Raw genomic sequence first — 56,237 nt, 5'->3', positions numbered from 1 at the left:
GATGGCGCCGAGCCACGAGCCGACCATGCACTTCCGCGTGGTGGTGGCCCCCTCGGCCGGCACCTTCGAACCGTCCCGGGAGCTGGCCGAGGGTGACCCGCTGCGCGCCGGGCAGGTCGTCGGCCACGTGGCCACCCGGCAGGGGCCGGTCGAGGTGACCGCGAACGGCAGCGGGGTACTCACCGAGTGGCTCGCCCACCACGACGACCCGGTCGCGCCGGGCCAACCGCTCGTCCGCATCGGAGGACACGCATGACCGGCAGCCGGATCGTCGCGCTGGGCCACTACCAGCCCTCCCGGGTGGTCACCAACGACGACATCGCCCAACTGGTCGAGACCAACGACGAGTGGATCCGGGACCGGGTCGGCATCGTCACCAGGCGGATCGCCGACAGCGAGACGGTCGCCGACATGGCCACCGCCGCCGCCGGCAAGGCGCTGGCCAACTCCGGGCTCACCGCCGCCGACATCGACCTGGTCGTGGTCGCGACGTGCAGCTCCGCCGACCGCAGCCCCAACGTGGCCTGCCGGGTCGCCGCGAAGCTCGGCATCACGGCGCCCGGGGCGTTCGACCTCAACACGGCCTGCTCCGGCTTCGCGTACGCGCTGGGCACCGTCGACCACGCCATCCAGGCCGGCGCCTCGCGCAACGCCCTGGTCATCGGCGCGGAGAAGCTGTCCGACATCGTCGACTGGACGGACCGCTCCACCTGCATCATCTTCGCCGACGGCGCGGGTGCGGCCGTGGTGTCGGCAGTCGCCGACGGCGAGCCCGCCGGGGTCGGCCCGGTGGTCTGGGGCTCGGTGCCGGAGCGGGGCGACGCCGTACGGATCGAGGGCTGGCGCCCGTACATCCAGCAGGAGGGACAGTCGGTCTTCCGCTGGGCCACCACGGAGCTGGCGCCGCTGGCCCGGCTGGCGTGCGAGCGCGCCGGGGTGGACCCCTCGGAGCTGGCGGCCTTCGTACCGCACCAGGCCAACGCGCGGATCATCGACGGCATCGTCAAGCGGCTCGGCATCCCGAACGCGATCGTCGCCAAGGACATCGTCGAGTCCGGCAACACGTCGGCGGCGAGCGTGCCGCTGGCCCTGTCCAAGCTGGTCGAGCGGCGGGAGGTGCCGTCCGGCGCCCCGGTGCTGCTCTTCGGCTTCGGCGGCGGCCTGACCTACGCCGGTCAGGTCGTCCGCTGCCCCTGAGAAGCCCCTCCGGCCGCCGCGCCGGGGAGTGACGGCCGGCGTCGTCGGCCGTCGAACGAACCACGATGAGAGGAACCAACCGCAATGACCCGTGACGAGATCACCGCCGGCCTCGCCGAGATCCTCGAAGAGGTTGCCGGGGTGAGCCCGGACGACGTGGCCGAGGGGAAGTCCTTCACCGACGACCTGGACGTCGACTCGCTCTCCATGGTGGAGGTCGTGGTGGCGGCCGAGGAGAAGTTCGGCGTCAAGATCCCGGACAACGAGGTGCAGAACCTGAAGACCGTCGGGGACGCCGTCAGCTACATCGAGGCGCAGTCCTGATCATGGCTCACACCGACGTCGTCGTCACCGGGCTCGGCGCGACCACCCCGCTGGGCGGGGACGTCGCGTCGACCTGGGACGCCATGCTCGCCGGCCGCTCCGGGGTGGGTCCGCTCACCCAGGAGTGGGCCGAGCAACTGCCGGTCCGGATCGCCGCCCAGCTCGCGGTCGAGCCCACCGGCCTGCTGGACCGGGTCAAGCTCCGCCGGCTCGACCGTTCCGAGGCCATCGCGATCATCGCGGCGCAGCAGGCCTGGGCCGACTCCGGCCTGGCCGACTCCGGGCTGGACCCGGAGCGGCTGGGCGTCAGCGTCGGCTCCGGCATCGGCGGCGCGCTGACGCTGCTCGCCCAGGACGACATCCTGGAGGCGTCCGGTCCACGGCGGGTCTCGCCGCACACCATCCCGATGCTGATGCCGAACGGCCCCGCCGCCTGGGTGGGGCTGGAGCTGGGCGCGAAGGCGGGGGTGCACTCCGTGGCCAGCGCCTGCGCGACCGGCGCGGAGGCGCTCGCGCTCGGCATGGACATGATCCGTGCCGGCCGGGCCGACGTGGTGGTGGCCGGCGGCACCGAGGCGGTCATCCACCAGCTGCCGATCGCCGGCTTCAGCTCGATGCGGGCGATGTCGACCCGCAACGACGAGCCGGAGCGGGCCTCCCGGCCGTGGGACAAGGGCCGCGACGGCTTCGTGCTCGGTGAGGGCGCGGGCATCCTGGTGCTGGAACGGGCGGAGCACGCCGCCGCCCGGGGCGCCCGGGTCTACGCCCGCCTGGCCGGCGCCGGGCTCACCTCCGACGGCTACGACATCGTCCAGCCACACCCGGAGGGTGAGGGGGCGATCCGGGCGATCGCGAAGGCCATCGCGGACGCCGACGTGGCCCGGGCGGACATCGTGCACGTCAACGCGCACGCCACGTCGACGCCGGTCGGCGACGTCGCGGAGATCACCGCGCTGCGGGCGGCGCTGGGCGACCACCCGGTGCTGACCTCGACCAAGTCGATGTCCGGTCACCTGCTGGGCGCGGCGGGCGCGCTGGAGTCGATCGCCACCATCCTGGCGATCCGCGACGGCGTCGTGCCGCCGACGATCAACCTCGACGACCCGGACGAGGGGCTCAGCCTGGACGTGGCCGCCAACGAGGCACGCCGCATGGACATCCCCGCCGCGCTCAACAACTCGTTCGGCTTCGGCGGCCACAACGTGGCTCTCGTCTTCACGCGGGCCTGAGACCACAGCCATGGAGGCTCACGTGACCACCACCGCCGTTGGCGTGGACCCGTCTTCCGGCGTCGACCACCGCGACCCGGAGGTCCGGCTCCGGGCGCTGTTCGACGCAGGGTCGTTGCGGCTGTCGGTGCCGCGCGACACCTCGGGCGTGCTGTGGGCGCGGGGTGAGATCGAGGGTTCGCCGGTCGTCGCGTACGCCACCGACGCGACGCGGATGGGCGGGGCGATGGGCACCGAGGGGTGCCGGCACGTCGTGGACGCGATCGACACCGCCGTACGCGAGCGGGTGCCGGTGGTGGGGTTGTGGCACTCGGGCGGGGCGCGGTTGGCCGAGGGCGTGGTGGCCCTGGACGCGGTGGGCCAGGTGTTCGCGGCGATGGTACGGGCCTCGGGGCGGGTGCCGCAGATCTCGACGGTGCTGGGGCCGGCGGCCGGCGGGGCCGCGTACGGGCCGGCGCTGACCGACATCGTGGTGATGAGCGGCGCGGGACGGATCTTCGTGACCGGCCCGGAGGTGGTCCGCAGCGTCACCGGCGAGCAGGTCGACATGGCGCGCCTCGGCGGGCCGGAGCCGCACGGCCGCCGCTCCGGGGTGGTCCACGTGACCTGCCCCGACGACGAGTCGGCGATCGCCGAGTCGCGCAAGCTCGCGGCACTGCTGGGCCGCCAGGGCCGGCTGTCGCCCGACGACGTCTCCGCCCAGGGCGAGGACGGGCACGACCTGGCGGCGAAGATGCCGGTGGAGACGAACCGGGCCTACGACGTCAAGCCGGTGGTCAGGGCGCTGCTGGACGCTCCCGGAGTGGAGTTACACGCCAAGTGGGCGCCGAACGTCGTGACCACCCTGGGTCGCTTCGCCGGGCGTACCGTCGGCGTCATCGCGAACAACCCGCTGCGCCTGGGTGGCTGCCTGGACGCCTCCAGCGCCGAGAAGGCCGCCCGGTTCGTACGCATGTGCGACTCCCTCGGCGTGCCGCTGATCGTCCTGGTCGACGTGCCCGGCTACCTGCCCGGCCTCGGGCAGGAGTGGGACGGCGTCGTCCGGCGCGGCGCGAAACTCCTGCACGCCTTCGCCGAGGCCGTCGTGCCCCGGGTCACCCTGGTCACCCGCAAGGCCTACGGCGGGGCGTACATCGCGATGAACTCCCGCTCCCTGGGCGCCAGCGCCGTGTTCGCCTGGCCGCACGCCGAGGTCGCCGTCATGGGCGCCAGCGCGGCCGTCAACATCCTGCACCGCAAGAAGCTGGCCGCCGTCCCCGCCGAGGAGCGCGAGGCGCTGCGCGCGCAACTCGTCGAGGAGCAGATCCGCGTCGCGGGCGGCGTGAACCGGGCCCTCGAGATCGGCGTCGTCGACGACGTCATCACCCCGGCCGAGACCCGCCGCCGCATCGCCGAGGCCCTCGCCGCCGCCCCGGCCGCACGAGGCGCCCACGGCAACATCCCCCTCTAGGGCGACCACGGCACGACGTACCGCCGGAAGGGCCCGCGCTCACCCGAGCGCGGGCCCTTCCGCGTCGCCCGGCCCGCGCGGACCTTGGGCGGTCGTCGAAGGCCCACGGCGGGCCGGGGCGACGCCCGGCGGCGTCGGCCCGGTTGCGGGAGAGGGCGCGGGTGAGCTCGCTCAGCCCCGGTTGCGGGGGTGCTGGCGGGCGGCGCGCTCGTTGCCCCGGCGGTAGTTGCCGGTCCACCGGGCCATGACGAGCTGCGGGTCGTCGTCGACCTCGGCGAGGAACTCCGCCGCCCGGCCGCCGCGCAGGGTGCCCGCCGCCCGACCGCGGTGGGTGATCACCACGGTGCCGTCCGACCGCTCGACGTACGCGAAACCCTCTGCCGTTCCCATGGGCGCCGAGGATGCCAGGCGGAGCGCTTGGACGCGACCCGGTTTTCCTGCTCGCAGCGGTGACCATACCGGCTTGACGGTGCTCCTCCGTGTCGCTTTGATGAGCCGGCCCATCGTCAACGGGGGAAACGGACAACCATGCGACGTACCACCCGCGCCGCCGTGCTCGCGGCGCTCACCATCGGACTCGCCGGCGGCTGCGCCGACGGCAAGGAGTCGCCGTCGGTCGGCGGCTCCCCGTCGGCCTCGCCGAGCGTCACCGCCTCCCCGGTGACGCCCGGACCGCCCTGGCACGACGAGGTGGCGGCTGCCGCCGCCGGCACCACGGTCGGCAAGAAGGGCACGCCCTGCGAACTGCCCGTCACCTTCTCGGTGCCGGCGAAGTGGAAGGTCAAGGCGGTACGGAGTTCGAAGGAGTTCGGCGAGGCCCGCCTCGGCAAGGCCCTCATGCTGTGCGAGATCGACGCCCGGCCGGCCGGCGCCATCGGGTTCCTGCGGGTGTGGCGGGTCGACGGGGTCGCCGGCGGCGCCGAGGCGCACCTGAAGCACTTCCTCGACGCGTACTCGCCGAAGGCGGCGGACGCGGAGTACCGACGGCTCAAGGCCGGCACCCTCGACGCCGTCGAGGCCAGCTACCCCAGGAAGGACGGCGGCGCGGTCGGCGACCGGGCCGTCGCGGTCTCCTCCCTCTACGGGCCGGTCGTGCTGAGCCTGGACACTCCGGAACCCACGGAGCTGCTGCCGGCGTACCAGTTGGTGAAGCAGTCGGCCCGGATCAACCGGGACTGAGGCGCTCAGGCACCGCAGGTCGTGGCGGGCAGGCCGGTCACCGGCACCGGGGACCGGCCGCCCGGGCGGGCCTTGCCGGCCAGCACCCCGGCGAGGGCGGTCATCGACGCCCGGCTGGACGAGTAGGTCGCGAGCAGGGTCGGCGACTTGGCCTTCGCCAGCACGTACGGGGTGTCCATGGCGACCGTGACGGCGGCGTCGGCGCGCAGGTCGCCGGCGCCGTCGCCGTACCCGACGAGGTGCACCACCGTGCCGCCGCTGGCCACCACCTCGACGCCGGCCGCCTTGAGCGCCTCGGCCAGCGCCGCCCGGGTGTGCTCGCGCCCGCCGGAGGCGGTCACGGTCACCGGGCCCCGGACGCCGCCGCCGCAGGAGCCCCGCAGTACGGTCACCGCCGCCGCGGCCAGGTCCTCCGCCGCCTTGCGGTGCGCCGCGCCGCCCAGCGTGGACAGCTCCGGCGTGGGCCGGTCCGCCAGCTTGAACTTCATCGTCAGCACCCGGGTGGCGGCCTCGACGAGTCGGGGCCTGGGCAGCGAGCCGTCGCGGAGCGCGGCGAGCAGCCCGTCGTACGCCTGGCGGACGTTCGGCGGCATCAGGATCAGGTCGTTGCCCGCCTTCAGCGCCCGTACGGCGGCCTCCCCCGGCGACCAGCGTTTGGCCGGCGGCATGTTCATCCCGTCGGTGATCACCACCCCCTGGAAGCCGAGCTGTCCGCGGAGCACGTCGGTGAGCAGCTTGCGCGAGAAGGTCGCCGCGGTGCCCGGGTCCACCGACCGCGCGTCGAGGTGGGCGGACATCACGGCCATCGCACCCGCGTCGAAGGCGGCGGAGAAGGGCGGCCACGCCCCGGTCTCCAGCGTCCGGCGGGACTGGGTGAGCACCGGCAGACCCTCGTGGGAGTCGTCGGCGCTGTGCCCGTGCCCGGGGAAGTGCTTGACGGTGGCCGCGACGCCTGCGGCCTGCAACCCTCGGACCGCGCCCGCGACCTGCCCCGCCGTCACCTTCGGGTCCGCCCCGTACGACCGGGAGCCGATCACGGTGCTGCGGGTGGCGAGCACGTCGGCGACGGGGGCGAAGTCGAGGTTGATCCCCATCGCGGCGAGTTCGGCACCGGCGGCCCGCCAGGCGGCCTCGGTCAGCTCCGGCCTCCCGGCGGCGCCGGCGGCGAGGGCGCTGGGCAGCAGCGTCACGCCCTCGGTGATCCGGGTGACCACGCCGTACTCCTGGTCGGTGCCGATCAGGAAGGGCGCCGGCGCGGCGGGGAGCCGGCCGGCTGCCGCGCGCAGGCCGTCGGTCAACGCGCGAACCTGCTTCGGGTTGTCGACGTTGGTCGTCTCCTGGTTGCCCTTGGTGGGGTCGTCGGCGCTGAAGCCGACCAGGATCAGCCCGCCGAGCCGGTACTTCTCGACCATCTGGGCGGGGGTGTCCACTCCGGCCAGCGCCTGGTTGCCGGCGGCCGAGCCGGGCGAGACCTTGGTGGCCGCGTCGCCGTAGGCGTACGGCATGAGCACCTGGCCGACGAGGTCCTCGTCGGCCAGCGAGCCGACCAGGGCGGCGGCGCGGGCGGCGGGGTCGGCGCCGGGGATGCTCGCGGCGGGTGTCGGCGTGCCCGCCTGGGCGGCGGCGCTGGTCGGCGCCGGGTCGGGGCGGCGCGGCGCCGGCTCGGAGCACCCGGAGACGAGCAACGCGGTCAGGGCGGCGAGCGCGACGCCGGCACGTCGCGGGGTAGTCGACACGCGGCCCATCCCACCAGTTCACCTGTTATCGGGGCAACTTGACCTTCACCCGTCAGGGCGAGTCGTTCCCGGTCCGGGGTGGGGTGTCAGCCGACCCGGGTGAGCAGGGTCACCGGAGCGCCGTCGCCGGCGTACCGGTAGGGCTCCAGTTCGGCGTCCCACGCCGTGCCGAGCGCCTTGTCGAGGGCGTGCGCGAGGGCCTCCGGCGCCCGCGCGCCAGCCATGATGCTGCGCAGCCGGTCCTCGCCCAACTGGATGTCGCCGGCCGCCCCGACGGTCGCCCGGAACAGGCCGCGGCCGGGCACGTGCATGAAGCGCTCGCCGTCGGCGCCGGGGCTGGGTTCCTCGGTCACCTCGAAACGGATCATGGGCCACTGCCGGAGGGCAGCAGCCAGCTCGGCGCCCGTCCCCGGGCGACCGGTCCACCCGCACTCGGCCCGGCGGGCGCCGGGATCGACGGGCTGAGCCGTCCACTGCAGGTTGACCGGCGCGGCGAGGACGCGCGCGATCGCCCACTCGACGTGTGAGGACACGGCGAGCGGGGTCGAGTGGACGTATACGACGCCACGCGTTGGCACGGTGACCTCCCGGAGAGCGAGGTGCGTCTTCCCCTACGACCTCGACCACCCGAGTGGTTGCTGGAACACATGATGACTGCTGTGACGGATGATGCGCCAGGGAATCGGAAAATTCGCGGGTCGGAATAGTCGGACGGGTCCCCCCGGTTGACCCCTCACGACGCGGTGACCAGCCAGCGGATCGTGTCGTGTACAGTTCCATCGGCGGCTTGTGCCGCGCACATCTTCGCGGGCACATCCATCAGGGTGGCGCCCGCACAGCCCCCGGACGTTTCGTCCTCCCGTACGTCTTGCAAGGAGTACCTCCGTGGCGAGCAACACCTCTAAGACCGCGCGCGCGTCAGTCCGGGCCGGCCAGGCTGGCCAGGGTGGCGCCCTCAGCGTGCTGGGCGAGTTCAAGTACCTCATCCCGCTCAACGGCGGCAAGCACGCCTACGTGCGGAACCTGACCAACGGCAAGACCGCGCACCTGCGCACCGACTCCGAGGCCTTCGTCGAGGAGATCCGGGTGCTGGCCGCCGCCGGCCACGCCGCGAAGATCCGGGCCGAGCTCAACACCCTCAACGCCACCCACCCGGGTGACGGCTGGGACGCCACCGAGAAGCGCCTCGTCGAGGCCGGCGTCTTCGAGGGCTGACCTCCCCTCGCACGCGAACACGACAGCCCGCCGGGGACCCCCGGCGGGCTGTCGCGCGTTACCGCCCCGTTTTCCACTCCGTTGATCATGAAGTCGTTGCCCTCCACCCCGGCGTGTCGCGACAACAACTTCATGATCAACGCAGGTGAGCTCTCCTACGGCTCCAGGAGGGTCACCTCGCCGGTGGCCAGGTCGTAGAGGGCGCCGACGACCGCCAGCCGGCCGGCGGCGACCTGGGCGGCGAACAGGTCGTCGGCGCGCAGGGCGGCCACCGTACGGAGCACGTGCCGCCGGACCGCCAGCGGATGCACCGCCGGGTCGTCGACGCCCACCTCGGTCACCGCAGGGGCGATCCGGTCGACGAGGTGGGCCAGCGCGCCGCCCGGCGACCGCCCGCCGCGCAACGTCTCCACCGCCGAGGCCACCGCGCCGCACCGCTCGTGCCCGAGCACCATCACCAGCGGCACGCCCAGTTCACCGACCACGTACTCGATGGAGCCGAGCACCGCCCGGTCGAGCACGTGCCCGCCGGTGCGGATCACGCAGATCGAGCCGAAGGTCTGATCGAAGATCGCCTCCAGCGGCACCCGCGAGTCGATGCAGCCGAGCAGCACCGCGTACGGCTGCTGGTCGCCCGAGGCCGCAGCGGCGGCGGCGGTGACGTCGTGGCCGTGGATCGGCTGGCCGCTGACGAAGCGGCGGTTGCCGGCGAGCAGCTCGGCCAGCGCGGTCCGGGGCGACCCCATGGTTCCCAGCTTCGCGGGCCCACCGCGCGCCCGGGGCGGGTTACGAATCTTCTCACCGGCACGGTTGTCGTGGTCTCATGGCGGGTAGCCGGTGTTACCACCGGGTATCCCCGGTGTTGCGGTTCCGCGCGGCCCTGGGGAGGTGACGATGCCGGAGCACGTCGAGGTACGTCTTCCCGACGACGTACGCCTGCACGTCGAGGCGGCCGGACCGGCCGACGCCGAGGTCACCGTCGTGCTGCTGCACGGCTGGACGCTGGACGGGCGGGCCTGGCACCGGCAGGTCGCCGACCTGCGGGAACGCTTCGACGACGCGGTACGGGTGGTGACCTACGACGCCCGCGGCCACGGCCGGTCGAGCTGCATGCCACTGCCCACCGCCACCCTGGCGCAGCTCGGCGACGACCTCGCCGCCGTGCTGGACGAGGTGGCCCCGACCGGCCGGCTCGTGCTGGTCGGCCACTCGATGGGCGGCATGACGATCATGGAGTACGCGCACCGCCACCCCGGGCACTTCGCCGCCCGGGCGGCCGGGCTGGTCTTCGTCTCCACGACCGCCGAGGGCCACACGCACACCGTCTACGGCCTCTCGCCCCGGATCGCCCGGTTGATCCGGCTCGCCGAGACCACCGGGGCCGGCGTACTGGCCCGGTGCGGGTCCTGGCGGCCACCCCGGGCACTGCTGCGGGCGCTGCGCCCCAGCATCCGCTGGATGCTCTTCGGTGACCGCTGCGATCCGCACGACATCCGGCTGGTCACCTCGGCGGTGGCCCGCGCCTCGCTGCGCTCGATCGGCGGCTTCCGCGCCTCCATCGGGGCGCAGCACCGGCTGGACACCCTCGCCGCGCTGGCCCACCTGCCGGCGGCTGCCCTGGTCGGCGACCGGGACCGGCTCACCCCGCCGCCCTGCGCCGAGTCGATCGCCGCCGCACTGCCGGCGACCGAGCTGACCGTCTGCCCGGGTGCGGGGCACATGCTGATGATGGAACGCCCCGACGACGTCAACACGGCGCTGGGCGGCGTGCTCCGGCGCGTACTCGCCGCCGCCGGGTCCGGCGCCACCGCCGCCTCCCGGGCGGACTGACCCGCACCCCCGACAGCGCCGCCGGGCGTGACGCGGCTTCCTTTCCCGCACCGGTGGCGCCGCTGGTTGCGCGCGGGCCGTACCCTCTTGCGGTTGGCCTGGCGCGGTTCGCGGGGTTCGCGCCGCCCGCCGCCGACGTCAGGAGGAGCGAGCGGTGACCGACCAGACCACCCTGGAACAGGAGATCGCCGTCGAGCAACGGCATCTCGACCGGGTGTACGCCCGACTGGCCGAGCTGCGCCGGTCGGCGGTCGACGCCGAGAAGGAGGGCTACCGGCTCGCCCGGGTGGGCAACTTCGGGGCGCTGGTCGAGCGGGACGCGATGGTGTTCCACGCCGCGCGGCGGCGACACATGCTCGACGCCGAACACGAGGGCCTGGTCTTCGGCCGGCTGGACCTGCTCGACCGGCAGGTGCTGCACGTCGGGCGGCTCGGCATCCGGGACGACGACGCCACCACCCTGGTGGTCGACTGGCGGGCCCCGGCCGCCGCCGCCTTCTACCAGGCCACCCCCGCGCAGCCGCTGGGCGTGGTGCGGCGGCGCACGATCCAGTCCTCCGCCGAGCGGGTCACCCGGATCGAGGACGACCTGCTCGACCCCGCCGCCGCACCCGCCGACATGGCGGTGGTCGGCGACGGCGCGCTGCTGGCCACGCTGTCGAAGGCCACCGGCCGGGGCATGCGGGACATCGTCGCCACCATCCAGCGCGAGCAGGACGAGGCGATCCGCTCCCCCGGTTCGGGCGTGACGATCGTGTCGGGCGGCCCGGGCACGGGGAAGACGGCCGTCGCCCTGCACCGGGCCGCGTACCTGCTCTATTCCGACCGCAGCCGGTTCGCCGGCGGCGGCATCCTGGTGGTGGGCCCGTCCTCGGTCTTCGTCGAGTACATCGCCTCGGTGCTGCCCTCGCTCGGCGAGGACACCGCCACCCTGCACTCGCTGGGCACGCTCTTCCCGGGCATGACCGCCACCCGCACCGACCCGCCGGCTGTCGCGGCGGTCAAGGGCTCGCTACGGATGCGGCGCGTGCTGGAGCGGGCGGCCCGGGACGCGGTGCCGGGCGGTCCGACCGAGCTGCGCCTGCTCTACCGGGGCACGCTGCTCCGGCTGGAGCGCCGCGAGCTGGACGGGATCCGGGAGCGGGCGATGCCCCGGGGCGCGCGGCGCAACGAGGTGCGCCGCGCCGGCTTCGACGGGATCTTCGCGGCGCTCTGGGCGCAGGCCCGCAGGTTGGGCATCGGCCGGCTGCCCGAGCAGCGCGCGTTCGAGGACGAGATCGCCGAGCGCCCGGAGTTCCGGGAGTTCCTCAAGGCGTGGTGGCCCCGGCTGCACCCCCGGCACGTGCTCGGCTGGTTGGCCCACCCGGAGCGGTTGCACCGGTACGCCGCCGGGATCCTCTCCCGCGCCGAGATCCGACTGCTCGACGACGCGTACCGCAGCCTGGACGCCGCCGGGCTGACGATCGCCGACATCGCGCTGCTCGACGAGCTGGACGCGCTGCTCGGCAAGCCGATGAGACCGGCCCGGGCCAGGCGGGACGCGTTCCAGCTGGCCGGTGGGGTCCGCGAGCTGAGCACCTTCGCCGACCGGCAGCGGGCCGCCCGCGAGGCGGCCCGGGAACGCCCGGAGGACTACCGGGAGTACGCGCACGTGGTGGTCGACGAGTCGCAGGACGTCTCGCCGATGCAGTGGCGCATGATCGGCCGGCGCGGCCGGCTGGCCTCGTGGACGGTGGTGGGCGACCCGGCCCAGACGGCGTGGACGGGCGAGGCGGAGGAGCTGTCGCGGGCCCGGGACCAGGCGTTGGGGCGACGAAAGCGGCACCACTTCACCCTCACCACGAACTACCGCAACTCGGCGGAGATCTTCGCGGTGGCGGCGGCGGAGATCCGCCGGGTGCACCCGGACCTTCCGCTGCCCCGGGCGGTGCGCTCGACCGGCGTCGACCCGGTCGCGCTGGTGGTGCCGCCGGCGGAGCTGGAGGCCGCCGTCGTGGCGGCGACCGGCGCGCTGCTCGCCGAGGTGGAGGGCACGGTCGGGGTGATCACGCCGGTGCCGCGTCGCGACGAGGTGGCCGGCTGGCTGGGCACGCTGGGTGCGCCGCGCCTTCAGGTGGTGACCAGTCTGGAGGCCAAGGGCATGGAGTACGACGGGGTGGTCCTCGTCGCCCCGGGCGAGATCCGGGCCGACCCGGGATCGGGGGTACGGACGCTCTACGTGGCGCTGTCCCGGGCCACCCAGCGGCTGACCACCGTCGACCCGACTGGCTGAGCACCAATTACTTGCACACATTGCGATGTGAGCATAGTTTGAACGCGATTCCGAGCCCCGAGAGGGAGGATGGGCGCGTGGGCGCAGGTCATGACCATCACCACGGGTCCGTGGCGAATGCCGCGCACCGCCACCGGGGCCGGCTCTGGGCCGCGTTCGGGCTGCTCGCCGGCCTGATGGTGGTGGAGGCGGTGGCGGCCTTCCGCACGGGCTCGCTGGCTCTGCTGAGCGACGCCGGGCACATGTTCACCGACGTGCTCGGCATCGGCATGGCGCTCGCGGCGATCGCCGCCACCCGTCGGGCGGGCGGCGATCCGCAGCGCACCTTCGGCCTCTACCGGCTGGAGGTGCTGGCCGCGCTCGCCAACGCCATGCTGCTCTCCGGCGTCGCGGTCTACGTCGTGATCGAGGCGGTCCGCCGCTTCGGCGATCCGCCGCAGGTGCTGGCCGGCCCGATGCTGGTGGTCGCCGTGCTCGGCCTGCTCGCCAACGTCGGCGCGTTCGCACTCCTGCGCTCGGGGGCGAAGGAGAGCATCAACGTCCACGGCGCGTACCTGGAGGTGCTCGGCGACCTGCTGGGGTCACTCGGCGTGATCGGGGCGGCGCTGCTGATCGTCGCCACCGGCTGGTGGTGGGCCGACCCGTTGGCGGCGGTCGCGATCGGGGTGTTCATCCTGCCGCGTACCTGGCGCCTCGGCCGGGCCGCGCTGCGCATCCTGGTGCAGGCCGCGCCGGAACACCTCCAGGTCACGGCGGTGCACGACCGGCTGGCCGCCGTGCCGGGCGTCGCCGAGGTGCACGACCTGCACGTCTGGACCCTGACCTCCGGGATGGAGGTGGCCTCGGCGCACCTGACCATGGCGCCCGACGCGGAGGTCGGCGCGGTGCTGCGCGCCGCCCGGGACGCGCTGCACGACGACTTCAAGATCGAGCACGCCACGCTGCAGATCGAGCCGGGAGCGTCCTCCGGGGCCTGTGGGGCAGTCGAGTGGTAATGAGGACAACCTTAAATCTGGGTGGCTATTGTGGCGCTATGCCGGATTTGACTGTTAGTGGACACACACCCTGCGTCACCAGAGCTGCACCAGTCACACCGGCACCGGTAGTCTCGGCTTCGGCCTCCGCCAGGCGGCACCCACCGGTGCCGGCGGTGGCCGCCGCCTAATCGCCCGACGGGGCGAACCGGGGAACCATGTTCGTGGGGTGCATCCGCGTCAGCGGTAGGGATCTTCCGTCCCGAACCCGTCAGCTAACCCGGTCGGCGGCTGACGGAAGGACGCGTGTATGCCAGTGATGGCACCTGTACGACGACGTGCCGCCCGGACGGCGGCCCTGATCGCCACGATGCTCGCCCTCGGCGCCGCCGTGGCCCCGGTCACCGCCGCCCCGGCGGCGGCAGCCACCCGCGCCGGCCTGCTCGCCGCGGCCCCCGGCCAGGACGAGGAGGGCGGCACCCCGGCCCTGCGGGCCCAACTGGAGGCCGCCAGCAAGGGCTACCTCGACGCCAAGCGCGCCCTCGACACGTCGGCCAGGCGGCAGCAGCAGCTGACCGCGCAGCTCAAGACCACCGAGGTGGAGCTGGCGGCGCGCACCGCCAACGTGGGCGAGATCGCGGGGGCCGCCTACCGCACCGGCCGGCTCAGCGTGGCGTCCGCACTTCTCAACAGCGGCTCGCCGGACGGCTTCATGGACCGCGCCGCCGCCCTCGACGCGGTGGCCGCCAAGGAGGACCGGGCCCTGCGCGAGCTCCAGCAGACCCGGGACGACGCCACCCGCACCAAGCTCGCCCTGGACGGCGAGATCCGGGAGCAACGCAAGCAGGTCACCGTGATGGCCAAGCGCAAGGAGCAGGCCGAGCGGGCGCTGACGGTCGCCAACCAGAAGCAGCAGGCCGCGGGCGGAGGCGGCTCGCCGGGCGGCACCTCGAACAAGACGGCGAAGGCGGCGCCGCGCAACTCCGACGGCTCCTGGCCGTCCGAGTCGTGCAGCGTCAACGACCCCACCCCCGCCAACGGCTGCATCACGCCGCGCACCCTGCACGCGCTGAACCAGGCCAAGGCGGCGGGCTTCACCCGCTACGTCTCCTGCTACCGCTCCGGCGGCTCCGGGGAGCACCCCAAGGGCCGGGCCTGCGACTTCGCGGCGCAGAAGGGCGGCTTCGGCGGCGACGCCACGGGCGGCGACCGGACGTACGGCAACAACCTCGCGGCGTACTTCGTGAACAACGCCGACCGCCTCGCCGTGCTCTACGTGATCTGGTACCGGCAGATCTGGTTGCCGAGCAGCGGGTGGAAGTCGTACAGCGGAGCCAACGGCGACCCGTCCAGCGATCACACCAACCACGTACACCTGTCGGTCTACTGACGCCCGCGCCCCGGGTGCCACGCGTCGCGGCACCCGGGGCGTACCGGCGCCCGTCGTCTCCGGCGGCTCCTGGTCCGGCCCTCCACGACGCCGCGCCGAAGCCGCCCGGAGTCCGGCCGCACGGACAACGCTCCCGCTACCGTCAGCTCATGCGCGGCCACGCACCGTGCCGACGGCTGGAGGGTGGGGGCATGAACGGGTACGACGGATGAGCGGGCACGTGATGGTCTTCGCGCCCACGCCCCGGCTGACGGTGACCGTGGACCAGCCCAGCGAGGCGCCGGAGTTGCACCTGCACCCCGGCGGGCAGGGCGTCTGGCAGGCCCGGATGGTGATGTCGCTCGGGGTCGACGTGGTGCTCTGCACCGCCCTCGGTGGCGAGATCGGCCAGGTGCTGGAGCCGCTGCTGGTCAGCGAGGGGGTGGACCTGAAGGTGGTGGTCCGCGACTCCGGCAGCGGCGGGTACGTGCACGACCGGCGCGAGGGCTCCCGGCGGGAGATCGTGGACGTGCCCGGCCAGCCGCTCAGCCGGCACGAGCTGGACGAGATCTACAACCTGGCCCTCGGCGAGGGGCTGCGCGCCGAGGTCAGCGTACTGAGCGGGCCGAACGAGCCGTCCCTGGTCCCGGCCGACCTCTACCGCCGTTTCGCCGCCGACCTCGGGGCCAACGGCAGCCGGGTGGTGGTCGACCTCTGCGGCGAGCACCTCGACGCCGTGCTGAGCAGCGGCGTCTTCTTCCTGAAGGTCAGCCACGAGGAGCTGATCGCCGACGGCCGCGCCGACGGCGACGACGAGGAGCAGCTCACCCGGGCCCTCTACGACCTGCACGCCGCCGGCGCCGAGAACGTGGTGGTGAGCCGGGCCGACAAGCCCGCCCTCGCTCTCGTCGACGGCGAGGTGTTCGAGGTGGAGATGCCCCGGCTGGAGGCGGCCGACCCGCGCGGGGCGGGCGACTCGATGACCGCCGGGGTGGCGGCCGTGACGGCACGCGGCGGTGACGTGCGCACCGCGATCCGTACCGGCGCGGCGGCCGGCGCGCTGAACGTGACCCGGCACGGCCTGGGCACCGGCCGCATCGACTCGATCACCGGCCTGGTCGACCGGGTGCGCCTCGTACCGGCGGGCAGCCGGCCGCAGGAGCGGACCAGCCCGGACGAGCTGGCCCACCGGGCGGCCGAGCGATGACGCTGCGCGTACTGGTCACCAACGACGACGGGATCGCCGCGCCCGGCATCCAGGCGCTGGCGCGGGCGGCGGCGGACCGGGGCCTGGACGTGGTCGTCGCCGCGCCGCTGGAGGAGGCGAGCGGCACCAGCGCCGCGATGACCGCCGTGGAGCGCGACGGGCACGTGGTGGTCCACGAGCACCCGCTGCCGGAACTGCCCCGGGTCCCGGCGTTCGCGGTCGGCGGCTCCCCCGGCTTCATCGCGCTGATCGCGGTGCACGGCGCCTTCGGGCCGCCGCCGATGGTGGTGCTCTCCGGCATCAACCGGGGCGCGAACGCGGGCCGCGCCGTCCTGCACTCGGGCACGGTGGGCGCCGCCTTCACCGCCGCCGCGAACGGCTGCCGGGCGATGGCCGTCTCGCTCGACGTGCTCTCGGCCGGGGACGCCACGGCCGCCAGCGGGGGCGCCGCGGTGGCCGCCGCCGCGCGGGTACGCGACGCCGAGCGGCACTGGTCGACGGCCGCCCTGGTGGCCCTGGACCTGCTGCCCCGGCTCACGGCGGGGCCGGTGGAGAGCGTGCTCAACGTGAACGCGCCGGACCTGCCGCACAACCGGCTGCGGGGGGTACGCCGAGGCACGCTGGCCAGCTTCGGCCAGGTGCAGATGACGGTGGCGGAGGCCGGGCACGGCTTCGTCCGCACCTCCCTGGAGGAGCCGGGACAGGCCGTGCAGCCGGGCACCGACCTGGCCCTGCTGGCCGAGGGGTACGCCTCGGTGACGGCGATCCGCGCGGTCACCGAGGTGGCGGACGTCGACCTGTCGGGCCTCGGCGACGCCTGAGTAGCGCACGCCCCGCTACGGACAGCGGTGGGTGGAGCCGGCCGGGGTGCCCCTCCGGAAGATCGTCGCGGGCGGTGTGCCGCCGACGGAGATCAGGCGCCGGGAAGGACCTCGGGGGTGGGCGCGCCGGCGTAGTAGGGCTCGGGGGCGCCGAAGAGGCCGAGCAGGCCCGTCACCCAGAGCTGCCGGTGCACGAACCGGCTCGGCTCGGTGACGACGAGCTTGACGCCACTCACCTCGGCGGTCTGGAAACCGGCGACCATCGCGCTGATGCCGACCGAGTCGATGAAGGAGACGAGCCGCATGTTCAGCTCGATCCGCGCGGGACGCCCCTTGGTCAGGACCTCGGCGATCGCCTCGCGCACCTCGTACGCGGTGTCGACGTCGATCTCGCCCCGCGGGGCGATCTCGATGACACCACCGGGCAGAACCGACTTCACGATCGACAGGCTCACGCGAGCACCTCCACTCGCCCGTCCGACGGGCGCCTCATCAGTACGCGGGCCGCGACCGAGAGTATTCCTCCGACGGCCTCGGTCGCCACCCCTCGGGATGAGCAATTCGCGGATCAGGGCGCAGCAAGACGCCCATATCCGGACTATTGACGTTTTTTCCACCCGACGGTCAGCTTCCACCGACGCGCCGAGCCCCCAGGGTAGCCGGCTGGGGCCGGCACCGCCCAACAGCCGTCCCGGGCGTGGCCTGTTCCGGTTCACCCCCGGGTCTTGCCCGTCCTGCCTAGCATCGGCTCGGGAGACACGACTGTGACCGGAGGGACGCTCGATGCTCAGGAGACTTGCCGCGCTGGCCGGCGTCAGCGCGCTGCTGGCCCTCGTACTGGCATGCGGATTCGGCGGAGGTGGCGGCGATGACGACGACGATGACGACGACGACTTCGCCCGGGGCGTGACCGCGGCGGTCGCCCTCCGCTGACGGGGGGCCTGCGAGATCGGTCGCCGGCCCGTACGCCGACCGGCGTCGCCCGCAGCGCGGCGCCCGCCGGCGCACCGGGTTTGCGTAGCCGCCCCACGGGGCACAGGCGGTAACGAGCGAACCGTCACCCGCCGCTGCGACGCCGGAGTCCGAAGTGGCCGTCGGCTTCGGCACCCGAGGAGGTAACCACCATGTTCGGAAGCAACCTGCTGGACCGCCGCAGCAAGCCCGAGCGGATCGCGGACCAGGCGTGGCAGCAACTCGTCTCGGCGGTCAGCTCCGCCGGTGACAGCGTCCGGGACACCGCCCGGTCGGCCCGCCGGGGTGGTTCCGGTCTCGCCGACGAGGCCGGCGATCTGGTGGGCTCCGCGGCGGACGAGGCCCGTCGCCGCGCCACCCTGGCCTTCGACGCGCTGGCCGGCCGCCGGCCCGCGCTGCCCTGGACGCTGCTGATCGGCGCCGCGCTGGTCGGCGCGGCGGTCGGCTGGGCCGCCGGCACCGCCGCGCGGGCCGCCGGCAGCCGGGGCGACCGGGCGATGGACGACATCGAGTTCGTCGACGTCGACCGCCCCAACTCCCCCGTCGGCCTCGACGGCTGAACGCACGGCAGACCTGACGGCTGAACGCGGCCCCGGCCGAACCTGCGAAGGGTTCGACCGGGGCCGCGCTTTCTCTCTGGCGGGTTCCGCGGCAGGCGCCGCCCATCCCACGGCCCGCCGCGCCTCGGAGCGGGGCCGCCTCACGTTGGAGCAGGCGGCCCTGCCTCGGAACAGGCAGCCTCACCTCGGAGCAGGCGGCCTCGCCTCGGAGCAGGCGGCCTCAGAGCGCGGCGACGCTCGTCGGCGCCCGTTCCGCCCTGCTCAGCGCGCGCAGCACCGCCGGCTGCCCGTGTCGGCGTACGGCGAGACGGGCCAGCAACGTCAACACCGGATTCACCGCCTCGGCCGGCAACTCCGGGGTGGGTACGCCGACGCTGACCGCGAGGTCGTCGGCGTGCACGACGAGTTCCAACAGCCGGGTGGCCAAGAAGTCGTCCAGGGTGAGCGACCACGGGCCACGGGCGAGGTGCACCACCCGCCCGGACGGCTCCCCCGGCAGCACTCCGGACAGCTCACGCAGGGTGGCCGCGCACCGCTCGACCAGCGCGGCCGGGCCGTCGGCGGCCAGGCCGTCACCGGCCCGGCGGATGGCGACGTTGACGATGGCGTCGACCGGGGCGCCGAGCCAGCCGCCGCGGGCGTAGTGGTCGAGCAGGCCCACGGGGTCACCGGCAGGAACGGGCGCGGCCAGCACGGCGGGAACGCCGAGCACCTGGCTGGCGAGGTGGCCGGCCAGTCCGCCCACCCCGAACGCGGGCAGCGCGCTCGGTTCGTCCCAGTGGATCGCGACGGCCGGGTCGGCGAGGAGATCCACCGCCGAGCGGGCGGCGGTGAGATAGGCCGTCCTGATCGGATCCACAGCCGATCCCTCCTTCGACAGGCGATCCCCCGAGCCTATGGTCCGCCGGGACGCCGACCACCTCTTCGCGTGCCGCATCATCGGCCCGCAGTGGCACCCGGGCCGGCCCGCCCAGGCCCGCCAGCGCCACGGCGACGTTGCCGCCACCCCGCGCGACCGCGCACCCCGGACCCCGGTCGAGGGCTCGGAATGCGCGGTCGGCGGGACGGGAGCGGTCATCAGTCAGCGGGTGACGGCGTCAGCGGGCGGTGCAGGTGACGGTGGCCGGCGGGTTGTTCGCCCCGGTCGTACCGGCCAGGAAGCCGGCGGTGGCGGTGGCGCCCGCGCCGAGGGCACCGTTCCAGCCGGCGTCGCGGACGGAGACGCTCGCCCCGGTCTGGGTGTGGGTGCCGCCCCAGAGCTGGGTGATCCGCTGACCGTCGGGGAAGGTCCAGCCCACCGTCCAGCCGGCGATCGCGGCGCTGCCCGCGTTGCGGACCACCAGCTCGCCCTGGAAGCCGCCCTGCCAGGAGCCGGTCACCCGGTAGGTCGCGGTGCAGCCGCTGCCGGGCGGTGGCGTGGTCGGGGGTGGCGGCGTGGTCGGGGGCGGGGTCGTCGGGGGCGGGGTCGTCGGTGGCGGGGTGGTCGGGGGTGGGGTCGTCGGCGACGGGGTGGTCGGGGTCGGATCGGGCGTGCCGCCGAGCCGGTCGGCCACCAGGATGCCCCGGCCGTTGGTGCCGAGGTAGACCCGGCCGTAGACCCGGGGGTCACCGGTCAGGGCCTCGCCCGCGTTGCCGTACTGGTGCTGGTCGTCGTTGATCCGTACCCAGGTCGCGCCGGTGTCGTCCGAACGGTGCACCCCCGGCCGGCCGTCGACGGTGCCGAACAGGTACAGCGCCGGGTACGTCCGGCCGGGCGCGGCCTTGCCGAAGCCGACGTTGCCGGCGGTGCTCACCGCGGCCTGCTTCGTGAAGGTGGCCCCGGAATCGGTCGAGCGCCACAGCCCGCCCTCGCCGGCCAGCCACAGCTCGCCCTCCCTGCCGGGCAGCGCCTTGAACCTGACGTTGCCGGTGGCGGGCAGGCCGGCGGCGGCCGAGGCCGTGAAGCTCGCCCCGCCGTTGGTGCTGACGTAGAGCCTGCCGCCGCTGAAGGCGTAGAACTTGTTCGGGTTCACGCGGTCGGACTCGATGGTCGCGTTGGCCGGGACGCCCGTCGACGCGGCCCACGAGGTGCCGAAGCCGACCGAGTACACCACCTGCTGGCCGGTGTCACCCGGGGCCCAGACGAACCGGCTGCCGTCGGCCGACGCGGCGACCGTGCCGCCGCTGTCGACGCCGGACGGCTCGGTGCCCTGGAACCAGTTGGCCCCGCCGTCGGTGGAGAACGCGACGTGGCTGTCGTTCGGCCGGTCGGCGTCGGTGAAGTTGCCGGCCCGCACCATCACGGCCGGCTTCGTCTCGGCGTAGTCGAGGCTGGTGGTGCTGGTGAAGGTCGGCTGGGTGAACATCATCGGCGGTACGGCGTCCAGGTCGGTGTGCCGGAAGCCGCCGATGTCGCCGAGCGCGCTGACCAGCGGCGCCCCGGAGGGCGGGCTGACCAGGTCGAGCACCGCGGTCTCCTCCAGGCCCCTGACCATGGGCTTGATCGTGAACTGGCCGCCGGTGTCCCACGTGGTGAGGTCGGTGCTGCCGTAGATGGTGGCGCCGGTGCCGTACATGAAGCGGTTGCTGTCGTGCGGGTCGATCTCGACCGACTCGTTCATCCAGCCGAGCTTCGGGGTCTCCTCCGGCGGCGCCGGGTTGCTGCCGAAGGTCAGCCACGGCACCGAGCTGACGTCCATGGTGTAGCGCTTGGACCTGTTGGGATAGCTGGTGAACTCCCAGATCCGGGTCCAGGTCGCTCCCCCGTCGGTGCTGCGCCAGAAGATCGCGTCCGGCCACCACGAGATCTGCGTCGCCACCATCAGCGTGTTCGGCTTCTGCCGGTCGATGGTCAGGCCGCTGTAACCGAAGTACGCGTCGGTGCTGGTGGACGGGATCGGGCTGATCCGCGTCCACGCGCCGGTGGCGCGGCTGAACTTCCAGACGTCGCCCTTGCCGCCGTCGTACGGGCCGCCGGTGTCGCTGGTGGCGATGTAGAGGAAGCCGCCCACCGGGTCGACGACGCCCTTGTGGGCGAGGTAGCCGGTCGGCTGCCCGGCGATCCGCTCCCAGCTGGCCCCGCCGTTCGTGCTGCGGTAGACCGGGTTCTCCTTGTCGGCCACGCCGACGTAGACCGTCTGCGTGGCGGTGCCGGGCGTACCGGTGCTCTTGTCGAAGCTGACCCAGGTCAGGCCCTGGTTCTGGCCGTTGTAGCCGTTCGGGTCGCTCGGGTCGGCCCGGTAGTTGCCGACGTTGGGGAAGTTCGCCACCTTGGCCCAGGTCGCCCCGAAGTCGGTGCTGCGCCACAGGCCGTTGCCGCCCTCGGCGCCGTAGTACAGGACGCTGTTGCGGTTGGGGTCGACGGCGAGCCGCTCGCCCATGCCCCGGCCGGGCATGTTCCCGCCGTTCTTGAACGGCAGCTCGGTGACCTGCCAGGTGGCGCCCTTGTCGGCCGAGCGCAGGATCGCGCCGTTGTTCGGGTCCCAGTCGTTGGTGTACATCCCGACGGCCGCGTACACCCGGTTGGTCTGCACGGGGTCCGTGGCGACGCTGACGACGCCGTTCCAGCCCCACTTGTCGGCGCCGACCCAGTCCAGCAGCGGCGTCCAGGACTGGCTGGCCTGCTCCCACCGGTACATGCCGCCGATGTCCGTGCGGGCGTAGATCAGGTTCTTCTCGGTGGGGTTGAAGACGATGCCGGGGACGAAGCCGCCGCCGTCGATCCGGACGTTCTTCCAGGTGTACGCCTCGGCGGCGGCGGTGGGCGCGCCGGCCGCGGTGAACGGTGCCGCCACGACGGTCGCGGCGACGACCAGCGCGGACACGACCGCGCCGACGTAACTTCTCCGCATCTGCGGTTCCTTCCGGGTGTTCGGAGGACGCCGGGCGGTCGTGGGGGCGGCCGGCCGGCGACGGGGACACGCGCGATCGCGCCGGAGCTGCCCTGGCTCCGGTGATCGGCGCGATGGCTCCCGCACCCGAGGAACGCGCTTACCCTAGCCGAATCCACCACCCGCATGGAAGCGCTCCCAGAGATCACCCGGGCCGGGTGAAGGCCCGTCACCCGCCCCCGCGAAACGCTCGGTCCCTGCGGAAGCGCACATACCGACCGGACCGTCGGGTGAGGAGTGACAGATGGCCATCGAGACGATCAGCCGTACCGACCAGGAGATCCAGTCGGCCGTGCTCGACGAACTGGCCTGGGAACCCCGGGTACGACCCCACGAGATCGGCGTGACCGTCGCCGAGGGCGTGGTCACCCTCACCGGCCGCGTCGACAGCTACGCCAAGAAGTGGGCGGCCGAGCGGGCGGCGCACCGGGTGGCGCGCGTCCGGGCGGTCGCCAACGACCTGGCCGTACGCCTCGGCACCGGCGCGGAACGCACCGACCCGGACATCGCCGCCGCGGCCGGGCACTCGCTCGAGTGGGACGCGTTCGTACCCCTGGAGCGGCTCGACGTGACCGTCTCGCAGGGCTGGGTCACGCTGCACGGCGACGTGGACTGGGAGTACCAGCGCCGCGCCGCCGAACGCGCCGTGTCCCGGCTGACCGGCGTACGCGGGGTCAGCAACGGCATCGTCGTGCGTCCCGACGTCCGGCCCGACGGGCACGCCCTGGCGGAGCGGATCGTCGACGCGCTGGCGCGCAACCGGGCCACCCCGGCGGAGAAGATCACCGTCCGGGTGCACGGCGACACGGTGCTGCTCGGCGGGCTGGTCCACTCGATGCCGGAGCGGGCCGAGGTGGAACGGACGGCGTGGTGCGCGCCGGGGATCCGTGAGGTGCAGAACCACATCGCGGTCGCCCCGGTGCTGGGCTGAACCACGCCGGCACCCGCCGGGCGCGGAGCCGGGCAGCGAGCCACCCGGGCGGGGTGAGCCGCCCTCACCCCGCCGCCCGGCAGGCTGGGCGACATGACTGAGGTGACCAGCCCGACGACCACTCCGCTCCAGGTCACCGCCCGCCTGCGGACCCCGGTGACCGGGGACGACCACGTCCGCGGGTCGGTGGACGCGCCGGTGACGATCGTCGAGTACGCCGACTTCCAGTGCCGCTACTGCGGAGCCGCGTACGCGAGCCTGCGGGAACTGCTGCGGCAGCGGGCCGACACCGTACGCCTGGTCTACCGGCACTTCCCGATCACGAACATGCACCCGTACGCCGAGCAGGCCGCCGAGGCGGCCGAGGCCGCCGGCCGGCGCGGGCAGTTCTGGGCCCTGCACGACTGGCTCTACGAACACCAGGACCAGCTCGACCCGGTGCACCTGTCACTCGGCGTGGAGCAGGTCGGCCTGCCCGCCGCCGAGGTCGCGGCCGAGGTGGAGCGCCAGGCGTACGGCGACCGGGTGCGGCGGGACTTCGTGGGCGGCATCCGCAGCGGCGTCCACGCCAGCCCGACCCTCTTCGTCAACGGCGCCCGCCACGACGGCAACTACGACCTGGCCGACCTCCTGACCGCAGTAGACACCGCCACCCCCTGACCCATCCGCCCTCCGGTCAGAGCAGGTGGAGGTCGCGGGCTCGGCGGACGGCCTCGCGGCGACGGGTGGCGTCGAGCTTGCGGTAGATGTTGCGCACGTGGGTCTTGACCGTGTTCACCGACAGGGACAGCTCGGCCGCGATCTCCACGTTGGACAGGATGCTCTGCAGGTAGCGCAGGATGGTCAGCTCCCGTTCGGTCAGCGGCTCGTCCAGGGCCGCCGTGACCCGCTCCGCCGGGACCCGCTCGGCCGGCGGCCCGGCCCCCCGGACCAGGTCGCTGACCGTCGGCCAGTGTGCCGTGCCCGTGTCCAGGTGCGCGGCGAGCAGGTCACGGATCCCCGGCTCGGCCCGGGTGAACGGCCGCCGGAAGCCCTCCGGCGCGGCCAGGTCGAGGGCGCGTTCCAGCACCCGTCCGGCCCGCCGCTCGTCGCCGGCGTGCCGCGCGAGCACCGCGTCCAGCACGGCGGCGTCCAGCCGTACGGGCAGCGCCCAGCCGGCCGCCTCCGGCGACTCCCAGTCGGGCAGCGCGTACCCGGCGGCGCGTGGGTCCCCGGCGCGCAGCTCCACCCGGGCGAGCGCGACGGCCAGCGGCGGAGTGGCTGCGTCGGGTGCCCGCACGAGGCGGTCCCGGGCGGCGCTCAGGTCGCCCCGTGTCCCCCGCACGTCGGCCTCGGCGGCCAGCAGCCAGAGTGCCAGCTCGCCCGCCCGGGGCAGGCCGGTCAGCCGCTCCCTCGCCTGTACCAGCACCCGGTGCCCCTCGGGCAGGTCACCGGCGTCGCGCAGCAGGTACGCCCGGCACCACGCCGCCACCGCCCCCACCACGGGTTCGCCGGTGGCCGGGGCCGCCAGCACCAGATTCGCCTCCGCCTCCCCGGGCTGGTCCCGGTGCAGCGCGACCAGGGCCAGCGCCAGGTAAGCGTGGGCGCAGTCCGCCCGGCAGGACCAGCCCTGGCAGGGCGGCATGGCGAGGGCCTCGCGGGCGAGGGCGTCGGCCGCGCGCAGTTCGCCCCGCACGGCGTGCAGCAGGGCCGCCCGGCTGGCGCAGACCAGCTCCGTACGCGGTCGTCCGGCAGTCCGGGCGGCCGACAGCGAGCCGGCGAAGGCGAGGCCGGCGGCGTGGAGGTCCCCGTCCGCCAGGTCGGCCAGGCCCAGCGCCGTGCCGGCCACGGCCCGTACGTCTGCGTGTCCGGCGACGACGCCCGGCGGTTCGGCCGGCGCCTGCGCGGCGAGCAGCCGGGCCGCGGCGGCGCGTACCGCCTCGGGGTCGCCGGCCAGCCGGGCCAGGGTGAGCTCCAGGGCGGTGGCCAGCTGCCGGAAGCGGTCCCGGCGCGGCGTGGGCAGCGCCCGGGCGGCCTCGACGGCGCCGCGCAGGTGCTCGGCGGCGGCGGTGGGGTCCCCGGCCTGGGCCCGCTCGGCGGCGCAGGCCAGCCCGAGTTCCGGATCGCGGCGCACGGCCTCCGGCGGCGGGGGTACGGGTGCCCGGCCGGCGGGCGTCTCCCGGTCGTACGGGACCAGCTCCGGCCAGCGGGACACGAGGATCGCGACGGCCCGCTCGTGGTCGCCGCCCGCGAGCGCGTGCCGCAGCCCCTCGCCGGGCCGGCCGTTGTCGGCGTACCAACCGGCCGCGCGCAGGTGCAGGTCACGCAGCTCGTCGGCCGGCAGCCGGCCCAGCTCGGCGTGCAGCAGGTCGGCCAGCGGCGGAGGGCACCGGTACCAGGGCGGGCGGCTGTCGTCGCGGCGCAGCAGCCCGCCGTCGTCGGCGAGGCCGGCCAGCGCCTGCTCGGCGTCGGTCCGGCCGGTCAGCGCGTCGACGAGCCCGGCGCAGACCACGTCGGCGACGGCGGAGCGGCGCAGCACGTCCCGCGCGTCCGGATCGAGCCCGGCGAGCACCTCCTCGCGCAGGTAGCCGGCCACGTCCGGCTGGTCGCCGCCGAACTGTTCGACCCAGCGGGCCGGGTCCGGCTGTCCCCGCAGCGCCAGCGCGGCGAAGCGGAGGGCCGCCGGCCAGCCGCCGGCGCGTTCCCACAGCCGGCGTACGCCCGCCACCGGCAGGGCGACCCCGTGCGCGGTCAGCAGGTCCGCCACCTCGTCGGCGCTGAAGGCCAGCTCGTCGGGGCCGACCTCGGTCAGCTCCCCGGCCAGCCGCAGCCGGTGCACGGCCAGCGGCAGCCCGGCGCGGGCGCTGACCACCAGCCGCAGGCGCTGATCGGCGTGGCGGAGCAGGAACTCCAGTCCGGTCAGCGCCGCCGGGTCGGTGATCCGGTGCAGGTCGTCGAGGACCAGCAGCACCGGCCGTTCCCGGGCGGCGAGGGCCGCGGCCAGCACCTCCAACTGGTCCGGGCCGGGTGGCCGGTCGGGCACGGGCACGTCGTCGGCGGGGTCCACGGTCGTGCGTAGCGCCGCCGCGAGGTAGGACCAGAGCCGGTCCCCGTCGTCGTCGACCTCCACGGAGACCCAGGCCGCGTCGGCGTCCGGGAACCAGGAGGCGAGCAGCGTCGTCTTGCCCCACCCCGCCGGGGCGCGGAGCAGGGTGACCGGCCCGGCGGTCCCCTCGTCCAGCACCCGCAGCAGCCGGGGCCGCAGTACCAGCGGCTCCGGCGGCGGCGCGGGACACAGCCGCGACGCCAGCAGCGGCGCGCCGGCCGACCCGCCCGCGACCGCGACGACCCCCGTGTCCCGTACGTGCTCCGGCATCCGGCCCGCCCTCCACCGATGCGTCCCCAGGTCCCGCGCGCGGCGGTTACCCGGCGCGGGCCCGTTCACCCCTTCGGGGGGACCCGGCTTCACCCCGTCCGGGGTGAGGCTGGCCGTACGCGGGCGACCGGCCGCGCGCAGCGCCGCGCGCCCGGCGTCGAGGGGACGGGAGGCGGGCCGAGGTGGACGGGCGGGGACGGATGGGACGGCTGGCAGGCACGGCCGGCGTGGCGCTCGCCCTCGCGGCGGCGGGCCGGGCGCTGGCCGTACGGCGGCGCGGGCCGACGCGCGGGGCCGGCTCGGGTCCCCGGCCCGCGCGCTGGCAGGTGGTGACCGTCGACCGCGCCCCCGGCGAGGTGCTGCCCGGCGGCCGGTGGCCGGAGCCCCTGCGCCGGCTCGGCCGTGCGGTGCAGGTCGAGCTGCGGCCGGCCCCCGGCTGCCGGGGCACGGAGCTGGCCGCCCGGCCGGTGCCCGGCGCGGTGCCCCCCGGGCTCGCCGCCCACCTGGTCGGCGACGACCCCGGCCTGCTGGTCCGCCGGGTGCTGCGGGAGGTCAAGCAGCTCGCCGAGACCGGCGAGGTGCTGCGCGCGGACCGCTGGTCCGCCGAGCGTCCGGCGGGGCCGCCGCGATGAGGGCGCTGTGCTGGGTGGGCGCGGGCGAGCTGGCGGTACGCCAGGTGCCCGACCCGGAGCTGCGCAACGGCCACGACGTCATCGTCCGGGTCCGGCAGAGCGCCACCTGCGGCGGGGACCTGCCGCTGCTGGCCGGGCGGGTGCCCTACCTCGCCGTCGGCGACGTGCTCGGGCACGAGTTCCTCGGCGAGGTGGTCGAGGTCGGGCCGGAGGTACGCCGGCACCGGGTCGGCGACCGGGTGGTGGTCTGCTCGTCGGTGGCCTGCGGCAGCTGCTGGTACTGCCGCCGCGACCTGCCCTCCTGCTGCGACAACGGCAGCGCCGACCCGGCCGTCGCCGAGGCGGCCTGGGGACACCCCACCGGGGGCGCCTTCGGCCAGCCCCGGGCGCTGGGCGGCTTCGCCGGCAGCCACGCCGAGTACGTCCGGGTGCCGTACGCGGACGTCGGCGCGTTCACCGTGCCGGAGCCGGTCAGCGACGACCGCGCCCTGTTCGCCTCGGACGCCGCGCCGGCCGGTTGGATGGGCGCCGACCTGGGCCAGGTGCGCCCCGGCGACGTTGTGGCGGTCTGGGGCGCGGGCGCGGTCGGGCAGCTCGCGGCGCGGGCCGCGCGGCTGCTCGGCGCGGAACGGGTCGTCGTCGTCGACGCCGAGCACGAGCGGCTGCGGATGGCCGAGCGGCACGCCGGCGCGGAGACCATCGATCCCCGCGTCGTCGACGTCACCGCCGAGCTGCGCGAGCGCACCGGCGGGCGGGGCCCGGACGTGTGCGTCGAGGCGGTCGGGGCGGCCTGGAACGGGCACGGTCTCCGGGCGCTGGCCGACCGGTTCACCGGCGGCGCGGAGCGGCCGGCGGCGGTCCGCGAGGCGCTGCACGCCTGCCGCAAGGGCGGCTCGGTCTTCCTGCTCGGCGAGTTCACCGGTTTCGTCGACTCGTTCCCGCTCGGGGCGGTGACCCAGAAGGGGCTGACGGTGCGGGGCGCCCGGCAGCACGGGCAGCGCTACATCCCGATGCTGCTGGAGCGGATGGCCCGCGACGAGCTGCGTACCGAGCACCTGGCGACCCACCGGCTGCCGCTGGAGCGGGGCGCGCAGGGGTACGCGCTGTTCCGGGACCGGGCCGACGGCTGCGTCCGCGCCGTACTCAGCCCCGATCTCCCGGCCTCCGTCGGGTGAGGCGTGAGCGCTGCGTCGCGCCGCGCCGGGTGGCAGACTCGGCGGATGCGTGAGCAGCGGACGTACGACGTCGTCCTGTTCGGGGCCACCGGCTTCACCGGCGGGCTGACCGCCGAGTACCTGGCCCGCACCGCCCCGCCGGGGCTGCGCTGGGCGCTCGCGGGACGCAACCCCGGCAAGCTGGCCGGCGTACGGGACCGGCTGGCCGCGATCGACCCGGAGCTGGCCGGGCTGCCCCTGCTCACCGCCGACGTCACCGACGCGGGGTCGCTGCGGGCGGTGGCCGAGAGCGCCCGGGTGGTGGCCACCACCGTCGGCCCGTACGTGCACCACGGGGAGCCGCTGGTCGCCGCCTGCGCCCGCGCCGGCACCGACTACCTGGACATCACCGGCGAACCCGAGTTCGTGGACCTGATGTACGTGCGCCACCACGCCGAGGCGGAGCGCACGGGGGCACGGCTGGTGCACGCCTGCGGGTTCGACTCGATCCCGCACGACCTGGGCGTCTGGTTCACGCTCAAACACCTCCCGGACGACGTGCCGATCGCCGTCGACGGCTTCGTACGCGCAGGTGGGAGGTTCTCCGCCGGCACGTACCACTCGGCGCTCACGGCCTTTTCCCGTACCGCCGAGGCGTCCCGGGCGGCCCGCGAGCGGCGGCAGGTCGAGCCGCGACCGCCGGGGCGGCGGGTGCGGGCGGTGCCCGGCCGGGTGGCCCGCTCGACGGAGCTGGGCATGTGGGCGGTGCCGCTGCCGACCATCGACCCGCAGGTGGTCCGCCGCTCGGCCGCCGCCCGCCCGGAGTACGGGCCGGACTTCCGCTACCGGCACTTCGCGGCCGTCAAGCGGCTGCCCACGGTGCTGGCCGCCGGGGCCGGGCTGGGCGCGCTGGTGGCCCTGGTGAAGCTGCCGCCGACGCGGCGCTGGCTGCTCGGCCGGCTCGCCTCCGGGCAGGGGCCGACGCCGCAGCAGCGGGCGAGGTCCTGGTTCCGGGTCCGGTTCGTCGGCACGGGCGGCGGGCGGCGGGTGCTGACGGAGGTGGCCGGCGGCGACCCCGGCTACGACGAGACGGCGAAGATGCTCGCCGAGTCGGCGCTCTGCCTGGCCGGCGACGAGCTGCCCGGCACGGCGGGTCAGGTCACCCCGGTGACGGCGATGGGCGACGCGCTGCTGGACCGGCTGGTGCGCGCCGGAATGACCTTCCGCGTGCTGGACACCCCGAGCTGAGCGGGAGCCGGGGTCGGCGGGTTGACCCTCGACCAGGTCGAGACGACAGGATCAGCGCCGTGGAGAGCGACCTGCGCAGCATCGGCGAGCTGGCCCGGGCCAGCGGCCTGACCGTCAGCGCCCTGCGGTTCTACGACTCGGCCGGGGTGCTGGCCCCGGCCCTGGTCGACCCGGTCACCGGCTACCGCTGGTACACGGGCGACCAGGTGACGCCCGCCCGCCTGGTGGCCGGGCTGCGCCGGGTCGGCATGCCGGTCGCCGAGATCGCCGCCGCGTTGCGGTCCGAGCCGGCGCAGGTCCACCGGATGCTGGACGCGCACCTGCGCCGGCTGGAGGACGGTCTCGCCGACGCCCGCCGCGAGCTCTCCCGGATCCGTACGCTGATCGATCCCGAGGAGCACCCGATGACCACCCGACTCGTCCTGTCCCCCGTCGACCTGGCCGCCGCCGTGGACGCGGTCCGCTTCGCCGTCGCCACCGATCCCGAACTTCCGGTGCTGTCCGGCGTGCTGTTCGAGTCCGACACCGACGGCGTACGGCTGGTGGCGACCGACCGGCACCGGTTGGCGGTGGCGCGGGCCGCGGCCCGGATCGACGGGCCGGCGGTGCGCGTGCTCGCCCCGGTCGCCTTCGTCGACGAGGTGCGGGCCCTGCTGGGCACCGAGGCGGGGGGCCGCACCGGAGCGGGAGGCGACACCGGGGCGGTGCTGACGGTGGCCGCCGGCACGATCTCGGTCGCCGCCGCCGGCCGTACGGTCGACACCGCCGCCCTGCCGTACGACTTCCCGGACCACCGTCGCCTGCTCCGCTCGGCGGCCGACGACGGGCCGGCGCACCGGCTGACGGTCGACGCCGACGCCCTGCGGGCGGCCCTGACCAGCGCCGACGCGCCGGTCGTCACCCGTCGGCACGACGGTGTCCCGCTCGCGGTGACCGTGCTCGGCCCGGACGGCCGCGGCGGCGTACGGCTGCTCGGGGCGGACGAGCTGGCCGGGGAGCGGGACGCGTTCCGGGTCGGGGTCAACGGCGGCTACCTGCTCCAGGCCCTCGACGCGGCCGGCCGGGGCCAGTTGCTGCTGGAGCTGGACGGCCCGATCGCCCCGCTGGCGGTACGCCGGCCGGACGACGTCGACGCGTTCTCCGTCCTGATGCCCATCCGGCTCTGACCACGGCACCCGGCGGGAGCCGGGACGACCACGGACCACCACCCGGCGGAAGCCGGGACGCCCGGTGCACGCCCCGGCGGAGGTTGTCGAGACCGGGCCGGGGCGGGACCGGGGCGCGACGGTAGCATCGGTGGGTCCACCAGACGTCCGGACGGAGGCGTACGGAGCAGCATGCTCGACATGGAGTTGATCCGGAAGGATCGCGAGGCGGTGGCGACCGCGCTGGCGAAGCGACTGGATCCCGCCGAGGTCACCCGGGCCCTGGACGAGATCCAGCGGCTCGACCAGGAACGTCGTGCCCTGATCAGTGGCATCGACGGCGAGCGGCAGCGCCGCAAGGCCGAGGCGCGCGCGTACGCGGCGGCGAAGCGCGCCGGCACCGAGCCGGAGGTCTCCGCGCCGGAGGCGGGCCGCAAGCAGCTCGCCGAGCTGGAGTCCGAGCTGGACGAGGTGCAGGCGCGGCTGCGCACCGTGATGAGCGAACTGCCCAACCTGCCCGCCGACGACGTGGTGCCGGGCGGCAAGGAGGCCAACCGGGTCGTCCGGACCTTCGGCGAGCCCCCGGCGATCGAGAAGGTCCGCGACCACATCGAGCTGAGCCGGATGCTGGGCCTGGTCGACCACGAGCGCGGGGTCAAGCTCGGCGGCTCCGGTTTCTGGATGTACACGGGCATGGGCGCCCGGCTGGAGTGGGCGCTGCTGAACTTCTTCGTCGACGAGCACGTCAGCGCCGGCTACGAGTTCCTGCTCCCGCCGCACCTGCTGCTGGACACCGCAGGCTTCGCCGCCGGACAGTTCCCGAAGTTCTACGACGACGTCTACCACCTGGACCGGGAGTCCGCCCCGCGCGGGCAGTTCCTGCTGCCCACGTCGGAGACGGCGATCCTCGGGGCCTACCAGGACGAGATCCTGGAGACGGCGAAGCTGCCGCTGAAGGCGTTCGCGTACACCCCCTGCTACCGGCGCGAGGCGGCCGGGTCGCACTCGGACGAGCGGGGCACCGTGCGGGGGCACCAGTTCAACAAGGTGGAGATCTTCCAGTTCTGCCTGCCGGAGCAGGCCGACGCCGCGCTGGAGGAGATGCTCCTGCACGCGGAGAGCCTGGTCGAGAAGCTGGGCCTGCACTACCAGCGCTCCCTGCTGTCGGCCGGTGACGCCAGCGCGTCGATGCGCAAGACCCTCGACATCGAGGTGTGGATGCCGAGCACGGGCAAGTACAAGGAGGTGTCGTCGGTCTCCTGGGCCGGCGACTACCAGGCGCGCCGGGCGGCCATCCGCTACCGCGAGCCGGGCGGCAAGCAGACCCGGTTCGTGCACACGCTCAACGGCTCGGCGCTGGCCACCAGCCGCCTCTTCCCCGCCATCCTGGAGCAGTTCCAGCAGCCCGACGGCTCGGTGCTGGTGCCCGAGGTCCTCCAGGCCCGCCTGGGCACCGACCGGCTGACCCCCCGCTGACCCGCGGGCCTCACCCCCGCCTCCCCTCAGGGGGCGGGGGTGAGGCGCAGCGCGAGTTCGGGGCAGACCTTGACCGCCTTGCGCGCGCCCTCGCGCAGCCAGGTCGGCACGGGGGTGGGCGGGAAGGCGGGGTAGCCGTTGCCGTCGAGCCGGATGAAGTCCGGTACGACGTGCGCGCACAACCCGTGCCCGTCGCAGCGGGACCAGTCGAGCGTGAGCCGCTGCGGGTTCGCGTCGGGCGCGCCGGGCAGGCCCATGACCGCCCTGACCCGCCGGCCGCAGCCCTCGCCGGTGGTGTGCAGCCGCAGGTCCTCGGCGAAGACCTCCATCGCGGAGAGCGCGAACCGGGACGTACCGTCGGGGTGGCTGCACGCCCCGCGGCCCTTCACGTCGCCGGCGGCGGCCCGGACCACCTCCACCGGGGCGCTGCCGGCCACCGCCAGGTCGACGGCGCGGGCCAGGTCGGGCAGGCCCATCCGGCACGGGCCGCACTGCCCGGCGGACTCGCCGGCCAGGTAGCGCACCACCTGCGCGGCCTCGCCGAGCGGGCAGGTGTCCGCGCCCAGCGGAACGAGGATGCCCGCGCCGAGGGTGCCGCCCACGGCAGCCAGCCCCTTGCGGGAGATCTCCGCCCGGTCGGCGGCCTCCCGGGTGATCCACCGGCCGTGGTAGCCGCCCGTCAGGACACCCGGCCCGTCCGGCACCTCGCACAGGTCGAGGATCTCCCGCAGCCCGGTGCCGGCCGCGCACTCCACCACGGCGGGGCGCCCGGCCGCGCCGGTGACGGTGAGCAGCACGGTGCCGGGCTCGTCGTCGGTGCCGAGCGCCGCGTACTCGTACGGGCCGAGGCGGGCGGCGACCGCGAGCTGGGCGTACGTCTCGGCGTTGGAGAGCAGGGTGGGCAGCCCGCCGACGCCGGAGTCGCTGGAGCGCCGCTTGGTGCCCGGCGGGATGTGCGGCAGCCCGTTGATGCCGTTGACCAGTGCGCCGCCCTCGCCGGAGATGAACCGGTGCGGCACGGTGACGATGCTGGTGGGCACGGGCATCCGGCGCTCCTCCAGCGCCTCGGTCACGGAGTTGCGGCCCACCTCGTCGTCGGCCACCCCGACGACGATCTCCTCGGCCTCCAGCGCGTACGCGGCGAGCGCGGCGCCGTCGAGGATCAGATGCGGGGCGCGGGTGAGCAGTACCTTGTCCTTCCAGCTCGCCGGCTCCCCCTCGGTGGCGTTGACCACCACCACCGCCGGGAGGTCCCGCCGCTCGCAGGACTCCAGCACCGCGCGGAGCTTCTTCGCGAACGGGAAGCCCGCACCGCCCTTGCCCCTGAGTTGGACGCCCTCGGCGAGCCGGAGCAGGGTGGCCGGTTCCATCGGCCCGATCGGCCCGTGCACCTCCTCGTGGGCGAGCAGGTCGAGCCGCCCGAACTCGGCGAAGCCGGCGGTCAGTCGGGGCTCGCCGACGCAGGCCACCGGCGGCACGGTCGTCCGCGTCACCTCGCCTCCCCTCGCAGCCCGGCCCAGTACGCCCCGTCGACGGCGTCGGCGTTGGCCCGGCGGCGGCGGGTCGACCGGCTCTCGCCGGCGGCCCGGCGCGCCCGCCGCGACGCGAGGTCGACGAGGGTCGGGGTGTCGTCGGCCGGCAGCGGAACGTCCTCGGGGACGTACCTGACCGGGGGCCGCCAGTAGTCCGGTTCGAGGTCGCGGTCGTCCTCGGCGCTGTGCCGCCCACCGGCGGACACCGGATTGGCGGACACCGGCCCGGCGGAGACCGGGTCGGTCCGCTCCCAGCGCCGGGGGCTGTCCCACGGCTCCTCGGCCTCCTCGCGGCGGCGGGGCGGCGCGGGGTGCCCGCGCTGCCCGTCGCGCTCGGCCCGGCCCCGGCGGGCGGGCTCCTCGACGCGGCTGCGCCGGCCGGTCGGGACGAGTTCCGCCTCGCCCCGGCGGCTGCCGGTCGGCTCCGGTTCCGCCGCACGGCGGCGGCCGGTCGGGGTGAGTTCCTCCCCACTCCGGCGGCGCGGGCGGGCCGGTTCGCGGAGCGTGCCGGGTTCGGGCACGGCCGGCACGGTGAACCGCTCCGGGTCGCGCCGCCGCGCGGCGGGGGCGGGCCAGGTGCCGGCGACCGTGGTGCCCGCCCACGCGTCCCCGCGCCCGTCGGTCCCCGCCACCCGGCCGACGCGTCGGGTCAGGCCCCGCAGCAGCGACCGGCCCGCAGCGTCCTGCGCCGGCCGCCCGGCCAGGGCCCGGTTCATCGCGGCGGCCTGGTGCTGCTCCCGGCTGCGCCGGCCGAGGCTGACGGAGAGGCGGACCAGCAGCGCCAGCACGACCAGCAGCACGCAGGCGAGGTAGCTCAGCACCACCCAGGGCTGCGCGGGCCGCCCGGCGTTGAGCCCGTGCACGATGGCGAACGGCCAGGACAGGTACGCGGCGGAGTGCAACGTACGCCAGAGCCACTTCGGACCGACCCCGGCGAAGCGCGCCCGGACGACGCCGGTCCAGAGCACGCTCACCATCAACAGCGCGGCCACGGTGCCGAGGCCGACGTAGAGGCCCCGCCCGCCGACGAAGGGGACCACCGCGTCGGTGCCCGCCGCCCGACCGGTGGCGATCTTGGTGAGTACGTGGAAGAGCAGCCCGGCGACGCCGAGGATGCCGGTGGCCCGGTGGGCGGACTGGAGCAGCACCCGGTGCCGGATCAGCAGCACCAGCCGGTCGGTGGCGAGCAGCCCCATCATCACGGTGAGGCTCAACGCCACCAGGGTGACGACCCCGGCGAAGAACTCGGTGAAGAAGAAGCCGTACGCGTACGCCGCCGAGCCGACGCCGGTCAGCATGGTGGTGGCCCACAGCGCGGCGAGGGCGGAGACGGTCAGCAGGGCCACCGCGGGTCGGGACCGGCTGCGGGCCCCCCGGCTGGTGCTGGTGGTCCGGACGGAGGCCGGCTTCTGGTTGCGTCGTGCCCGGGCCATCTGCTCCTCGATCGTCTCGCGGCGGCGCACCGCCGGCCGGCCCTGTTCCCCATCGAGTACGGACCGACGTGGCGGGCGGATCACCGCCGCGCGGAAATTCCCGCACCGGCGTCGAACCGACCGGCGCACGGATGCGTGGACGACGCGAACGCATTCACACATGCCCATGCATTGACAGCACTTGCAACGCGCTTGTAACCTTTCGGAAATTTTCAACATCTCCTGCAAGATCCCGGCAGCGCCGGTTCGCCACCGCCCCCACCCCTGTCAGGAGTCCTCCATGCAGAAACGTCGACGGTTGTCGGCGATCGTCGCCCTCGGCGCGATCGCCGGCCTGCTCGCTCCCGCCATCGCGACGGCGCCCCCGGCCGCCGCGGCCCGGCCGGCGGCAAGAAGGTGATCGCCAACCTCTTCGAGTGGAACTGGTCCTCGGTGGGCACCGAGTGCCGCACCACCCTCGGCCCCAAGGGCTACGGGTGGGTGCAGGTCTCGCCGCCCCAGGAGCACGTCCGGGGCTCGCAGTGGTGGCTGGCGTACCAGCCGGTCAGCTACCGCATCGAGTCGCGCAAGGGCACCCGCGCCCAGTTCAAGTCCATGGTCGACACCTGCCACGCGGCCGGGGTGAAGGTGGTCGTGGACGCCGTCGTCAACCACATGTCCGGGCAGGACAACGGCGGCACCGGCTGGGCCGGCTCGTCGTACGGGCACTACGACTACCCGGGGATCTACCAGACGCAGGACTTCCACCACTGCGGTCGCAACGGCGGCGACGACATCGCCAACTACAACGACCGGTGGGAGGTGCAGAACTGCGAGCTGGTCAACCTCGCCGACCTGAAGACCGAGTCGGACTACGTCCGTACGAAGATCGCCGGCTACCTCAACGACCTGCTCTCGCTCGGCGTCGACGGCTTCCGGATGGACGCCAGCAAGCACATGCCGGCCGCCGACATCGCCGCCATCAAGGGCAAACTGTCACGCTCGGCGTACATGGTGCAGGAGGTGATCCACGGCGCCGGTGAGCCGATCCAGCCGGGCGAGTACACCGGCAACGGCGACGTGCACGAGTTCCGCTACGGCAAGGACCTGGCCCGGGTCTTCCGCTCGGAGAAGCTCGCCTACCTGCGCAACTTCGGCGAGGGCTGGGGGCACCTGCCCAGCGCGTCGGCGGCCGTGTTCGTGGACAACCACGACACCCAGCGCGACGTCGGCGGGGTGCTGACCTACCGCGACCGGGGCATCTACGCGCTGGCCAACGCGTTCATGCTCGCCTGGCCGTACGGCTCCCCGACGGTGATGTCGAGCTACACGTACAGCCAGCGCGACCAGGGCCCGCCCTCGGACAGCTCCGGGCGCACCCTCAACGCCACCTGCTACTCCGGCTGGGAGTGCGAGCACCGCTGGCCGGTGATCGCCAACATGGTGGGCTTCCGCAACGCCACCGAAGGCGCCGGCGTCGTCAACTGGTACGACAACGGCAACAACCACATCGCCTTCGGCCGGGCCGGCAAGGGCTACGTCACGATCAACGACGAGGACTCCGCGGTGAACGGTCGGTCGTACCAGACCGGGCTGCCGGCCGGCCGCTACTGCGACGTCATCCACGGCACCTTCAGCAACGGAACGTGCAGCGGGCCGGTGATCACCGTGGACGGCAGCGGCTGGTTCGCCGCGAACGTGCCCGCCCACGACGCGATCGCCATCCACGTGGGCGCCCGGCTCAGCTGACGGTCGCCCCCGTCCGCCGCCCCGTCCCTGCCGACATTCCGCGGGGACGGGGTTTCGCCGTTCTTCACCCGTTACAGTTTGTTTGTGCGTTTTGACCGAATGAACCGGCGACACGTCCGGGCCCTGGCCGCCGTCGGCGTACCCCTGCTCCTGCTGGCGGCCGGGGCGACGGGCTGGGCGCTGACCCCCGGGGCCGCGCCCACCGCGCCGCCGGTCGTCGGGCCACCCGCGTCACCGACCCGCACCGCCCCGGCCGACGTGGCGCCGACGCCCGAGCGGGTGCCCGTCGCCGCACCCGCGCCGGACGACCTGCCGGTGGTCGACTACGGCCCGGCGCCCACCGGCTTCCCGGCCGACCCGGACACGATGGACACCGCGCCGCTGACCGAGGGCCTGCACCCGACCCGCCGCATCGCCGCCTACACCGCCCCCGGCGGTCGGCCGCTGGCGTTCCTCGACCCCACGATCAGCGGCGTCGAGCTGACCATGCCGGTCGCCCAGCGGCGGGCCGGCTGGACGGCGGTGCTGCTCCCGTCGGCCAACCGCACGCTCGCCTGGCTGCCGCCCGGCGGTCACACCACCGTGGCGCTGCCCGACCAGATCGTGGTGGAACGCAGGGCGCACCGCCTCACCTGGTACCGCGCCGGCCAGGCCGTGCGTACCTGGGAGGTCAGCCTCGGCCAGCGCGGCCAGGAGACCCCGCTGGGCCGGACCTTCATCCTGGGCCGCACCCCGCCGCCGCAGAGCGTGTACGGGGGCGTCGACATCTTCGCCCTCGGCTCGGTGCCCGACGACCCGGACTCGGTGCCGGCCGGCCTGCGCGGGGCGCACATCGGCATCCACAGCTGGTACCACGACGGCGAACTGGGCAAGAAGACCACCAACGGCTGCATCCGGCTCACGAAGAGCGGGCAGCGGGAACTGCTGGCCGAGGTGCGCCCCGGCACCGAGGTGGTGGTGGTCGACGAACTGCCGGCCCCACCCCCGACGGCCTGAGCGCACCCCGAACCACGCGCCGGCCGGGTCAGAGTGGCGCGACCCAGTACGGAGCGACGTCCATCCAGCCGTTGGCGCCGGCGCCGTGCTTCCGGCCGCTGCTGCCGGTGCTCAGGGTGTACCAGGCGTCCACGAAGTCCGGGTCGTCGGTGTACCAGGAGGCGGGCAGGGCGTCCAGGATCGCGTTGACCAGCGGGGTGTACGCGCCACCGTCCACGATCACCAGCAGAGCGTTGGCGATCGCCTTGACCAGCGCCGCGTAGTTGGTGTCGCCGTCGTCCTCCATCATGACCACGTCGGCCAGGTTGTACTTGTACGACGAGAAGTGCACCAGCAACTGGTTCGGGTAGTACGTGGTGCCGTCGTGGTCCAGGTACGGCATCTGCACCAGGTCGACCTTGACCTTGCCGTCCAGCCCGAACCCGGCCACGAGGTTGTAGATCTCGGCCGCGCCCTTGAGCCAGGGCTCCTTGTCGTCGCTGAGCCGGACGGCGTCGACCTTGGTGGCCCAGTAACCGGCCGAGGCCGTCACCCCGGCGGCGGAGGCACGGGACGCGGGCCGGGCCGGAGCCGCCCGGTCGATGCCCCGCGCGCCCAACTCCTGGCGCATCAGCGTCAGCCCCGCGGCGAGCGCGCGCTCGGTGTCCACGTCCACCACCAGCACCGGCCGCTGCGGCACCCGCGCGGTGTCCAGCACCACCGTGCCGCCGGAGCGATCGTAGGCGTGCACGCTCGTCGCCGAGTCGTCGGTCGGGGTGGCGACCACCAGCGGCGCCTCACCACGCGCCAGCGCCGCACGCATGTCCGGGTGGGCCAGCCGCAACCGCAGCAGCGAGCCGGTGCCGGCCGGCAGGCCCTTGGCGGTCAGCAGCCGCTGGTTGGCGGCGCGGAAGTCGCCGGCGAGCCGGCCGTCGACGCCGGCGGCGAGCAGGTCGACCGGGTCCTCGGCGGCGGACGCGCCCAGCCGGCCCAACTCGGACCGGTCGGCGACCGCCACCTGGCGGGCCACACCGTCGAGGATGCCGGACACCGGACCGCCGGCGACGGCCGCCGGCACCGGTGCGACGTGGTCGGGTCGGGCGTACGCCGGGGTGGCGACCGCCGCGGTCAGGGTGGCGACCGCGATGCCCAGCGACAGCACGGTGCGGCGAAGGGGAGGTGGGTTCACATGGACTCCTCTGCGTTCCCCGGCCGCCGCTCGTGACGGCGATCGAGAATTGACGACGATGCATACATGAATATATCTCTACTGGACCGTCGTCAATGAGGCCGCGAGTTCTCAGGCTGGCCGGCCGACCGCCTCCTCCCCGACCTGGATCGCGTCGACCGGGGAGACCTGGCGCGGCAGGGCGTGGGCCGGCCCGGCCAGCTTCCGCCACAGGAACTCCAGCGTCAGCGCCCAGACGAAGGCGCGCTGCTCGTTGTTGGCCGCCGCGCCGTGCCCACCCTCGACGTTCTCGTAGTAGGACACGTCGTGCCCGTGCTCGCGCAGCCGGGCCGCCATCTTGCGGGCGTGCCCGGGATGCACCCGGTCGTCGCGGGTCGAGGTGACGAGCAGGACCGGCGGGTACGCCCGGTCGCCGTCGACGTGGTGGTACGGCGAGTACCCGCGCAGGAACTCCCAGTCGGCCGCCACGTCCGGGTCGCCGTACTCGGCCATCCACGAGGCGCCGGCCAGCATCCGGTGGTACCGCCGCATGTCCAGCAGCGGCACGTGCGCGACGACCGCCCCGAAGAGGGTCGGGTAGCGGGTCAGCATCACCCCGGTCAGCAGCCCGCCGTTGCTGCCGCCCTCGACGCCGAGCAGTTCCGGCGTGGTGATGCCCCGCGCCACCAGGTCGGCCGCCACCGCCGCGAAGTCCTCGTACGCCCGGGGCCGGTTCTCCCGCAGCGCGGCGCGGTGCCACCCGGGGCCGTACTCCCCGCCGCCCCGGATGTTCGCCACCACGTAGGTGCCGCCCCGGGCCAGCCAGCCCCGCCCGAGGACCCCGCTGTAGTGCGGGGTCAGGGCAACCTCGAACCCGCCGTAGCCGGTGAGCAGCGTCGGGCCGGCGGGCGCGTCCGGGTCCCCCACCACGAAGTACGGCACCCGCGTGCCGTCGGCCGAGACGGCGAAGAACTGCCGTACCGCCAGGTTGCCCGCGTCGAAGTACGCCGGCGCCCGCCTGAGCGTCTCGACCGCGCCGCCGACCTGCCCGAGGCGCAGTGTCGCCGGCTGGAGGAACCCCTCCGAGGCGAGCAGGTAGGAGTCGTCGTTGTCCGGGTCGGTGTCCACGACCTCGCTGTGGTCGAACTCCGGCACCCCGGGCAGGCTCTCCCGCCGCCAGCCCTCCCCGTCGGGCGTCAGCACCTCCAGCCGGCTCTTCACGTCGACGAGGGTGGCCAGGATCAGCCGGTCCCGGGTCCAGGACCAGCCGCTCAGCGCCGTACGGTCGTCGGGGCGGAACAGCACCGTCATCTCCCGCTCCCCGGCGAGGAACGCGTCGAACCGGGTCGCCAGCAGGGCGCCCGCGGGATGCGTCACCCCGCCGACCTGCCACGGCGAGCGCGGCCGGACCAGCAGCCACTCCCGGTGCACGTCCCACCCGGCGTCCTCCGGCACGGCGATCCGGATCCGCTCGCCCGTTGCCGTGAGCAGGTGCTGCTCCGAGCGGTAGAAGTCCAGCCGGCGGCCCACGAAGTCGCGCGCGAAGCCGGGCGTCGGGTCGTGCGAGGCCCACACGGCGACGTCGTCGTCGCGCCCCTCGTGGACGATCTCGGCCTCGGCCAGCGGGGTGCCCCGCCGCCACCGCCTGACCACCCGGGGATAGCCCGAGGAGGTCAGCGAGCCGGGCCCGAAGTCGGTGGCGACGTAGACGTGGTCGGCGTCGATCCAGTCCACGTCACTCTTCGCCTCGGGCAGCGTGAAGCCGTCCGGGACGAAGACGCGGCGGTCGAGGTCGAACTCCCGCACCACGACCGCGTCGCCGCCGCCCCGGGAGAGGCTGACCAGGCAGCGCCCGTACCCGGGCCGCAGCACCGTCGCCCCGCCCCAGACCCAGTTCTCGCCCTCCTCGGCCGCCAACGCGTCAAGGTCGAGCAGCACGTCCCACTCCGGCTCCGGCCGGCGGTACTGCTCGAGCGTCGTCCGCCGCCAGACCCCGCGCGGGTGCGTCGCGTCGGTCCAGAAGTTGTAGTAGAGGTGGTCCCCGCGCCACCCGGGGTAGGGGATGCGGTCCTCCGCGTCGAGCACCTGCCGGATCTCGGCCCGCAGGGCCGCGAACCCCGCTCCGCCGGTCAGGGCGGTCACGGTCTCCGCGTTGCGGTCCCGCACCCACCGCGCGGCGTCCGCGCCATCAAGATCTTCCAGCCAGAGGTACGGGTCGTCGGTCTCCACGGTCTGCCTCGCCACCCCGTCACTATCCCCGACGGGAGACCCGCGCCCGAGGCGGGTCGCCTGTCGGCATGGCGACGCGGCGGGCGGCCGGGGAACCGGAGCACCGCGGCGGCTGCGGAGCGGGGTGCCGCTGGCAGCCCGTACGCATGGCCGAGCCGCGACGGGTCCCCGCCGGACCCGCCGCGGCTCGACGGCGGTGCAGAGGCCCGGCCCGCTACAGGCCGAGGTAGGCGGCGATGCCGGCGGCGTGCCCGCGGGCGGTCGCGGTGATGAAGGCGGCGCGCTTGAGCAGGTCCGCGTTGGCCACGGTGTCGATGAACAGGTTCTCGGTCAGCACGGCGGGCATCGCGGTCTCGCGCAGCACGTGGAAGTTGGCCGTCTTCAGGCCGCGGTCGGTGACCGAGGCGACGGTGCGCATGTTCGACAGGACCCGGGAGTGGACGGCGCTGTGCAGGGCGCTACCGGTGCCCGGGTAGCGGTAGCTCTCGAAGCCGGTGCCGCCGCCGGAGTTGATGTGGATGCTGACGAAGATCGTGGCGCCCCACGCGTTGGCGTCGCTCGACCGGTAGGAGAGGCTGCGGGTGATGTCCGTGGTGCGCGACATCCGCACGTCGACGCTGTAGTTGGCCTTCAGGATGTCCCGGGTCTGGAGCGCGATGCTGAGGGTCAGGGCCTTCTCGGTCAGGCCGTTGCCGACGGCGCCGGGGTCGGTGCCGCCGTGCCCGGGGTCGAGGTAGACCTTCGGGACCGCCGCCTGCGCGGTTCCGGCCGCCGCGAACGGAGCCACGACGAGACCCGCGGCGGCGGCCAGCAGGGTACGACGGCGCGCTGAGGAGTTACTGATCACGAGCACCTCTCCACAGAAAGTAGGGTGCCGGGGAGGCCGCCGTGGGCCGCCCGATGCCCGTACGGGCTGGCACGGCGTCACTGTAATACATGTAAATATGTAAATAAATACCGTCGGACGGCTTGACAGACCCCCGGCGATCGACGAGCCTGGGCATCGCTCCACCCGGCACCGCCTCGATCCACTCGTTCCGCCGGCCGGAAAGACTGCTCCGGCCCGCGCTGGCATGGGCGGGGCTGTCGCGGGTAGTACGCGAACATGAGGGCGAGTTTCCGGCTCGGCCGGATCGCGGGCGTACCGGTCGGGGTCAACTGGAGCGTCCTGGTCATCTTCGCGCTGATCGCCTGGGGGCTGTCGGCCAACCAGTTCCCCCGGGCCTACCCGGGGCGGTCCGTCGCCCTGTACGTCCTGGCGGGGCTCGCCGCGGCGGTGGTCTTCTTCCTCGGCCTGCTCGCCCACGAGGTCTCGCACGCGATCGTCGCCAAGCGCAACGGGCTGGAGGTCGGCGGAATCACCCTGTGGCTCTTCGGCGGGGTGGCCGAGCTGCGCGGCGAGGCGCGCGACCCGGGCGCGGAACTGCGCATCGCCGGCATCGGCCCGTTGGTGAGCCTGCTCATCGGGTTCTTCTTCGGCGCGATCGCCGTGGTGCTCGCCCTGGCCGGGGTGCGGGGGCTGCTGATGGGCTCACTCGCCTGGCTGGCCGGCATCAACATCCTGCTGGCGGTCTTCAACGCGCTGCCGGCCGCCCCGCTGGACGGCGGACGGCTCCTGCGGGCGGCGGTCTGGAAGGCGACCGGCGACCGGACGAAGGCGTCCGTCGTCGCCGCGCGGGCCGGCTGGGTGCTCGGCGCGGTGCTGATCGGGCTGGGACTGTGGCAGTTCCTGGCCGGCGTCGGCTTCGGCGGGCTGTGGCTCGCCCTGATCGGCTGGTTCCTGATCGGCGCCGCCGGCCTGGAGGAGCGGCAGGCCCGGATGGGCAGCGCGCTGCGTGGGATCCGGGTGGCCGACGTGATGACGCCGCAGCCGCAGACCGCGTCGGGGCAGATGACGGTGGGCGACTTCGTCGACCACTACCTCTTCGCGTACCGGCACACGGCGCTGCCGCTGACCGAGGACGACCGGCCCGTCGGCCTGGTCACCCTCGACCGGGTACGCGGCATCCCGGCGGAGCGCCGGGCCGCCACCACGCTCGCCGAGGTGGCCTGCCGCGCCGACGAGCTGGTGCTCGCCCGGCCGGACGAGCCGCTGAACGAGCTGCTCCCCCGGCTCAGCGAGTGCGCCGACGGCCGGGCGCTGGTGGTGGCCGACGGCCGGCTGGTCGGGATCGTCTCGCCCAGCGACATCAGCCGGGCCGTGCAGCGCGGCAGCCTCCGCGAGCAGCTGGAGGCCGGCCGTCCCGGTCGCTAGTCGCGCGGAAGGTAGTGGTCGAGCAGGTCGGTGCGGAACGTGCCGGCCGGGTCGAGCCGGCGGGCCAGGTCGAGGAAGTCGGCGTACCGGGGCCAGGCCGCGGCGAGGGCCGCCGGGGCGAGGCCGAACACCTTCCCCCAGTGCGGGCGCGGCGCGAACGGCGCGAGCCGCTGCTCCACCGCCGCCACCACCGGCAGCACCGCCGCTGCGTCGGCGATCCAGGTGAAGTGGATGGCGAGGCTGTCCCGCCCATGGTTCGGGCTGAGCCACAGTCCGTCGCCGGCCACCGCCCGCAGCTCGCAGACCTGGAGCACCGGCGCGATCAGGTGCGCCACCGGGTCCAGCGCGGCCAGCGCCGCCGTCGCCGAGCCGCGCGGCACGTGGTACTCCGACTGCAACTCCGCCCCGCTGCTGGGGGTGAAGCCGAGCTGGAAGTGCGGCAGCCGTTCGTGCCACGGGCCAGGTTCACCGAGCTGCGGGGTGCAGTTGCGCGCCGGCATGCCCGGCACCGGGTGCCGTGGCTCCTCGGCCGCCGTCGTGTCGAGCCAGTCCGCCGGCAGCGGCTCCGCGTCCGCGCGCTGCTTCACCCACACCTCCCGCAGCCGGGGCGAGCGCCAGTCGGTGAAGACGCTGACGCTGTACGCCGAGGCGAACGCCGCGTCCAGCGCCGCCCGGGGCAGGCCGAGGCGGACGTGCTGGCGGAGCTCGAAGGTCGGCACGACGTCGAGGGTGACCCGGGTGACCACGCCCAGCGCGCCCAGCGAGACGACCATCCCGGCGAAGGTGTCCCCGTCGGCCGCCCGGTCCACCGCCAGCAGGTCGCCCTCGGCGGTGACCAGTTCCAGACCGGCGACCGCGCTGGCCAGGTTGCCGAGCGTCTCACCCGAGCCGTGGGTGCCGGTGGCGACCGCCCCGGCGACCGAGATGTGCGGCAGCGAGGCGAGGTTGGCCAGGGCGTACCCGCGCGCGTGCAGCCAGGTCGCGAGGTCCCCGTACCGCGTGGCGGCCGGCACGGTGACGGTCCGGCGGTCCGGGTCGAGCGCGACGGCTGCGGGCAGCCCGGCCAGCGAGACCAGGTCGCCGGTGGTGTCGCCGAGACGGTTGAACGAGTGACCGGTGCCCACCACCCGGAGGCGTTCGCTGCCCGCCACGAGCCGGCGCAGCTCGTCCAGGGACGAGGGGCGGTGGTGGCGGCGGGCGGCGTAGCGGACGTTGCCCGCCCAGTTGCGCCGTGGCGTGGCCTCGGCGGTGCTGCCGGCGTGCGGCGGTCGGTGGGTGGGTCGCTGCGGTCGCATGTCGTACCCCCGATCGGCCCCGTGGTCGTCGGACGCGTCGTCCGACGACCACCGGTGGGCGGAAGTTGGATCGACAGGGCACGGTTACCCCGCCGTCGTCCGGGAACCCTACGCCGATGAGCAGCCATCGCGATCCCGCCCCGTGGGGCGACGTGTTCCCCTCGGCGGAGGAGATCGACCCGACCGGCACCGGACTGGAGTCGTCGGGCCCGGTGCGGGCGAGCACCACGCCCGGTCCCCGGCCGACGCCGTCGCCGCCGCCGCGCCCGTCGCCCCCGCCGCGCCCGGTGCCCCATCCGGGGCCGGCACCCCGCGCGGGCGACGCCTGACGACGCCCGGCGGCGGGCTACTCCTGACGACGCCCGGTAGCGGGCGCCGCCGGGCGCGCCACGGCCGGACGGCCGCCGCCCGTCGCGGCTCGGCCGCCCCGTCGACCTGACGCGCCCGGACGGCTCCGGCGGGCCGCCCGGGGCTCAGAGCTGGGGCTTCACCTCGGCCGCGACCAGCTCCAGGTGGTCGAGGTCGGCCAGGTCGAGCACCTGGAGGTAGAGCCGCTCGCTGCCGATCTCGGCGTACCGGCCGATCTTGTCGACGATCTCGGCGGGGGTGCCCGCGAGGCCGTTCTCGCGCAGCTCGTCCGGTTCCCGCCCGATCGCGGCGGCCCGTCGTGCCACCTCGGCGTCGTCCCGCCCGCAGCAGAGCACCAGGGCGTTGGACCAGCGCAGCTCGCCCGGGTCGCGGCCGATCTGCGCGCAGGCGGCCCGGACCCGGTCGAACTGGGCGACCGAGTCCTCGACCGAGACGAACGGCAGGTTGAACTCGTCGGCGTACCGGGCGGCCAGGCGCGGGGTGCGCTTCGGGCCCATGCCGCCGAGCAGGATCGGCGGGCGCGGGTCCTGCACCGGCTTCGGCAGGGCGGGCGAGCCGCTGACCGGGTAGTACGTCCCGGTGAAGTCGAACGTCCCGCCGGGCGGCGTCGCCCAGAGCCCGGTGACGACGGCGAGCTGCTCCTCCAGCCGGTCGAAGCGCTCCCCCAGCGACGGGAACGGGATCCCGTACGCGGTGTGCTCCTCGGCGTACCACCCGGTGCCGATGCCCAGCTCCACCCGGCCGCCGCTCATCTGGTCGACCTGGGCGACGGTGATGGCCAGCGGGCCGGGCAGCCGGAAGGTGGCGGCGGTCATGAGCGTGCCCAGCCGGATCCGCCGGGTGTCCCGGGCCAGGCCGGCGAGGGTCGTCCACGCGTCCGTCGGGCCGGGGTCGCCGCTCACCGCACCCATCTTCAGGTAGTGGTCGGAGCGGAAGAACGCGCCGTAGCCGGCCTCCTCCGCGCAGCGCGCCACGGCGAGCAGGTCGTCGTACGTCGCACCCTGCTGAGGTTCGGTGAAGATCCGCAGTTCCATGCTTCGAGCATAGGGAGCCGCCCGGACCGGCGCGCCGATCCGGCCCCCGCCCCAAGGCCCGGCTCCCGCAGCGCGGCCGGCGGGGGCCCGCCGGTGCGGCGGGCGGCCCCGGGCGAAGTGGCGGGCATCCGATAGCGGCGGCCGTGGCATCCGGCACGTCGCGGGGTCCAGAGTGGAGCCAAGCGTACGAGATGAGGAGAGGCCCATGGAGGACCAGCACCGGGACCAGCTGATCGGGGCGGTGGACGCGCTGCTGCCGGAGGTGTCCCGCCGCGCCGGGGAGATCGAGGCGGGCCGGGAACTCCCCGCCGAGCTGCTCGACTCGCTGCGGGCGGCCGGCTGCTTCCGGATGTTCGTGCCCCGCAGCCACGGCGGGTACGAGGCGGACCTGCGCACCGGGCTGCGGGTGCTGGAGACGCTGGCGCGGGCCGACGGCTCCACCGGGTGGACCGTGATGATCGGCGCCGAGACGCCGCACCTGCTGGCGATGCTGTCCCGCGACCGCTTCGACAAGGTCTACGCCGACGGGCCGGACGTGGTGGTCGGGGGCGGGTTCGCCCCGCAGGGACGCGCCGAGCAGGTCGACGGCGGATTCCGCGTCACCGGCCGGTGGGCGTTCGCGAGCGGTTCCCGGCACGCCGACTGGATCTTCGGCAACTGCGTCCTGACCGAGGGCGGAACGCCGCTGTCCGGGCCGGCGGGCGCTCCGCCGGCCGTACGCTCCATGCTCTTCCCGGCCGCCCGGGTCACCGTGCACGACACCTGGCACGTGCTGGGCCTACGCGGCACCGGCAGCCACGACGTGGAGGTGACGGACGCCTTCTGCCCCGTGGAGGAGAGCTTCGACCTGTTCACCGGCGTGCCCTGCGTACCGGGGCCGGGCTTCGTGGCGCCGCTGGTCCACTTCGTGCTGCACCTCGGCGCGGTGGCGGTCGGCATCGCGCAGGGCGCGCTGGACGACATGGTCACGCTGCTCGACGGCGGGCGGCAACGGCTCTACGCGCGGCAGTCGCTCGCCGACTCGCCGGCCTTCCGCCTCCAGCTGGGCCGCGCCGACCTGGACGTACGCGCGGCCCGGGCGCTGCTGCGGGACCTGGCCGACGAGCTCTGGGCCGCCTGCGCCACCGACCCGGCGGCGATTCCCGCGCTGCACCCGCGGATCTCCGCCGCGCTGCCCTGGGTGACGGAGCGGGCCGTCGCCGCGGTCGACACCTGCTACCGGGCGGCCGGCGGCGGGGCGGCCCGCGACTCGTCGCCGTTGCAGCGGCGGTTCCGCGACATCCACACGTTCAGCCAGCACGCGGCGGCGGCCGAGGGCTGGCTCGCCAACAACGGCGCGCGGGTGCTCGGCCGGCCGGTGGAGCTGGCCTACTGACGCCGCGACGGGCGCTCGGCCGGGCCCGCCTGGCCGAGCGCCTTCCGGGCGGCCTCGCCCATGGGGTCGTCCCGGGTGGGCAGCTGCCGGATGAACGGCACCAACTGCTCCCCGAAGACGCCGTACAGCCGGCGCAGCTCCCGCGCCGGGTCCGCGGCGTCGTCGGCCCGCAGGTCCCACAGCGGGTACGGCTGATCGCCGATCACCGTGACGGTCGCCGACCGCGCGCCGTCGCGGTCGCCGCCGGCGTGCTCGCCGGCCTCGATCGCCCGCACGAGCCGCTCCACGAGGTCGAGGTCCCGGCTGTCCTCGAACGCCCGGATGACCTCCGCGAGGGTTTCCGGGCCCTCCAGCCGGTTGCCCTGCACCGCGTAACCCGGCCCCGTGCGGTGCCCCGCCCAGTCCAACGTGCGGGAGCCGGTGAAGGCGTACGAACGGCCCTGGCCGTCGACCATGCCGACCTGCCGCACCTCCCGACCCGGGTCCCGGGCCAGCAGCTCGGTCACGACGTCCTGCGGCGAGCGGCCCTCGGCGAGCATCGGCAGGCCGTCGTAGGCCAGGAACGGGTTGTGCGTGGCCTGCGTCGCCACGGCACCGCCACCGGGGCGGACGTGGGCGACCAGCTTGCCGACTCCGGGCGTGGCCGTCAGCGCGCCCACCCCGAGCTGGCCGGTACGCGGACATCGTGCGGCGATCGAGAACGTCACGGTGGGCTGGTACCCGGCCGGGCGTCCGGCATGCCCGCTGTGACTAGACGTACGGCCGGGTGGCGTACGCCGCCTTCAGCGCGGCCAGCCCCGTCGACTTCGGCGACAGGGTGCCCCAGCCGGAGTTGAAGTAGTTGGTCCACGCGATCCGGGGACCCCGCTCGGCGTTGAGCTGGGCGATGGCGGCCGGCACGGTGGCGATCCAGGCCGCCTGGTCCGGCACCTCCGCCACCCGTACGCCCCACTCGGCGATGATCACCGGCCGGGAGCGGGCGACGGGTCCGAGGTCGGCCACCGCCCAGTCCTTCGCCCGGCGGAACCGGTCCAGCGCCGTGTGGGTGGGGCTGGTGGCGTAGACGTTCCACTGGAGGAAGTCGAGCTTGGCCATCAGCTCCTCGGGATGGGTACGCAGGAAGCAGGCCTTGTCGAAGCCGCCCACCCCCACGGAGAACGTCGTGCCGGCGGGGAGCTGGCGGGCCCTGAACCAGTTCACGATGTAGGTCATCGCCTGCACGGCGCGGGCGTCCGACTGCGCCCACGTGTAGGTGACGCCGGACTCGGTGGTGCCGAACTCGTGGTCGGTGTCCAGCTCGGAGGCGAGCTGGATGTTCACCCCGAAACCCATGTTCCGGTACTGGGACAGCGCGCGGGCGAACAGCCCGTCGCAGTGCCCGGCCAGGACCTGGCTGTAGCCGTACGCCCGGGGCCAGGTCGTGCCGGGGCGCTGCTGGATGGTCATCGCGGGCGCCGGGACGGTGTGGCTGACGCCGTCCACGGTGAAGGTCTGCGGCCCGACGGCGGCGCCGTAGTACTTCAGCTCCAGCACCATGTTCACCCGCACCCCGGCCTTGCCGAGGCTGATCAGCCACGGCCGCTGGTAACCGGGGAAGGTGAAGCCGTCGGCGAAGCTGCGGTACTGGGTCAGCGAGCGGAAGTTCCCGCCGGCCATGTCGGCCGTCGGGTCGGCGTTGCCGGAGAGGTAGTAGCCGCCCAGCACCGGCGGCGCGATCGCGTAGTCGGCGGTGGCGGTGGCGGTCTGCCCGCCCCTGTCGCGCGCTGTGACCGTGACCCGGGGCATCACGCCACCGCCCGGTAGACGGCGACCGACCCGTTGTCCGACGCCCTGTTCCAGGTACGGCCGGAGTCGTCGGTCACGGTGATGGTGAGCGGGTCGACGACGGCCGTGACCTTGACCGGGGCGCTGCTGTTGCCCTGCGCGTCGGTGACCACGACGGTCACGGTCACCGGCCTGGTGTCGGCGTCGGCGTAGGTGACGGTCAGGACCATCTGGTCGCCGGGTGAGTAGGTGGAGGCGTTCAGGGAGGCGGTGGCGGTGGGAGCTGCCATTGCCGGTTCCTCTCGTACTCGGCCACCGGAGCGACCGGCTCGTGGCCACGGCCGGCCCCGGCTGGGGAGGATGGACGACCGGTCCGCCGGGCACGCGCCGGCGTGGGCCCGGGACAGGTCGTGGGTACGGCTCACCGGCCGGCGCTCTGCTCGGGGGTCGGCGCGCGGCTGCGGTGACTGCCGGAATGGGGACGTCGCTGTCGGTGTCGGTGAGGCGGCACCAGCCCGGGCATCCGGGAACGGTGGCTGCCGGAGCGCGGCCTCGCGGTGTGCGGGCGGCCGGCGCTGCGCTACGCCGGGGCCGTCGCGGGGCCGGGCTCGGTGATGGCGGTGTCGGCGGGGACGGTGCTGTCCCCGCCGGGCCCGAGGGATGGGATGTGGCCCGCCATCCTCACGCCTCTCACCTGCTACAACAGTGCGCCGGAAGAGAGGCCGACGTCCTGTCCGCTATCAGACGGAGTACGCAGCACCAGGACTCTTGCGCCATCTCGGGTGATATGCCGGGTGAGTACGCTTCGCCTTCCGTCCGCGTCAACTCGGTGCTGACCGGTCCCACTGGTTCCCCACTGGCCCGCCCGCGTCGGCGACCGGACCGCCGAGGAGGGGTGCGGCCGCACCGCTTTCGGGGCCGACGCGCGGCGCGCCCGGTGCGGACGGGGCGGCGGTGCGACCGGAGTCGGCCGTACAGTGTGCCGACCGTTCGATCGAGGAGGGGTGTCGTGACCCAGCCACCAGCGGTGCCGGGGCCCCCGGGTCCCGCCGACCCGCCCGAAGGCACCGGTGACGACGCCGGGACCCCGACGCCGTACCTGCTCGTCATGCCGTCCACCGAGGGCGCGCCACCGCCGATGGTGTGGCCCGGGGCGGAGGGTGCCCCCGCCTGGGCGATCCCCGTGAGCATCCCGGCCGGGACGCCGGGGTACGCCGTGTTCATCCCGCTGGTGCCGGCCACCCCGGCACAGCAGCCCCCGGCGCCGTCCGGCATCGTCCCCGCCGCCAGGCAGCCCGAGGCGACCGCGCCGGCACCGACGCCCGTCGGCGAGCCGGGGAGGGGAATCCCGACGCCCGTCGTCGAGCCGGGGAGGAGCATCCCGACGCAGCAGGGTCCGGTGGCGGCGGATGCCGCGTCGCCCGACGCCGTCAGCTCTCCGTCGCCCGACGCCGACGCGACACCGACCGCCTCCGCCTCCTCGGTATCCGCCCCGGAAACGCCCGAGACGGAGACACCCGACACGGAAACGTCCGACACCGGCGCGACCGGCACCGGGGCCACCGACGATTCGACGCCCGACGCCGAGACGCCCTCCACCCCGGCGACCGGCACGGTCACACCGACCGCCGCCGGAGCACCGACCGCCGCCGGAAGACCGGCCGCCGGGACAGCGGGAACCGGGACAGCCGTCGCCACTCCTGCGCGCACCCTCCAGCAGCCCGCCGAGCCGCTGCCGGCGCCGTACCGGATCGGGGTGCCGGCCGGCGCTCCGACGCCGTACCGGCCCTACCAGCCGATCCCGCGCCCGCCGTCGTTCCTCGACACGCGTTGGCCGGGGCCGGCGCCCGCCCGGGACCGGGCCGTACCAGCCGCGATCCTCGCCGGAGCGCTGGGGCTGGCGTTCTTCGTACCGCTCACCCGTACCGGCATCGGCTGGTTCCTCGGCTGGCTCGCCCTGACCGTCGCGGTGGTCTTCGCGGTCCGGCGGACGGGCGCGGAACTGCCGCGCGCCGACCGGTTGATCCGTGCCGGCTGGGCGGGCGCGTCCCTGGCGCTGCTGGCGGTCCTGGCCTTCCGCAACGCCTGGTGGCTGGTGACGTTCTGCGTGCTCGGCGCGCTCGCCTGCGCGGCCCTCGCGATCGTGGGCGGCCGGCTCGTCCGCTCGATCCTGTTCAGCCTGGTGGCGGCGCCGTTCGCGGCGTTCCGGGGGCAGCCGTGGGTACGCGCCCACCTCCAGGCCCCGGCGAACCCGGGCCTGGTCCGTCGCGTCGTCGGCTCGGCTGCGGCCACCCTGGCCGCGCTGATCGTCTTCGGCGCGCTGCTGTCCTCGGCCGACGGCGCCTTCTCGGTGATGCTCGGCGAGCTGATTCCCGAGGTCAACGTCGGCACGGTGTTCCGCTGGATCTTCCTCGCCGCCGTGGGTGGGCTCTGTGCCGTGGCCGCCGTCTACACGCTGGCCGCGCCGCCCGACCTGTCGACGGTGGACCGGCCCGGCACCCGCCGCTTCGGCATCGTGGAGTGGGCGCCGGTCATCAGCGCCCTGACGCTGCTGTTCGGCGGCTTCGTGGCGGTGCAGTTCACCGTCCTGTTCGGCGGGCAGCGACACGTGCTGCGCACCGCCGGCCTCAGCTACGCCGAGTACGCGCGCAGCGGGTTCTGGCAGCTCGTCGTCGTCACCCTGCTGACGCTGGCGGTGCTCGGCGCGGTGGCCCGCTGGGCGCGGCGGGACACCGCTGTCGAGCGGCACCTGCTGCGGATCCTGCTGGGCCTGCTCAGCGCCCTCAGCTTCGTCATCGTGGTGTCGGCGCTGTCCCGGATGTACACGTACCAGAAGGTCTACAGCTTCACCGGCGAGCGGCTCTTCGTGATGGCGTTCGAGCTGCTGCTCGGCACCGTGTTCCTGATGATCCTGTTGGCCGGGATCCGCTGGCGCGGAGCCTGGATCCCCGGCACGACCGTGGCGCTCGCCGTGGTGATGCTGCTGGGCCTGGCCGTGCTCAACCCCGAGGACTACGCGGCCCGCCGCAACATCGCCCGGTACGAGCAGACGGGGAAGATCGACGCCTGGTACCTGCGGGCGCTCTCGGCGGACGCGACGCCGGCCCTGGTCGACCTGCCCGACCCGGTGCGGCGCTGCACGCTGAGCTGGATCGCCGAGGATCTCGAGGAGCCGGACCCCTGGTACGCCTGGAACCTCGGTCGGGTCCGGGCGCGTGCGGCGCTCGACCGGGCCGGGCCGGGCGCGGTCGGCGGTCCCCGCGACTGCCGGGCCGCCGACCAGTTCGACCTGCCGAAGAGCCGCCGCTGACAGGTCCGCCGTCCCCGGGCGTGGAGCGCGTCGAGGTCGCCGTGCCGGTCGACCAGGTCCGGGGACGGCGGGACTGCCCTGCCGGTGGGGCCGGGTGCGTCCACCGGGTGCCGGTCGGGTCACCAGGGCTCGGGGATGCCCACCGCGAGGCAGCGTCGGGTGCCGGGGACCGGCTGGTAGCAGGCGGACGCCTCCAGGTTGTTGGTCAGGTCGGCGCGGGAGAAGGACGTGCTGCCGCCGTTGACGCAGGTGCCGCCGCTGGTGGACACCCCGCCGGTGACCTTGGCCGTGGCGCAGCCGACCGTCGCGGCGGTCTTCTCCACCGTGTTCAGCGAGGAGCGCTGGTCCGTGTACTGGTGGACGCCGTAGCCGGTCAGCCGGACGCCGGGCAGCGTGCCGGCGTACTGGTAGGCGGTGGGGTGGTAGTAGCTCCACGAGCCCGACCAGCCGCTGCCGGAGGGCAGCGCGAGCGCCGGCGAGGCGGGCAGCAGTGCGGCGGCCAGCGCGGCGACCAGGGCCGCGAACAGCGTCGTGCGGGTCGACCGCCATCGGAAACGGGCCTTCATCGGTCCTCCGATCTCCACGACGGGCAGGACACCCGGCGTCACGGATCAGGTTGACCGAGGACGTCGGCGGCGAGTACCGCTGCGTCCCGAAGCGGACAGCCGGACGCCGCGCGGGCGGGCGCGATCAGGGACGCGACGTACGCCGCCTGCGGGGCCGGTTCGCAGCGGCCTGACTCGATCGGCCAGACTCGGTCGTACCCCCGTGTCCGCCCGACAGCCGCCGCGCGCCGGCGGTACCCCTAGTCCGATGGTTGGAGCGCATGTCCCACACCCTCCTCGTCTGGCTGGTCGGCGGCGTCGTGCTGGTGGGCGCGGGTTTCGCGACGACCCTGCTGCCCACGTGGCGGGCCCGGGGGCAGGAGCAGCGGACCGCCTGGTCCGCAGCCCGCGCGGCCATCGACAGCGCGGCCGTCAGCCGGGACGCGACGGCGGCCCGGGTGGTTGAGGCCGAGCGCCTGCTGGCCCGTGCCGAGTCGATCGCCGCCGCGCGCGGCGGGACGTCCGCGGCCCGGGCGGCGGCGGAACACGCCAGGGAGGCCGACCGGTTGTGGCGGACCCATCAGTGAAGACCCGCCGGCACCACCGCTACGAGCTGCTGCGCTGGACGCTCCTCGGCGTCGCCGTGGTCGTCCTGGTGGTGTTCCTCGCCGCGCAGCGGCAGAGCGTCGACGTCAGCTACGGCCGGTCGCCGGCGGCCACGGTGAAGCTCGACGAGGGATCGGCCGGTGAGCTGAGCGACGCGAGCGTGCCCTCGGTGGCCGAGATGACCGCGCTGGTGGCCGCCGAGCCCGTGGTGCGGCTTCCCGGCGCGATCGCGCGCTGGGACGAGCAGCGGGTCCGCGAGGTGGCCGGCGACGGGTCCGTCCGGATCCTGGTCGCGCCGCCCGGGCTCGACGAGGACGAACGCGAGCGGGTACGGGACGTGGAGAACGCGACCGTGCGGGTGATCGGCACCGAGGTCAGCGGCGGTCTCTACCAGGCCGTACCCGACGACCTGCCCGGCTGGCGGGCGCAGTTCGCCACCGCCGACGTCACGGGCCAGCTGGTGGCGCTGATCGCCAAGCTGCGGGACGCGCCCAGCCCGGCCGACCAGGACGGGCTCCGGTGGCGCGAGCCGACCGGGCGGGAGCTGGCCGCCGTCGCCGCCGACCTGCGGTCCACCGGCCTGCACCTCGGCGCGGGGGCCACGCTGACCCGCGTCCCCGGCGGGGCCGCGCGCAACGCCTTTCCGGACGGCGCCCGGTACGTGGCGCTGCCCGCGCAGCCGTTCGGCGAGCCGGTGCCCCGGTACGGGCCGGCGCTGGCCGAGCTGTTCCCGGGCACGCCGATCGTCGTGATGTACGGCCTCTGGATCGAGTACCACGGTCCGGCGGCGGACGAGTTCGCGGAGCTGGCCGGGGCGAGCTTCTACGGCCAGTTCGGCGGCCGGCTGAGCCGGTACGACTACCCCCAGGGCAACGTGCTGACGGCCTGGCTGAACCGCGTCACCGACCTGCGCTACTCGGGGGTGTTCGACCGTCCGCTGCCGTACCGGCCGATCGATCCGCTGCGGGTGGCGCTGCCCGCCCTGCCGTGGATCTTCGCGGGCTGCGTGGCGACGTTCCTGATCCTGTCGGTCCGGGCGCTGCGCCGGCCCGACGGCGTGGGGGTGCGACGGGGCGACCCGGGACGGGGTGGCACGCCCGCCCGGCTGGCCGGCCTCACCGCGCTCGCCGTCGAGATGTCCCTGCTCACCGACAGCCGCAGCAACCCGGCCCTGACCAGGGGCATCGTCAAGCTCCAGGCGGCCCGTGCCGCGCTGGACGGGAAACTGCCGGACCGCCACGTGCGTACGCTGCTGCACGAGGCGTCCGACGAGTTGGACGACGCGGCCCGGACGCTGGGCGTCGCCAGCTACCGCCCGGACCTCTACCTTCGGGGCAGGCTGTCGTGAAACGGTCCGTACGCCGACGCCTCGGTGACCTGTTCGGCACGCCCTTCGGCATCGCCGTCCTGGCCTGCCTGGTGCTGGCCGGCTGGGCGCTGTGGACCGGCGGGGCGCTCGACGGTCCGATCGCCCGGCAGGTGCGCTCCTCGTCCGTGTACGTCGCCCCGGGCGTCGACCTGGACCGCGCGGCGGCCGAGCGGATCATCGGCAACCGCCGGCTGGTCGTGCTGATGCTGGAGCCGGGCGCCGACCTCAGGCGGGGCTGCCGCCAGGTCGAGCGCGCAGCCGACGGGACCGTCGTGCTGGTGATGAGCCGCGACTCCGACGAGTACGACACCTACGGCTGCGCGCTGCTGCCCGGGCGCGACGACGGGAACTTCGGCCGGGCCTTCGTGGCGGAGATGACCATCAGCCGGGGCGTCGACACCTTCGCCGACCGCCCGCTGGAGGCGCTGAAGGTCGTCACCGTCAACTACGACCTGCTGGTGAAGGCCGGCACCGTCCCCGACGGCGCGCGGACCATCAGCCCGTCGCTGCCCCGCTTCCTGCTCGCCGCCGCCGCGATCGGGGCCGTCGTCGCCGGGGCGACGGTGCTCTGGGTCGGTGGCCGCCGGGCGGGCCGGCTCGCCGACGCCCGGCGCCGCCGCCGCGACGAGCACGCCGACGCCCGGAGCGCGCTGGGCGCCGCGACGGCCGTGCTGGCCCAGCAGATCATCGACCTGGACGAGCGGTACGCGCGGGCGGCGCGCCAGGCCTACGTCAGCGACGCCGAGGCGGCGTTCGGTAGGAGGTACCTGGAACTGACCTCGGACCAGGCCGCGCTGCTCGACCGGGTCGCCACCGTGGACGCGGCCGACGAGTCCGCCGTACGCAGGCTGGTCGACCGCGTCGACGCGTTGAGCCGGCGGGCGTCGGCGCTCACCGGGCCGCCGGCCTGATCGGCACCGTCGAGCAGGTCCCCGACGTCGGGATCCCCCGGCGCGGAGCCGGGGCTGCGGCTGCTCCCGCTCCCGCACCCCGGCTCCGCGCGGGGGCGCCGTCACGGCGTCGTCAGGGCGAACCGGCGCACCGTCACCGCGCCGCCCGACGACTGGGTGGCGTAGTTGAAGATGCCGAACCGGTATCCCATGAAG

General features: G+C 74.7%; 51 protein-coding genes and 1 riboswitch (2 of these 52 running past the window's edge). Of the genes, 31 read left to right on the top strand and 20 right to left on the bottom strand.

Features of this window, described 5'->3' with window-relative positions; all coding sequences use genetic code 11:
* The 5 genes from ACGFIR_RS21935 to ACGFIR_RS21915 form a co-directional block, all read left to right on the top strand.
* Positions 1-256: the final stretch of an acyltransferase domain-containing protein gene (locus tag ACGFIR_RS21935; protein WP_393146814.1), read on the top strand. The gene continues 914 nt to the left of window position 1, outside the view; the window shows 256 of its 1,170 coding nt (coding positions 915-1,170); its start codon lies beyond the left edge, outside the window; it ends in the stop codon at positions 254-256.
* Complete coding sequence (locus tag ACGFIR_RS21930; RefSeq protein WP_393001797.1) at positions 253-1,197, top strand: beta-ketoacyl-ACP synthase III; 945 nt, start codon at positions 253-255, stop codon at positions 1,195-1,197. Before ACGFIR_RS21935 ends, ACGFIR_RS21930 begins: the two co-directional genes overlap by 4 nt.
* A gap of 84 nt (positions 1,198-1,281) precedes the next feature.
* The gene (locus ACGFIR_RS21925; protein ID WP_013735281.1) at positions 1,282-1,521 is read left to right on the top strand and encodes an acyl carrier protein; all 240 of its coding nucleotides are present in this window, start codon (positions 1,282-1,284) and stop codon (positions 1,519-1,521) included.
* Positions 1,522-1,523: 2 nt separating this feature from the next.
* On the top strand, positions 1,524-2,750 hold the full coding sequence (gene fabF / locus ACGFIR_RS21920) for a beta-ketoacyl-ACP synthase II (protein WP_393001796.1): 1,227 nt from the start codon (positions 1,524-1,526) through the stop codon (positions 2,748-2,750).
* A 10-nt stretch (positions 2,751-2,760) separates the two neighbouring features.
* A complete protein-coding gene (locus ACGFIR_RS21915) occupies positions 2,761-4,200 on the top strand; it encodes an acyl-CoA carboxylase subunit beta (RefSeq protein ID WP_393001794.1) in 1,440 nt (479 codons plus the stop codon).
* A 171-nt stretch (positions 4,201-4,371) separates the two neighbouring features.
* Here ACGFIR_RS21915 and ACGFIR_RS21910 read toward each other — a convergent pair whose 3' ends face one another.
* The gene (locus ACGFIR_RS21910; RefSeq protein ID WP_393001792.1) at positions 4,372-4,590 is read right to left on the bottom strand and encodes a hypothetical protein; all 219 of its coding nucleotides are present in this window, start codon (positions 4,588-4,590) and stop codon (positions 4,372-4,374) included.
* Positions 4,591-4,728: 138 nt separating this feature from the next.
* Between ACGFIR_RS21910 and ACGFIR_RS21905 the strand changes: the two genes are divergently transcribed.
* Positions 4,729-5,379, top strand: a complete 651-nt coding sequence (locus ACGFIR_RS21905; RefSeq protein ID WP_393001790.1) for a lipoprotein — start codon at positions 4,729-4,731, stop codon at positions 5,377-5,379.
* A 5-nt stretch (positions 5,380-5,384) separates the two neighbouring features.
* Here ACGFIR_RS21905 and ACGFIR_RS21900 read toward each other — a convergent pair whose 3' ends face one another.
* Positions 5,385-7,124, bottom strand: a complete 1,740-nt coding sequence (locus tag ACGFIR_RS21900; protein WP_393146812.1) for a glycoside hydrolase family 3 protein — start codon at positions 7,122-7,124, stop codon at positions 5,385-5,387.
* A 77-nt stretch (positions 7,125-7,201) separates the two neighbouring features.
* The gene (locus ACGFIR_RS21895; protein ID WP_393001786.1) at positions 7,202-7,693 is read right to left on the bottom strand and encodes a DUF3145 domain-containing protein; all 492 of its coding nucleotides are present in this window, start codon (positions 7,691-7,693) and stop codon (positions 7,202-7,204) included.
* 307 nt (positions 7,694-8,000) lie between these two features.
* On the opposite strand from ACGFIR_RS21895, the gene ACGFIR_RS21890 reads away from it, so the two are divergent.
* Positions 8,001-8,330, top strand: coding sequence for a hypothetical protein (locus ACGFIR_RS21890; protein WP_091104338.1), 330 nt, complete (start codon positions 8,001-8,003; stop codon positions 8,328-8,330).
* Positions 8,331-8,485: 155 nt separating this feature from the next.
* Here the strand turns inward: ACGFIR_RS21890 and ACGFIR_RS21885 are convergent, their stop codons facing one another.
* Positions 8,486-9,076 (bottom strand): carbonic anhydrase, encoded by a 591-nt coding sequence (locus ACGFIR_RS21885; protein ID WP_393146810.1) that lies wholly within the window; start codon positions 9,074-9,076, stop codon positions 8,486-8,488.
* Positions 9,077-9,224: 148 nt separating this feature from the next.
* Here ACGFIR_RS21885 and ACGFIR_RS21880 point away from each other — a divergent pair, with 148 nt between their 5' ends.
* From ACGFIR_RS21880 to surE, 6 genes are all read left to right on the top strand, one after another.
* Positions 9,225-10,160 carry an alpha/beta fold hydrolase gene (locus ACGFIR_RS21880; protein WP_393001782.1) on the top strand — a complete coding sequence of 312 codons (936 nt, stop codon included), beginning with the start codon at positions 9,225-9,227 and terminating at the stop codon, positions 10,158-10,160.
* Between the two features lie 154 nt (positions 10,161-10,314).
* Entirely contained in the window at positions 10,315-12,432 is a 2,118-nt protein-coding gene (locus ACGFIR_RS21875; protein ID WP_393001780.1) for a HelD family protein, read from the top strand.
* Between the two features lie 77 nt (positions 12,433-12,509).
* Complete coding sequence (locus ACGFIR_RS21870; protein WP_393146808.1) at positions 12,510-13,427, top strand: cation diffusion facilitator family transporter; 918 nt, start codon at positions 12,510-12,512, stop codon at positions 13,425-13,427.
* Between the two features lie 153 nt (positions 13,428-13,580).
* Positions 13,581-13,712, top strand: a riboswitch (cyclic di-AMP (ydaO/yuaA leader).
* 13 nt (positions 13,713-13,725) lie between these two features.
* Positions 13,726-14,796, top strand: a complete 1,071-nt coding sequence (locus ACGFIR_RS21865; protein WP_393001776.1) for a coiled-coil domain-containing protein — start codon at positions 13,726-13,728, stop codon at positions 14,794-14,796.
* 208 nt (positions 14,797-15,004) lie between these two features.
* Positions 15,005-15,982 (top strand): 1-phosphofructokinase family hexose kinase, encoded by a 978-nt coding sequence (locus ACGFIR_RS21860; RefSeq protein WP_393001774.1) that lies wholly within the window; start codon positions 15,005-15,007, stop codon positions 15,980-15,982.
* Entirely contained in the window at positions 15,979-16,803 is an 825-nt protein-coding gene (gene surE / locus ACGFIR_RS21855) for a 5'/3'-nucleotidase SurE (protein WP_393146806.1), read from the top strand. Before ACGFIR_RS21860 ends, surE begins: the two co-directional genes overlap by 4 nt.
* Before the next feature lie 92 nt (positions 16,804-16,895).
* On the opposite strand, the gene ACGFIR_RS21850 is transcribed toward surE, so the two are convergent.
* Positions 16,896-17,258 (bottom strand): STAS domain-containing protein, encoded by a 363-nt coding sequence (locus ACGFIR_RS21850; protein WP_393001770.1) that lies wholly within the window; start codon positions 17,256-17,258, stop codon positions 16,896-16,898.
* Between the two features lie 328 nt (positions 17,259-17,586).
* Between ACGFIR_RS21850 and ACGFIR_RS21845 the strand changes: the two genes are divergently transcribed.
* Both ACGFIR_RS21845 and ACGFIR_RS21840 read left to right on the top strand, forming a co-directional pair.
* Positions 17,587-17,736: a hypothetical protein gene (locus ACGFIR_RS21845; protein ID WP_393146804.1), complete on the top strand. Its 150-nt coding sequence runs from the start codon at positions 17,587-17,589 to the stop codon at positions 17,734-17,736.
* A gap of 191 nt (positions 17,737-17,927) precedes the next feature.
* Complete coding sequence (locus tag ACGFIR_RS21840) at positions 17,928-18,335, top strand: hypothetical protein (RefSeq protein ID WP_393001767.1); 408 nt, start codon at positions 17,928-17,930, stop codon at positions 18,333-18,335.
* A 220-nt stretch (positions 18,336-18,555) separates the two neighbouring features.
* Here ACGFIR_RS21840 and ACGFIR_RS21835 read toward each other — a convergent pair whose 3' ends face one another.
* Both ACGFIR_RS21835 and ACGFIR_RS21830 read right to left on the bottom strand, forming a co-directional pair.
* A complete protein-coding gene (locus ACGFIR_RS21835; RefSeq protein WP_393146802.1) occupies positions 18,556-19,194 on the bottom strand; it encodes a maleylpyruvate isomerase N-terminal domain-containing protein in 639 nt (212 codons plus the stop codon).
* 238 nt (positions 19,195-19,432) lie between these two features.
* The gene (locus ACGFIR_RS21830; protein ID WP_393146799.1) at positions 19,433-22,165 is read right to left on the bottom strand and encodes a cellulose binding domain-containing protein; all 2,733 of its coding nucleotides are present in this window, start codon (positions 22,163-22,165) and stop codon (positions 19,433-19,435) included.
* 283 nt (positions 22,166-22,448) lie between these two features.
* On the opposite strand from ACGFIR_RS21830, the gene ACGFIR_RS21825 reads away from it, so the two are divergent.
* Together ACGFIR_RS21825 and ACGFIR_RS21820 are read left to right on the top strand one after the other, a co-directional pair.
* Complete coding sequence (locus tag ACGFIR_RS21825) at positions 22,449-23,135, top strand: BON domain-containing protein (protein WP_393001761.1); 687 nt, start codon at positions 22,449-22,451, stop codon at positions 23,133-23,135.
* Between the two features lie 93 nt (positions 23,136-23,228).
* Positions 23,229-23,795: a DsbA family protein gene (locus tag ACGFIR_RS21820; RefSeq protein WP_393146797.1), complete on the top strand. Its 567-nt coding sequence runs from the start codon at positions 23,229-23,231 to the stop codon at positions 23,793-23,795.
* Positions 23,796-23,811: 16 nt separating this feature from the next.
* On the opposite strand, the gene ACGFIR_RS21815 is transcribed toward ACGFIR_RS21820, so the two are convergent.
* Complete coding sequence (locus ACGFIR_RS21815; protein ID WP_393146795.1) at positions 23,812-26,559, bottom strand: LuxR C-terminal-related transcriptional regulator; 2,748 nt, start codon at positions 26,557-26,559, stop codon at positions 23,812-23,814.
* A 131-nt stretch (positions 26,560-26,690) separates the two neighbouring features.
* Here ACGFIR_RS21815 and ACGFIR_RS21810 point away from each other — a divergent pair, with 131 nt between their 5' ends.
* The 5 genes from ACGFIR_RS21810 (at position 26,691) to serS (ending at position 32,145) form a co-directional block, all read left to right on the top strand.
* Positions 26,691-27,122: a hypothetical protein gene (locus ACGFIR_RS21810; protein WP_393001755.1), complete on the top strand. Its 432-nt coding sequence runs from the start codon at positions 26,691-26,693 to the stop codon at positions 27,120-27,122.
* The gene (locus tag ACGFIR_RS21805) at positions 27,119-28,297 is read left to right on the top strand and encodes an alcohol dehydrogenase catalytic domain-containing protein (protein ID WP_393001753.1); all 1,179 of its coding nucleotides are present in this window, start codon (positions 27,119-27,121) and stop codon (positions 28,295-28,297) included. Before ACGFIR_RS21810 ends, ACGFIR_RS21805 begins: the two co-directional genes overlap by 4 nt.
* A gap of 45 nt (positions 28,298-28,342) precedes the next feature.
* Complete coding sequence (locus ACGFIR_RS21800) at positions 28,343-29,524, top strand: saccharopine dehydrogenase family protein (protein WP_393146793.1); 1,182 nt, start codon at positions 28,343-28,345, stop codon at positions 29,522-29,524.
* Positions 29,525-29,595: 71 nt separating this feature from the next.
* Positions 29,596-30,690 carry a MerR family transcriptional regulator gene (locus tag ACGFIR_RS21795; RefSeq protein WP_393002881.1) on the top strand — a complete coding sequence of 365 codons (1,095 nt, stop codon included), beginning with the start codon at positions 29,596-29,598 and terminating at the stop codon, positions 30,688-30,690.
* Between the two features lie 171 nt (positions 30,691-30,861).
* Entirely contained in the window at positions 30,862-32,145 is a 1,284-nt protein-coding gene (gene serS / locus ACGFIR_RS21790; RefSeq protein ID WP_393001749.1) for a serine--tRNA ligase, read from the top strand.
* Between the two features lie 26 nt (positions 32,146-32,171).
* Here the strand turns inward: serS and ACGFIR_RS21785 are convergent, their stop codons facing one another.
* Positions 32,172-33,638, bottom strand: a complete 1,467-nt coding sequence (locus tag ACGFIR_RS21785) for an NADH-ubiquinone oxidoreductase-F iron-sulfur binding region domain-containing protein (protein ID WP_393146791.1) — start codon at positions 33,636-33,638, stop codon at positions 32,172-32,174.
* Complete coding sequence (locus ACGFIR_RS21780; protein WP_393146789.1) at positions 33,635-35,110, bottom strand: hypothetical protein; 1,476 nt, start codon at positions 35,108-35,110, stop codon at positions 33,635-33,637. The genes ACGFIR_RS21785 and ACGFIR_RS21780 overlap by 4 nt, the downstream gene beginning before the upstream one ends.
* A 396-nt stretch (positions 35,111-35,506) precedes the next feature.
* Between ACGFIR_RS21780 and ACGFIR_RS21775 the strand changes: the two genes are divergently transcribed.
* Positions 35,507-36,838, top strand: coding sequence for an alpha-amylase family protein (locus ACGFIR_RS21775; RefSeq protein WP_393146787.1), 1,332 nt, complete (start codon positions 35,507-35,509; stop codon positions 36,836-36,838).
* 84 nt (positions 36,839-36,922) lie between these two features.
* Positions 36,923-37,834 (top strand): L,D-transpeptidase family protein, encoded by a 912-nt coding sequence (locus tag ACGFIR_RS21770; protein ID WP_393146784.1) that lies wholly within the window; start codon positions 36,923-36,925, stop codon positions 37,832-37,834.
* 28 nt (positions 37,835-37,862) lie between these two features.
* On the opposite strand, the gene ACGFIR_RS21765 is transcribed toward ACGFIR_RS21770, so the two are convergent.
* From ACGFIR_RS21765 to ACGFIR_RS21755, 3 genes are all read right to left on the bottom strand, one after another.
* Entirely contained in the window at positions 37,863-39,002 is a 1,140-nt protein-coding gene (locus ACGFIR_RS21765) for a DUF3103 family protein (protein ID WP_393146782.1), read from the bottom strand.
* Between the two features lie 111 nt (positions 39,003-39,113).
* Positions 39,114-41,225: a prolyl oligopeptidase family protein gene (locus tag ACGFIR_RS21760; protein ID WP_393146780.1), complete on the bottom strand. Its 2,112-nt coding sequence runs from the start codon at positions 41,223-41,225 to the stop codon at positions 39,114-39,116.
* 199 nt (positions 41,226-41,424) lie between these two features.
* The gene (locus ACGFIR_RS21755; RefSeq protein WP_393146778.1) at positions 41,425-42,057 is read right to left on the bottom strand and encodes an N-acetylmuramoyl-L-alanine amidase; all 633 of its coding nucleotides are present in this window, start codon (positions 42,055-42,057) and stop codon (positions 41,425-41,427) included.
* A 258-nt stretch (positions 42,058-42,315) separates the two neighbouring features.
* Here ACGFIR_RS21755 and ACGFIR_RS21750 point away from each other — a divergent pair, with 258 nt between their 5' ends.
* The gene (locus tag ACGFIR_RS21750; protein ID WP_393001733.1) at positions 42,316-43,464 is read left to right on the top strand and encodes a site-2 protease family protein; all 1,149 of its coding nucleotides are present in this window, start codon (positions 42,316-42,318) and stop codon (positions 43,462-43,464) included.
* Here the strand turns inward: ACGFIR_RS21750 and ACGFIR_RS21745 are convergent.
* Entirely contained in the window at positions 43,461-44,759 is a 1,299-nt protein-coding gene (locus ACGFIR_RS21745; protein ID WP_393146776.1) for an FAD-binding protein, read from the bottom strand. The genes ACGFIR_RS21750 and ACGFIR_RS21745 overlap by 4 nt on opposite strands.
* 116 nt (positions 44,760-44,875) lie before the next feature.
* Here ACGFIR_RS21745 and ACGFIR_RS21740 point away from each other — a divergent pair, with 116 nt between their 5' ends.
* On the top strand, positions 44,876-45,088 hold the full coding sequence (locus ACGFIR_RS21740) for a hypothetical protein (RefSeq protein ID WP_393146774.1): 213 nt from the start codon (positions 44,876-44,878) through the stop codon (positions 45,086-45,088).
* Positions 45,089-45,232: 144 nt separating this feature from the next.
* Here ACGFIR_RS21740 and ACGFIR_RS21735 read toward each other — a convergent pair whose 3' ends face one another.
* Complete coding sequence (locus ACGFIR_RS21735; protein ID WP_393001727.1) at positions 45,233-46,162, bottom strand: LLM class F420-dependent oxidoreductase; 930 nt, start codon at positions 46,160-46,162, stop codon at positions 45,233-45,235.
* Positions 46,163-46,367: 205 nt separating this feature from the next.
* Here ACGFIR_RS21735 and ACGFIR_RS21730 point away from each other — a divergent pair, with 205 nt between their 5' ends.
* Positions 46,368-47,537: an acyl-CoA dehydrogenase family protein gene (locus tag ACGFIR_RS21730; RefSeq protein ID WP_393146772.1), complete on the top strand. Its 1,170-nt coding sequence runs from the start codon at positions 46,368-46,370 to the stop codon at positions 47,535-47,537.
* On the opposite strand, the gene ACGFIR_RS21725 is transcribed toward ACGFIR_RS21730, so the two are convergent.
* The 3 genes from ACGFIR_RS21725 to ACGFIR_RS21715 are packed head-to-tail and all read right to left on the bottom strand — an operon-like array spanning position 47,531 to position 49,591.
* A complete protein-coding gene (locus ACGFIR_RS21725) occupies positions 47,531-48,244 on the bottom strand; it encodes a DUF1028 domain-containing protein (RefSeq protein WP_393146770.1) in 714 nt (237 codons plus the stop codon). The genes ACGFIR_RS21730 and ACGFIR_RS21725 overlap by 7 nt on opposite strands.
* 43 nt (positions 48,245-48,287) lie before the next feature.
* A complete protein-coding gene (locus tag ACGFIR_RS21720) occupies positions 48,288-49,322 on the bottom strand; it encodes a hypothetical protein (protein WP_393146768.1) in 1,035 nt (344 codons plus the stop codon).
* Positions 49,322-49,591: a hypothetical protein gene (locus ACGFIR_RS21715; protein ID WP_393001719.1), complete on the bottom strand. Its 270-nt coding sequence runs from the start codon at positions 49,589-49,591 to the stop codon at positions 49,322-49,324. The genes ACGFIR_RS21720 and ACGFIR_RS21715 overlap by 1 nt, the downstream gene beginning before the upstream one ends.
* Before the next feature lie 719 nt (positions 49,592-50,310).
* Here ACGFIR_RS21715 and ACGFIR_RS21710 point away from each other — a divergent pair.
* Complete coding sequence (locus ACGFIR_RS21710) at positions 50,311-52,611, top strand: DUF4153 domain-containing protein (protein WP_393146766.1); 2,301 nt, start codon at positions 50,311-50,313, stop codon at positions 52,609-52,611.
* A 119-nt stretch (positions 52,612-52,730) separates the two neighbouring features.
* On the opposite strand, the gene ACGFIR_RS21705 is transcribed toward ACGFIR_RS21710, so the two are convergent.
* The gene (locus ACGFIR_RS21705) at positions 52,731-53,177 is read right to left on the bottom strand and encodes a hypothetical protein (RefSeq protein WP_393001715.1); all 447 of its coding nucleotides are present in this window, start codon (positions 53,175-53,177) and stop codon (positions 52,731-52,733) included.
* A 260-nt stretch (positions 53,178-53,437) separates the two neighbouring features.
* On the opposite strand from ACGFIR_RS21705, the gene ACGFIR_RS21700 reads away from it, so the two are divergent.
* Genes ACGFIR_RS21700 through ACGFIR_RS21690 form a run of 3 tightly spaced genes read left to right on the top strand, consistent with a single transcriptional unit; the run spans position 53,438 to position 56,042 of the window.
* Entirely contained in the window at positions 53,438-53,743 is a 306-nt protein-coding gene (locus ACGFIR_RS21700; protein WP_393146764.1) for a DUF6403 family protein, read from the top strand.
* Complete coding sequence (locus ACGFIR_RS21695; protein WP_393146762.1) at positions 53,725-55,110, top strand: hypothetical protein; 1,386 nt, start codon at positions 53,725-53,727, stop codon at positions 55,108-55,110. The genes ACGFIR_RS21700 and ACGFIR_RS21695 overlap by 19 nt, the downstream gene beginning before the upstream one ends.
* A complete protein-coding gene (locus ACGFIR_RS21690; protein WP_393146760.1) occupies positions 55,107-56,042 on the top strand; it encodes a hypothetical protein in 936 nt (311 codons plus the stop codon). The genes ACGFIR_RS21695 and ACGFIR_RS21690 overlap by 4 nt, the downstream gene beginning before the upstream one ends.
* A gap of 101 nt (positions 56,043-56,143) precedes the next feature.
* Here the strand turns inward: ACGFIR_RS21690 and ACGFIR_RS21685 are convergent, their stop codons facing one another.
* Positions 56,144-56,237: the 3' portion of an RICIN domain-containing protein gene (locus ACGFIR_RS21685; RefSeq protein WP_393001707.1), read on the bottom strand. Its footprint extends 1,991 nt past the window's final position; the window shows 94 of its 2,085 coding nt (coding positions 1,992-2,085); its start codon lies off the right edge, out of view; it ends in the stop codon at positions 56,144-56,146.

This window comes from Micromonospora sp. NPDC049051, assembly GCF_043197575.1.
Classification (GTDB): Bacteria; Actinomycetota; Actinomycetes; order Mycobacteriales; family Micromonosporaceae; genus Micromonospora.
Note: the sequence above shows the minus strand (reverse complement) of the source record. Positions and strands in the feature narration are given on the sequence as shown.

Bases quoted from the DNA above. Each gene is read 5' to 3' on its own strand.
- ACGFIR_RS21885 (WP_393146810.1), bottom strand. From the start codon at position 9,076: ATGGGGTCGCCCCGGACCGCGCTGGCCGAGCTGCTCGCCGGCAACCGC.
- ACGFIR_RS21930 (WP_393001797.1), top strand. From the start codon at position 253: ATGACCGGCAGCCGGATCGTCGCGCTGGGCCACTACCAGCCCTCCCGG.
- ACGFIR_RS21730 (WP_393146772.1), top strand. From the start codon at position 46,368: ATGGAGGACCAGCACCGGGACCAGCTGATCGGGGCGGTGGACGCGCTG.
- ACGFIR_RS21745 (WP_393146776.1), bottom strand. From the start codon at position 44,759: ATGCGACCGCAGCGACCCACCCACCGACCGCCGCACGCCGGCAGCACC.
- ACGFIR_RS21865 (WP_393001776.1), top strand. From the start codon at position 13,726: ATGGCACCTGTACGACGACGTGCCGCCCGGACGGCGGCCCTGATCGCC.
- ACGFIR_RS21925 (WP_013735281.1), top strand. From the start codon at position 1,282: ATGACCCGTGACGAGATCACCGCCGGCCTCGCCGAGATCCTCGAAGAG.
- ACGFIR_RS21780 (WP_393146789.1), bottom strand. From the start codon at position 35,110: ATGGCCCGGGCACGACGCAACCAGAAGCCGGCCTCCGTCCGGACCACC.
- ACGFIR_RS21740 (WP_393146774.1), top strand. From the start codon at position 44,876: ATGAGCAGCCATCGCGATCCCGCCCCGTGGGGCGACGTGTTCCCCTCG.
- ACGFIR_RS21880 (WP_393001782.1), top strand. From the start codon at position 9,225: ATGCCGGAGCACGTCGAGGTACGTCTTCCCGACGACGTACGCCTGCAC.
- ACGFIR_RS21715 (WP_393001719.1), bottom strand. From the start codon at position 49,591: ATGGCAGCTCCCACCGCCACCGCCTCCCTGAACGCCTCCACCTACTCA.
- ACGFIR_RS21830 (WP_393146799.1), bottom strand. From the start codon at position 22,165: ATGCGGAGAAGTTACGTCGGCGCGGTCGTGTCCGCGCTGGTCGTCGCC.
- ACGFIR_RS21720 (WP_393146768.1), bottom strand. From the start codon at position 49,322: ATGCCCCGGGTCACGGTCACAGCGCGCGACAGGGGCGGGCAGACCGCC.
- ACGFIR_RS21860 (WP_393001774.1), top strand. From the start codon at position 15,005: ATGAGCGGGCACGTGATGGTCTTCGCGCCCACGCCCCGGCTGACGGTG.
- ACGFIR_RS21845 (WP_393146804.1), top strand. From the start codon at position 17,587: ATGCTCAGGAGACTTGCCGCGCTGGCCGGCGTCAGCGCGCTGCTGGCC.
- ACGFIR_RS21840 (WP_393001767.1), top strand. From the start codon at position 17,928: ATGTTCGGAAGCAACCTGCTGGACCGCCGCAGCAAGCCCGAGCGGATC.
- ACGFIR_RS21805 (WP_393001753.1), top strand. From the start codon at position 27,119: ATGAGGGCGCTGTGCTGGGTGGGCGCGGGCGAGCTGGCGGTACGCCAG.
- surE (WP_393146806.1), top strand. From the start codon at position 15,979: ATGACGCTGCGCGTACTGGTCACCAACGACGACGGGATCGCCGCGCCC.
- ACGFIR_RS21705 (WP_393001715.1), bottom strand. From the start codon at position 53,177: ATGAAGGCCCGTTTCCGATGGCGGTCGACCCGCACGACGCTGTTCGCG.
- ACGFIR_RS21910 (WP_393001792.1), bottom strand. From the start codon at position 4,590: ATGGGAACGGCAGAGGGTTTCGCGTACGTCGAGCGGTCGGACGGCACC.
- ACGFIR_RS21820 (WP_393146797.1), top strand. From the start codon at position 23,229: ATGACTGAGGTGACCAGCCCGACGACCACTCCGCTCCAGGTCACCGCC.
- fabF (WP_393001796.1), top strand. From the start codon at position 1,524: ATGGCTCACACCGACGTCGTCGTCACCGGGCTCGGCGCGACCACCCCG.
- ACGFIR_RS21700 (WP_393146764.1), top strand. From the start codon at position 53,438: ATGTCCCACACCCTCCTCGTCTGGCTGGTCGGCGGCGTCGTGCTGGTG.
- ACGFIR_RS21735 (WP_393001727.1), bottom strand. From the start codon at position 46,162: ATGGAACTGCGGATCTTCACCGAACCTCAGCAGGGTGCGACGTACGAC.
- ACGFIR_RS21825 (WP_393001761.1), top strand. From the start codon at position 22,449: ATGGCCATCGAGACGATCAGCCGTACCGACCAGGAGATCCAGTCGGCC.
- ACGFIR_RS21900 (WP_393146812.1), bottom strand. From the start codon at position 7,124: ATGGGCCGCGTGTCGACTACCCCGCGACGTGCCGGCGTCGCGCTCGCC.
- ACGFIR_RS21750 (WP_393001733.1), top strand. From the start codon at position 42,316: ATGAGGGCGAGTTTCCGGCTCGGCCGGATCGCGGGCGTACCGGTCGGG.
- ACGFIR_RS21915 (WP_393001794.1), top strand. From the start codon at position 2,761: ATGGAGGCTCACGTGACCACCACCGCCGTTGGCGTGGACCCGTCTTCC.
- ACGFIR_RS21800 (WP_393146793.1), top strand. From the start codon at position 28,343: ATGCGTGAGCAGCGGACGTACGACGTCGTCCTGTTCGGGGCCACCGGC.
- ACGFIR_RS21905 (WP_393001790.1), top strand. From the start codon at position 4,729: ATGCGACGTACCACCCGCGCCGCCGTGCTCGCGGCGCTCACCATCGGA.
- ACGFIR_RS21810 (WP_393001755.1), top strand. From the start codon at position 26,691: ATGGGACGGCTGGCAGGCACGGCCGGCGTGGCGCTCGCCCTCGCGGCG.
- serS (WP_393001749.1), top strand. From the start codon at position 30,862: ATGCTCGACATGGAGTTGATCCGGAAGGATCGCGAGGCGGTGGCGACC.